Origin of the sequence: Parapusillimonas granuli (assembly GCF_013416525.1) — a bacterium.
Taxonomy (GTDB): domain Bacteria; phylum Pseudomonadota; class Gammaproteobacteria; order Burkholderiales; family Burkholderiaceae_B; genus Parapusillimonas; species Parapusillimonas granuli.
In genome coordinates this window covers 284,683-340,873 of sequence record NZ_JACCEM010000003.1, presented here as the reverse complement: position 1 = coordinate 340,873, position 56,191 = coordinate 284,683, and the positions used below count along the sequence as shown (strand labels likewise).

The following is a 56,191-nucleotide window of genomic DNA, read 5'->3' as shown; positions in this document are numbered from 1 at the left end:
ATCTGGTCGATCAGCGCGTCGAGGTCTGCGCGCCGATACCGCAGCACGTGCAGCACGGGGCCGAACACTTCGCGCTCCAGCTCTTCCAGGCTGTCGATGGCGATGAGGGCCGGCGTGACGAAGGTGCCGTGCGCCACGGCTTCGGGCTCGCTGCGCGCCAGCCGGTCGACGGAGTGCCCGCTCGCCTGCATGGCGGATATGTGCCGCTCGATGTTGGCCCGCGCCTCGGCGTCGATCACGGGCCCGATGTCCACGGCGATGTGGTCGGGATTGCCCATGCGGTATTCGGCCATGGCCCCCTTGATCATGGCGATGATGCGGTCGGCCACGTCTTCCTGCACGCACAGCACGCGCAGGGCCGAGCAGCGCTGGCCGGCGCTGTCGAATGCGGAGGTGACCACGTCCTGGACGACTTGCTCGGCCAGCGCCGACGAATCGACGATCATGGCGTTCTGGCCGCCCGTTTCCGCGATGAGCGGCACGGGCCTGCCTTGCGCGTCCAGCCGCCCGGCCAGGCTGCGCTGCAGGATGCCGGCGACTTCGGTCGACCCGGTGAACATGACGCCGCGGATCCGCTCGTCGCCGACGAGCGCGCCGCCTATGGCGCCGTCGCCCGGCACCAGCTGCACCACACTCTCCGGCACGCCGGCCTGCAGCAATATGCCGATGGACTGCGCGGCGATGAGCGGCGTCTGCTCGGCGGGCTTGGCGAGCACGGTATTGCCCGCCGCCAGTGCGGCCGCCACCTGGCCGGTGAAGATGGCCAGCGGAAAATTCCAGGGGCTGATGCAGACGATCGGCCCGAGGGGGCGATGGCTGTCATTGGAGAAGTCCTGGCGCGCCTGCGTCGCGTAGTACCGCAGGAAGTCCACCGCCTCGCGCACTTCGGCGATCGCGTTCGAGAACGTCTTGCCCGCTTCGCGGACGATCAGGCCGATCAGGGGCTGGATCTGCCCTTCCATCAGGTCGGCGGCGCGCTCGAGGATGGCCGCGCGCTCGGTGCTCGGGGTGGCCTGCCAGATCGGCGCGGCGGCCAGCGACGCGTCGACGATGCGGGGGATGTCGGCCGGCGCCGTGTTCATCACCCGCCCGACGACATCGCGGTGGTCCGCCGGGTTCAGAATGGGCGCGGGCTCGGTTTCCGTCGCCGCGCAGGCCAGCATGGGCCGCGCCGCCCAGTCCGCGTGGGCCGAGGCCAGCAAGGCGCTCGACAAAGAGCCCAGCCGGTGCTCGTTGGACAAATCGATGCCGCTGGAATTCAGCCGGCTTTCGCCATACAGGGCGCGCGGCAGCGGGATGCGCGGATGCGGCAGGCCGGCGGCGCCATCGTCCTGCGCCATTCTGGCGATCGACACCGCGGGGTCCTCGACCAGCGCCGCCAGGGGAATGCCGGGATCGGCGATGCGATTGACGAAAGACGTATTGGCGCCGTTTTCCAGCAGGCGGCGCACCAGATACGCCAGCAGCGTTTCATGCGTTCCCACCGGCGCGTAGATGCGGCAGGGGCGGTCCAGGCCGCCGTTCGCGCGCTTGCCGACCACCTGCTCGTACAGCGGTTCGCCCATTCCGTGCAGGCATTGGAACTCATACTGCCCGGGGTAGTAGTTCTGCCCCGCCAGGTAATACACCGCCGCCAGCGTGTGGGCGTTGTGGGTGGCGAACTGCGGGTAGACGGCGTCCGGGACGAGCAGCAGCTTGCGCGCGCAGGCCAGGTAGGAAAGGTCCGTATACACTTTGCGCGTATAGACCGGGTATCCCTCCAGGCCGTCGACCTGGGCCCGCTTGATCTCGCTGTCCCAGTACGCCCCTTTCACCAGCCGGATCATCAATCGATGATGGCTGCGGCGGGCCAGGTCCACCAGGTAGTCGATGACGTAGGGACAGCGCTTCTGATACGCCTGGATCACGAAGCCGATTCCGTTCCAGCCCTTCAGCGCGGGCTCGAAGCACAGGCGCTCGAGCAGGTCCAGCGAGATCTCCAGCCGGTCGGCTTCTTCGGCGTCGATGTTGATGCCGATGTCGTAGCCCCGCGCCAGCTGCGCCAGGCCCAGCAGGCGCGGATAAAGCTCGTCCATGACGCGTGCGTACTGGCTGCGGCCGTAGCGCGGATGCAAGGCCGAAAGCTTGATGGATATGCCGGGGCCTTCATAGATGCCGCGGCCGTTCGAGGCCTTGCCGATGGCATGGATGGCCTGCTCGTAGGCCGCCAGGTAGTTGCGGGCGTCGCCGTCGGTCATGGCCGCCTCGCCCAGCATGTCGTAGGAATAGCGGAACCCCCGGGCCTCGAATGCGCCGGCGTTGGCAAGCGCCTGCCCGATGGTTTCGCCGGTGACGAACTGTTCGCCCATCAGGCGCATGGCCATGTCGACGCCTTTGCGTATCAGGGGCTCGCCGCTCTTGCCGATGATGCGGTTCAGCGCGCTGGACAGGCCGGCTTCGTTGTGCGTGGACACCAGCTTGCCGGTGATCACCAGCCCCCAGGATGCCGCGTTGACGAACATGGACGGGCTCTGGCCGACGTGCTGCTGCCAGTTGCCATTGCTGATCTTGTCGCGGATGAGCGCGTCCCGCGTGCCTTTGTCGGGAATGCGCAAAAGGGCTTCGGCCAGGCACATGAGGGCCACGCCTTCCTGGGAGGACAGGGAAAATTCCTGCAGCAGGCCTTGCACCAGGCCGGCGCGCCCGCCCGCGTTCTTCTGGCCGCGCAGTTTTTCCGCCAGCCGATAGGCCAGCGCCCCCGCCGATTCCGCGACGTCGCCGGGCAGGCGCGCCTGGTCGAGCAGCATGGGCACGACCTCTTCTTCCGGCCGCCGGTAGGCGCCGGTGATGGCGGCGCGCAGGACCGACTGTGGCAGGATGCTTTCGGCGAATTCCAGGAAGGGCTGGTGGATGGCTTCAGGCAGGGATTCCACCGCTTCGACCTCGCCCCGGGCGACGCGCGCCGCGACGCTGTGGAGCTCCATCACCGAGACGCCGCTGTCCAGGGATTCGAGGTAGGAGAATATGGATTGCTTGATGACCCAATGGGGGCTGCGGTCGAGCTTGCGGGCCGCCTCTTTCAGGCGGTTGCGGGTGGCTTCATCGAGTTTGACGCCGAGGGTGGTGTTTGCCGAGGTCGTGGCCATGACGATAAAGTGCCGGTAGGGGTTGGGTTGCGGTTGCGTGGAGAGATTACACTACAGGTTGCACCTTGGGTACAACCTGGTGCAACCTGTTTCCGATAGGTGTTAACCCTTACACTGAACGGTTAACCCTCGCCCCGGCGCGCCGTCCGGCTAGTGCTGGCCCACCACAGCACGATGCTCATTGCCGCACCCCCCGCCATTCCCAATGCCAACAACAGCGCATCATGAAACAGCAGCGGCGCGATCGTGCCCGAGATCACCGCGAAAATCGTCATTTGCACAAAGCTCTGCAGCGAAGACGCCATGCCCCGCATGCTGGGGAAGGTGCCCAGCGTGACCACCGTCATGCCCGGCAGCGCCAGCGACAGGCCGAAGGAATAGACGAAAATCGGCAGCACCGCCCACGGCACCGAAGCCGTGAAAAAAGCGTTGTACACCACGTTGCCGAGCGCCCCCAGGGCGATGATGCCCTGCCCGCAATGGATCATCGTCGCGGGCGCCAGCTTCTCGGCGAACCGCGAATTGACCATGGAGCCCGACATCATCCCCAGGATGAAGGGGATGAACAGCCATCCAAACGCGGTTTCGGACAAGCCCAGGATCTTCATGATGAAGCTGGCGGCCGACGAAATATACAGAGCGAAGCCGGAAAACGCGAAGCCCACCGCGAGAATGGCCAGCACGAACGGCGGGTGGCGCAAGGCGTGCAGATAATTGGACACGATGACGCGCAGCCGAAAAGGCTGGCGCCGGTTCACCGGCAGGGTCTCGGGCAGCTTGCGCAGGCTCGCCGCGATCAGAAGAATGCTCAGCACCGCCAGCAGCCCGAAAACCGAGCGCCAGCCGCTGAGATTGGTCAGATACCCGCCCAGGACCGGCGCGATGGCGGGCGCCAGGCTGAACACCATCGTGATGTTGGCGAACAGCCGCTGCGCTTCCGCGCCCTGGTAGCGATCGCGGGCGATGGCCTGCCCCACGACGCGCCCCGCACCCGCCGAACAGCCCTGCAGTCCGCGGAAGAAAAGCAGCCAGCCGAAAGAAGGCGCCAGCATCGCGCCCACGGACCCGATGCCGAACAGCACCAGCGAGCCGATGATGACCGAACGCCGGCCGAAGCTGTCGGACAAGGTGCCGTAGAACAGGCTCATCACCGCAAAGCACGTCAAGTACAGGCTGAGCGTCTGCTGCACCATGGCCTGGCTCACTTCGAACTCGGCGCCTATGCTATGGAAGGCCGGCAGATAGGCATCGGTGGCGAATGGGCCCAGCATCGCCAGGCCGGCGAGCATGAAGGTCAGGGTTCGAAAACTCATGTGCTGCTCAAGGATCGTCGTCGGGCTCGGGCGCCGGAGGCGGTTCGAGAATGATTTCCACGCGCCGGTTGCTCGCCCGGCCCTGTTCCGTGTCGTTGTCGGCCAGCGGCCGGGTGTCGGCATAGCCGATGGCGCGCAGCCGCGCGCGCCCGACGCCGTTGGCGGCCAGGTAGCGGACCACTCTGCCGGCCCGGGCGCTCGAAAGCTCCCAGTTCGAAGGATACTGCCCGCCCCGTATGGGCAGGGCGTCCGTATGGCCTTCCACGGTGATGATGTAATCGCTGCCCCGGAGCACCGGCAGCAGCTTGCGCAGGACGGCCAGCCCTTCCAGGCTGAGATCGGCCTTGGCGGAGCTGTACAGGATCTCGCTGTTGATCCGGAAGCTGATGGATTCCCGCTTGCGGATGATTTCGATGTCGTCGCCGAGCTCCGGCAACGCCAGCATGCCCATGCCGCCGGGCGCGGGCCTGGGCGCGGCGGGTGCGGGTGCGGGCGCCGATGCCGGCGCGACCGGCCCGATCCCCATCACATGCCGCAGCACGGCGTCGGCGTCCGGCTCGGCCAGGAAATAAGAAGGCAGTTCGACGAACAGCGTCGATTCCGAGGGATCCGGATCGGACAGCCCCGGCGCATACGCCGGCGGGTCCCATTCCGTCTGTGCGACGATGGCCGGCCAGGCGCCGCCGCCCGCCGGCGCGATGGGCGCCGAGGGCTCGACGGGATCGGGCGAAGCGACGGGCGCGGCGGGCTCCGAAGGCGCGGCGGCCGGCGGCGCCATGGATTCCGCCGGCGCGGGAATCAGGACGGGAACGGCCGGCGCCGGCGCCTCGATCGGCGGAACGACCTGGATGGAAACGGGCGCCGACCCTCCGGGCAGCAAGCCGCTGCCGGCCGGCAGCAGGCCGGACCCCGTCGCGGGCCTGGTCGCCTGCCCCGACAGCGCCAGCATGACCACCAGCAACACGAGCAACAAGGTGATCAGATCCAGGTAGGTCAGCAGCCAGCCTTCGGTTTCCTCTTCGGGCACGGGCTCGACATACCACTTGTTCTGATGCACCACGCTCATGACGGCCTGGTCTGCGGCTTGGCCTTGGGTTTCAGCCTGAGCCGCAGGCGCGGCTTCTTGGCCGGTTCGGCCTGTTGCACCTGCGCGCGCCTGCCCTGATGGTCGTTGATTTCGTCTTCATGCTCTTCCATGAAGGAGTTCAGGGTTTCGCGCATCAGCGAAGGGCTGCGCTTCTGGCACATCATTGAAACGCCCTGCATGATCATGCTCATGACGATCACGCGCTGCTCGGTGCGCCGTTCCAGCTTGACCGCCACGGGCTTGAGCAGCAGATTGGCGAACAGGATGCCGTAGAAAGTGGTCATCAATGCCAGCGCCATCTGCTGGCCGATGGCGGCCATGTCGCCGTCGCCCAGCAGGAAGAGCAGGTTGACCAGCCCCACCAGCGTCCCCAGCATGCCGAACGCCGGCGCAAAGCCGGCCATGGTCCTGAAAAGCTGCGCTTCCGCGCGCTCCCGGGCGCGCAGCCGGGACACCCGCCATTGCATGAGGTCGACGATGTCCTGCTCGGGCGTGTGGTCGATGACCAGCTGGACGCCCGTCTTGAGGAAGGGATTGGAGACGTTCTCGAGGGCGGCCTCGACCTTGCGGATGTCGTCTTTCATCCACAGCCGCGAAATGGAGATGAGGTCGTCGATGTCCTGCTCGGTGTGCAGGCGCTCGTTGCGCAGCACGGTGCCGAGCAGGCGGAAGATGCGCAGCACTTCGCGCAAGGGGTAGCTGATGAAGGTTGCCGCCAGCGTGCCGACCACCACGATGCCCAGGCTGGGCACGTCGACGAACGCGGCGGCGTCTTCGGCGGAAAAGAACAGCACCGCGCCCAGCAGTGCCACGCTTGCGACGATACCGATGAGGGTGGAAGGATTCATGCGCCAGTATTATACGTGCGCCCGCGCGGGCGGGCGCGCCCTTTGGCCGGGTTTGCGTTACTCTGTGTGCTCATTTCTTTGAAGGAGTATTTCCATGACCCAAGCCTCAGCCCGCCACATCCTCGTCGACACCGAAGCCAAGTGCCGGGAACTCAAGGCCGAGATCGAGAACGGGGCCGATTTCGCGCAAGTGGCCAAAGAGAATTCCAGCTGCCCGTCCAGCCGCGACGGCGGCAACCTGGGTTCGTTCGGCCGCGGCCAGATGGTGAAGGAATTCGACGAGGTCGTGTTCAGCGCGCCGGTCGGCGTGGTACAGGGCCCGGTGAAGACCCAGTTCGGCTACCACCTGGTTGAAGTCACCAGCCGCGAAGACTGAAACCGCCCACGGGGCGGCTTGCAGGCGCGGGCCGCCGCGCCCCGGGATTCATTCCAGCGTGAATCCCACCTTGATGGAAACCTGCCAATGGGCGACCTTGCCGTCGACCACGCGCCCGCGCGTGTCGGTCACGGTGAACCACTGGATGTTGCGCACGGTTTCATGCGCCTTGGCGATGGCCGTGCTGACGGCGTCTTCGATGCTGTCGGGAGAAGAACCGGTCAGGTCCAGCTGCTTGTAGACATGATGACTCATGATGGGGGCTCCTGAGATTGGCGAAAGACTCGTCTCCATGTTAGAGGCTTTGCCCCGAAACCACAAACACGCGGCATGCGGCAATGCTAATATCCCCACTTCGCTTTTCCGCGCCGCCGCCCGCAAGAACCGACCATGTCCGCCTCCACCCCGTCCTACATGCGCACGCTCTATGCCGGCGCGTCCGTCGTGCTGCTCGTCATGGGCGTGCGCGCCACCTTCGGGCTGTTCATGCAGCCCATGGGCATGGAGCTGGGCTGGGGCCGCGACGTTTTCTCGATGGCCTTCGCCATCCAGAACTTGGTCTGGGGCGTGGGCTCCATTTTCATGGGCATACTGGCCGACCGCTACGGGGCCGGCCGCACGGTCGCGCTCGGCGCCCTGCTCTTCATGCTGGGCATGATCGGCATGCGGCTGTCCACCGACGAGCTCTCTTTGTATCTGACCGCCGGCGTGCTGGTGGGGCTGGGCCAGGCGGGCACCACGTTTCCCGTGATTCTGCCGGTGATTGCGCGGGCCGTTCCGCCGGCGTACCGCAGCACGGCCATGGGCATCGCCAGCGCGGGCGGATCCATGGGGCAATTCACCATCGTGCCCATCGGCCAGATCGCGATCTCCACCCTGGACTGGACCGGCGCCCTGTGGCTGCTGTCCCTGTTCGCGGCGGCGGGCATGCCTCTGGCCCTGCTGCTGCGCGGCAAGCCCGCCGCTGCGACCGGCCACCATCAATCCCTGGGCGCCGCGGTCCGGGAAGCGTTCCGGCATTCTTCATTCCATTTCCTGTTCTGGAGCTATTTCGTTTGCGGCTTCCATACCGCCTTCATCACCCTGCACCTGCCGGCCTACCTGGTGGACGGCGGCCTGACGGCGGGAGACGGCGCCATCTCCATCGCCCTGATCGGGCTGTTCAATGTGGCGGGGTCGTTCTACGCGGGCAAGCTGGGCGGGTGCTACAGCAAGAAGAACCTGCTGGCCGCGGTGTATTTCCTGCGGGCCTTCGGCATTCTCTTCCTGATCGCCATGCCCATGGCGCCGTGGGTGGCCTATGTCTTCGCGGCCTGGATGGGCCTGCTCTGGCTGGGCACCGTGCCGCTGACGCAAGGGCTGATCGGGCAGATCTACGGTTTCCGGTATGCGGCCACGCTGTCGGGCATCGCCTTCCTCGGCCACCAGATCGGCAGCTTCATCGGCGTCTGGCTGGGCGGCTATGCCTACGGCGCCACCGGCAGCTACGCCGCCGTGTGGTGGGCGGGGATCGTGCTGGCCGTCGTGGCGGCGGCCTTGTGCCTGCCGATCCGCGAGCAGCCGCTGGCGGCGAAGCCGGCCTGATCCGTGCGCGGGGGGCCGCCGGAACATCCCCGCCGGCGCCGACTCGGCCTATACTATCGGCAAAGGGGCTGTCGCCCCGATCAATGCATGATGGCCATGAATACCGATACGCACACCCATCGAACCCCGCCGCCCGACACCGCCCGCCACCGGCGCGTGGTGGGCGCGCTCGTGCTGGCGGTGGTGCTGGGCCTGTCTTTCCTGGGCTACCTGACGCCCAGCATGCGCATCCAGTGGGAAAACTTCATGTCGATGTGCGGCTTTTAGGCGGCCACACGGGCATGTCGGTGCAAACCGCCAGCACGCGCGCCGGCGCCTTGCTGGTCGACAAATACACGTGGCCGACCCCGCTGTCGAAGTAGGCGGCTTCGTTCCGCTTCAGGCTGATGGCGTCGCCCGTTTCGAAAACGATGCGGACCGCGCCCGACAGCACATAGGTGAACTCCTGGCCCGGGTGCTTGATGTACTCGGTGAATTCCTCGGTATCGCGGGAAAAGATGGTGGCGATGATGGGCGTCATGACCTTGCCCGCCGTCTCGCTGAACAGGAACTGGTGCCGGTAGGTGTCGGTAAAGTATTCGTCCTGTTCCAGGCTGTTGGCCTTCAGCACCCGCCCGTTCAGCCGGTTCGGCGCGCGGCCCGCGCCGGCCTGCAGCAACAGGGACATGTCCACGTCGAGCGCCAGCGAGATCGCCACGAATTTCTCGTAGCTCAGGGCGGTCTGCCCCAGCTCGGCCTTCGACAGCGTGGACAGGGCCACGCCCGAAGCCGCTGAAAGCTGCTTGAGCGTGAACCCCTTTTGCTTGCGCATGGCCCGAAGACGAGCGCCCATCGCCTCTTTCGAGACGATTTTCTGGTTCAGAGCGTCCGTGTCCGGCGCCATGATGCCCTCCCCCATCTATAACGGCGAGCGGCTGGCACCTACGCGATCAACGATAGCCCGATAGTGCTCGGGTCTTCTGTGCCGCTCGTAGTTGAAGATATTACCGCGATAGCCGTCCGCCAGGCTCATGTCGCATACATAGTTGATCACTTCGTCGTCTTCGGACAGCGCCTGGACGGCGATTTCCCCCGTGGGCGCCACGATGCACGATCCGCCTATCATGTGTATGCCCTCCTCCACGCCGGCCTTCGCCGCGGCGGCCACCCAGCAGGTATTCTGGTAGGCCGCCGCCTGCAGGGACAGGTGATTGTGCAGCAGCGGCAAGTGCCTGGGCTCCCCCAGCCGCCCGTATCCGGTCGGCGTGTTGTAGCCCACCATGACGAGGTCGACCGCCTGCAGGCTCATCACCCGGTAGGTCTCCGGCCAGCGCCTGTCGTTGCAGATGCACATGCCGATGCGGGTCTCGCCCGCGTCGAACACGGGAAAACCCAGGTCGCCCACCTGGAAGTATTTTTTTTCCAGGTGCTGTATGGGATAGCCGTCCTGGGATTGCGCATCCCCCGGGATATGGATCTTGCGGTATTTGCCGATGATGCTTCCGCCGCCGTCGACCAGGATGGACGTGTTGAACTGCCGTTCCCCGTCCAGTTCGGCATAGCCCAGGTAGAAGCCGACGCCCAGCTCGCGCGCCAGGTCGAACAGCGGCCGGGTTTCCTTGCCCGGCATTTCCGTCTCGAAGAAACTGCGCACTTCCCGGGGGTCTTCGATGCTCCAGCGCGGGAAGAAGGTGGTGAGCGTCAGCTCGGGAAAAGTCACCCACTTCGCGCCCCGGCTCGCGGCGTCCTTCAACAGTTCGCACAGGCGCGCGACCGTCCGGGCGCGTGTGTCGCTGCGCGCAATGGGGCCCACCTGGGCCACGGCGATATGCAATTTCAAATCATCCTCCTTGGGGTTCGATGTTCAGGATCGCTTCAGGACCGCTCCAGCACCCGACCCGCATACCGGCCGGTGAAATGCGCGTCGGCATCCCAGACCTTGGCGCCGTTCACGTACACGTGGTGGATGCCGCGCGAGCGCTCCATGGGCGTCTCGAAGGTGGCGGCGTCCGCCACCGTGGCCGGATCGAAGACCACCAGGTCCGCGAACGCGTTCGGCTGGATCACGCCCCGGTCCGCCAGGCCGAACCGGCCGGCGGTCAGGCCGGTCATCTTCCAGACCGCGGTCTCGATGGGGAACAGGCCCAGGTCCCGGCTGTAGTGGCCCAGCACGCGGGGAAAGGTGCCCCAAAGGCGGGGGTGGGGGTGGGTGTCGTGAGGCAGGCCGTCGGAACCGATCATGGTGTCCGGGAAGGCCATGATGCGCTGGACGTCGTCCTCGTCCATCATGAAATAGATGGCGCCGGCCGGCATGAGCTCGTCGACCACGTCCCACCTGTCCTTGCCCCGCTCCCGGGCGATGTCGTCCAGATCGCGCCCGGTGTATTCCGGATGCGGCTTGCACCAGGTGATGATGGTCTTGGCCGACAGCAGCGCGCGGTCCTTCTTGAGCATGGTGGATCCCGCCACGTAGGGATAGGCGTCCAGCGAGATCTCCTGCTTCTTCATGGCGTCGGCGATGATCGCCAGCGTCTCGCTCGACCGGCCGAAGTTCTGTTTGCCCATCAGCTTGTGGTGCGAGATGATCACCGGCACGCCGAGCTCCTTGCCGATGCGGAAGGTTTCGTTCAGGGCGGCGACGATCTCGTCGCCCTCGTCGCGCATGTGCGTGGCGTAGACGCCGTTGTGCTCGCTCAGCGGCCGGCAGACCTGGATGATCTCTTCGGTCGTGGCATGCGCGGCCGGCGGGTAGAAGGTGCCGGTGGAGATGCCGATGGCGCCGGCTTCCAGGCCTTCCTGCGCCAGTTCGCGCATGCGCTCGATCTCTTCCGGCGTCGCATTGCGCTCCAGGTCGGGCATGACGGCGGCCCGCAGCGTGGAATGCCCCAGCATGCAGGCGCAGTTGAGCGCGGGGGGCGACGCCCGCAGGGCGTTCAGGTAGTCGGCGAAGGTGGAGAAGGCGTAGCTGCCGCCGACGTCCAGCAGGTCGAGCGGGGGCGGGGGGCTTTCGTGCAGCAAGGGCGCCAGGCTGATGCCGCAATTCCCCGTGATGACCGTGGTCACCCCCTGGGATATCTTGGGCTCCATGTCGGGCTTGCGCAACAACAGGTTGTCGTCGTGCGTATGCGAATCGATGAAGCCGGGCGATACGGCCAGGCCGGATATGTCTTCGCGCTGCGCCGCGTGGGCGCGGGACAGGTCGCCGATGGCGGCGATGCGGTCGCCGCGCACGCCGACGTCGGCCACGTAAGGCGCCGTGTTGGTGCCGTCGATCACCAGACCGCCCGACAAAATGAAATCAAAGGATTCGACTTGCTCGCTGCTCATGCTGTTGCTCCTGGATGCTATGCAAAATGACACGCCACCACGTGGTCCGGACTGAAACGCCTGGCCTCGGGCCGGGACTCGGCGCACACCGCCTGCGCGTTCGGACAGCGGGTCCGGAAAGCGCAGCCGGAGGGCGGCGACAAGGGGCTTGGAATCTCGCCCGAAAGCCGCAGCGCCCTGGGCTGCGCGCGGCTTTCTTCCGAGAAGCGCGGCACCGCCGCCATGAGGGCTTTGGTGTAGGGATGGCGCGGCGTGTTGAAGATTTCGTCGCGCGTGCCCACTTCCACCATGCGGCCCAGGTACATCACCGCCACCTTGTGGCTCAGGTGGCGCACCACGCTCAAGTCATGGGAAATGAAAAGGTAAGTCAGCCGCAAGGTCTTCTGCAGGTCCACGAGCAGATTGATGACCTGCGCCTGCACCGAGACGTCCAGCGCCGAGACGGGCTCGTCGCACACGATGAAATCGGGCTCCAGGGCCAGGGCGCGCGCAATCACCAGCCGCTGCCGCTGTCCGCCCGAGAACTGGTGCGGGTATTTGTCCAGCGCATCGGGCTTCAGGCTGACGAGGCGCAGCAGCTCTTCCAGCCGCGCCGCGACCTGCGGCTCGGGCACCGAGAAATTGCGCAGCGGCTCGGCCAGGATGGAGCGCACGCGCATGCGGGGATTCATCGAGGAATAGGGATCCTGGAAAATGAACTGGATCTTTTTCCGCAGCTCGCGCAAGGCGCCGCTCTTGAGCCCGCCCACGTCCTCGCCCTCGAAGACCACCTGGCCCTCCGACGGCTCCAGCAGGCGCGCCAGGCAGCGCCCCAGCGTGGACTTGCCGCAGCCCGACTCGCCCACGATGCTGAAGGTCTCGCCTTTGCGCACGGTGAAAGAAACGTCGCTCACCGCGTTCAGCACCGCGCGCCTTCCCTGGCTCTTTATCGTGAAGCGCTTGCTGAGCCCGATGACTTCCATCTGGACTTCGCCGCCTTGCGCGGCCGGCGTGTTTTCCTGAGACATATCCATTACTCGCTATTTCTACAATCGGCCGCCATCACTCGGCCCGGCACCAATACCGGTGCGCATCGCCGGCCTGCAGCGCAATCGGGGCCGCCGATGCGCAGGCGGCGACGGCGCGCGAGCAGCGCGATTGGAAGGCGCAGCCGACCGCTTGCGGCGTGATCGTGGGTACGATGCCGGGCAGCTCGGCCAGCCGCTGCTGCTCCGCATCCCCTTCCACGAAGGCGGGAAGCGAACGGATGAGCGCCTGGGTATAAGGATGATGGGCGCGATACAGCACGTCGGCGACCCGGCCCTCCTCCACCTTGGATCCGGCGTACATCACCATGACGCGGTCGCAGGATTCGGCCACCACGCCCAGGTCGTGCGTGATCAGGACGATGGCCGTGCCCAGCTGCTGCTGGATGTCCTTCAGTATCTGCAGGATCTGGGCCTGTATCGTGACGTCCAGCGCCGTGGTGGGCTCGTCGGCGATCAGCAGCCGCGGCTTGCAGGCCAGCGCGATCGCGATCATGACCCGCTGGCGCATGCCTCCCGACAGCTCGTAGGGATAGTTCGCCAGCCTTTTCTGCGGATCCGACACCTGGACCAGCTCCAGCAGGCCCTGGGCGTCGACCAGCGCCTGCTTGTAGGTCTTGCCCTGATGCAGCACGATGGATTCGGCGATCTGCCGGCCAACGGTGAACACCGGGTTCAGCGAGGTCATGGGCTCCTGGAAGATCATCGACAGCTTGTTGCCGCGGATGCCGCGCATCTGCTTTTCGCTGAGGCTCAGCAGGTTCCTGCCTTCGAACTCGATGGTCCCGGAGACCACGCGCGCGGACTTGGCCAGCAGGCGCATGATGGCCAGCGAGGTCACGCTCTTCCCGCAGCCCGATTCCCCGACGATGCCCAGCGTCTCGCCGCTCCGCACGTGGAAGGAAAGGTCTTTCACCGCCACGACCGTGCGGTCGAAGCCCTCGAAATGCACGCTCAGGTTCTCGACGCTGAGTATGTTCTTGTCGTTCATGCCTGTCCGCCTAGATCTTCTTCGCCAGCTTGGGATCCAGCATGTCGCGCAGACCGTCTCCCAGCATGTTGACCGCCAGCACCGTCACGGCGAGGAAAAGCCCCGGAAACAGGATGATGTGGAAGGCGATGGAAAGGAAATTGCGGCCGTCCGCCATGATGTTCCCCCAGCTCGGCGTCTGGGGCGGAATGCCCACGCCCAGGAAGCTCAGCACCGCCTCGGTGATGATCGCCGACGCGGCGATGAAGGTGGCCTGCACCATCAGGGGCGCGAACAGATTGGGCAGGATGTGCATGGCCAGGATCTTGTGCGTGCGCGTGCCGACGGCCTTGGCGGCCTCGACGTAGGGCTGGTTGCGTATGGAGATCACGAGCGCGCGCACCAGGCGCACCACCCGGGGCACTTCCGGGATGATGATGGCGATGATGACCGTGACGAGGCCGCCCTTGAACACCGCCATGAGCGCGATCGCCAGCAGGATGTTGGGTATGGCCATCAGGCCGTCCATGACGCGCATGATGGCCATGTCGAGCTTGGAAAAATAGCCCGCCAGCATGCCGATCAGCACGCCCAGCGCCACGCTGACCAGGGCGACGGCGACGCCCACCACCAGCGAGACGCGCGCGCCCCAGACGACGCGCGCATAGACGTCGCGGCCCAGCGCGTCCGTGCCGAAAATGTGTTCGGCGGACGGCGGCTTCATGCGCGCCAGCGGATTGATGTCCAGCGGGTTGATGCTGGACAGCAGCGGCGCGAAAATCGCGACCACGGTCAGCAGCGCCAGCACCGCGATCCCGAAATACATGGTGGGCTGCATGCGGAACATCAGCCACAGTTTCTTTCTTGTGCTCATGGAGCCTATTGCTTGGGTTTGCATGGCGGTCAGCGGTCCATTCTGGGGTCGAACAGCCTGTAGCTCAGGTCGACGACGAGATTGATCAGCACATAGACCGCCGAGGCGATCAGCAGCACGCCCTGTATGACCGGATAATCGTGGCGCAGCACGGCGTCCACCGTCAGGCGCCCCAGGCCGGGAATCGCGAACACCGTTTCCGTGACGACCACGCCGCCGATCAGCATGGCGACGCCCACGCCCACCGTCGTCACGATGGGGTTGGCGGCGTTCTTGAGCGCATGCCAGATCACCAGGCGCGCGCCCAGGCCCTTGGCCTTGGCCGTGCGGATGTAGTCCTCGCCCAGGGCTTCCAGCATGGTGGCGCGCGTCATGCGCGTCAGCAGCGCCATGTAGACCAGGCCCAGGGAAAGGCAAGGCAGCAGCAGATGCCTGAAGTAGGCCGATGCGCCTTCCGACAGCGATTTATAGCCCTGCACCGGCAGCAGGCCCAGCTTGATCGACACGACGTAGACGAGCCCGTAGCCGATCAGGAAGACGGGGATGGAAAACGCCATGACCGACGCCAGCATGATCAGCCGGTCCGTCAGCGAGCCCGCCTTCCAGGCGGCCGCCACGCCCAGCGGCACGGCGAACAGCACCGCAAAAAGAATGGTGAACAGCGCGATGGAGATCGTCGGGCCCATGCGCTGGTGGATCAAGGTCGAGACCGGAACATTGGTCGAGGTCGAAATGCCCAGGTCGCCCGTCAGCACGTTGCCGCTCCAGCTGAGGAATTGCTCGATGAGCGGCTTGTCCAGGCCCATGGCGATGCGGATCTTCTCAACGTCCTCGACCGTGGCGTTGTCTCCGGCCAGCACGGCCGCCGGATCGCCCGGCGACAGGTGGGTCAGCAGGAAAACAAACACCGCAACGACAACCATTACCGGGATGGTCGCGATCAGTCTTCGCAATACATATAACAACTCAAGACTCCTTGTTCCGTTTTCCCGCCGGCCCGTGCCCGAAGGCCGGGCCTGCCGGCCTACTTCTTCTCGACGTTCCACATGACCGGGATGCCGGTCTTCATCAGGTCGACATTGCGCAGGCCGCGCGTGGCGATGACGGGCTTGAACTCGCCCCAGACCACGTAGGGAACGACCTCATAGGCGTGCTCCTGGATCTGGGCGGCGAGTTCCTTGCTCTTGGCCTCGTCGCCTTCGGCGATCCACTTGGCGCGCAGCTCGTCCAGCTCCTTGTCGCAAGGCCAGCCGGGCAGGCCGCCTCCGCAAGGCGCCGACAGCCAGGGATTGGTCACCGGGGTGCCGGCATCGAAGTAGCCGCCATGCGTCAGGAAGATGTTCCAGCCGCCTTCGGCGGGAGGATCCTTCTTCAGGCGGCGGGCGGCCACCGAGGCCCAGTCCATGGCCTGCAGGTCGACGTTGATGCCGGCTTTCTTGAGCGCCTGGGCCAGCACCAGGTTGGCCGGCGAGTTGACGTTGTCGGTCGGGTAGAGAATGACGACTTTCTCGCCCTTGTAGCCGGCTTCCTTGAACAGCTGCTTGGCCTTTTCCACGTCGGGCTTCTTGTAGCGGGCCGCGCCGCGGTCGGTGGCGTAGGGCGAGCTGCAGGTGTACAGGGACGGGCAGTATTCCGTGCGGTACTTGTCGCCGTAGCCCACCGCCGACACGAACTCGACCTGATTCACCAGGTGATAGAGCGCCTGCCGGGCCTTCGCGTTGTTGAACGGCGGGTACAGGTGGTTGGGCACGATCATGCCTTGCGAAGCCACGGAAGGCGTGAGGGTGACCTCGGGATTGCCTTCCAGCACCGGCAGGAAGTCCGGCGTCACGCTCTCGATCATGTCGACTTCGCCGTTCTGCAGCGCGGCGGCCGCGGTGTTGGCGTCGGGAATGTAGATCCATTCGACGCGGTCGATCTTGGCCACCTTGCCGCCGGCCAGGCCGTCGGCGGGCTCGGAGCGCGGCACGTAGTTGGGGTTCTTCACGTACACGACCTTGTTGCCGGGCACCCATTCTTCCTTCTTGAAGAGGAAGGGGCCGGAGCCGACCATTTCGGTCACGGGGACGCTGGGATCGGTGTCCGCCAGGCGCTTGGGCATGATGAACAGCGGCATGCCGGAGGGCTTGGACAGGGCCGCCAGGACCAGCCCGAAAGGCTGCTCCAGGGTGATCTCGAAGGTCTTGTCGTCGACGGCCTTGAGCGAGGCGCCGGCTTTCATCATCAGGCGTCCCAGGGTGTCCTTCTTGGCCCAGCGCTCGATCGACGCGACGCAGTCGGCCGCCGTCACGGGCGTGCCGTCATTGAACTGCAGTTTGTCGCGCAGGGTGAAGGACCACTTCATGCCGTCATCGGACTTCTTCCAGCTGTCCACCATCTGCGGGTGGATGTCGCCCTTGCTGTCTTGCGCGAACAGGGTGTCGAACACCATGTAGCCATGGTTGCGCGTGATGTAGGCGGTGTTGAAGAGCGGGTCCAGCGTCTTCAGGTCGGCGGTGGGCGCAAGGCGCAGCGTCGTCGCCAGGCTGGATCCGCCGGCCAGCAACAGGCCGCCGGCCAGCATGCCGGCGGCCAGCGCCTTCATGCCCGTGGTTGTGATTTTCATTCCTTGTTCTCCCAGTATGGATTTGGTTGGATGCAATGCGTCAAACGGCCGGCGTGGCCAGCGGCCATTTCGGATAAACCAGCTTCTTGTACGGAAGCGTCCTGATGTCCGACGTGACCGACCCCGGCGTGTTCAGGTAGATCACCTGGGCGGCCACTTTGGAAAAGTCGGCGTAGAAGTGCTGCGAGGACTTCACCACGATGAATTTCTGCTTGGACAGGTCTATGCCGAACTGCGTGAACAGGTCGCGGCCCACGGCCTGGTTGCGCACGCTGGTCAGCACCAGCGTGATGCCCTCGGTCTCGACCACCGCCACGTCGCCCAGCAGGGACGGCGTATTGGACAGGCCGGTCATGTAGGCGTCGCGGCGCAGCGCCTTGACGGTGCAGACCGCGTCCACGGGCTGGCCCGATGCCTCGGATACCTTGCCGCCGATGCGCAGCTTGAGCACCGCGTTTTCGCCGGCGTTCATGCACAGGCCCACCGCGCCCGGATCCCAGACGGGCCCGATGACGGCGTCGCGCACCTTGTGTTCGAGCAGGTCCGCGAAGACGAAAGTGGAATCGCTGCCCGCGCCCCCGCCCGCGTTGTCGGCCGAATCGGCCAGCACGGCGGGATAGCGCCGGTTCTCTTCGACGATCCGCAGCGCCTCGACCGTCGTCGGATTGGGCGTCTGCAAGGCGTCGCGAAACCCGATGATTTCCCGGCCCAGGCTTTCGGCCAGCCGGCCGGCGCGCTCGGCGTCGCCGTCGGTATAGACCAGCACCTTGCTGCCCATGCCCGGCACGTCTCCCCAGGGAAAGCCATGGGCGATCGAGATCGACAAAATGCCCGGTTCCCGTTCCATCTGCAGGAGCCGGTCGACGAAGCTGCGCATGGGCTCGCGGCTGGTGTGCATGATGGAAATCATCTCGCAGTCGTAGACGCCCAGCGCGGGTTTCGTCTTGCCCTGCCGCTTGGCCACGCAGAGGTCCACCAGGTCGTAGGCGCGCTCGAGGATGTCGGTGTGCGGATACTCCTTGTAGCACACCAGGAAGTCGGCGTTTTCATGCATCAGGGGCGTCATGTGGCAATGCGGGTCGAGCTCCGCGCCGACGACCACGCCGGGCCCGACGATCTCGCGCACGCGGGAGATCAGGTCGCCTTCGCAGTCGTCGTAGCCGTCGGCCACCATCGCGCCATGCAGGCCCAGCACCACGACGTCGACTTCCCCGGCATTCCGGAGGTCCTGCAGGATTTCATCGCGCAGCGTCTCGAAGGCGTAGCGGGTCGTCAGGCCCGCCGGCACGGCGCCGGCCACCGTGCCTTCGATCACTGTCCAGCCGTGGGCCTCGGCACGCCGGCGCGCCGCCCACAGCGGCCCCGAGAACTGCAGCATGGTGTCGGGGTGGGTGCCGGCCGGGTAGTAGCCGCGGGCCTTGAAGGAATCGATGCCCGTGGGAATCGGGGAAAACGTATTGGTTTCCGTGGACAGCGAAGCGGTGAAGATGCGCATGGTGAGTCGTCTCCTTGATGAATCAGCGATCCAGCGCCTGGATCTCGATTTCCAGGTCGACGCCCATGGCCAGCTTCGCCTCGACCGTCGAACGGGTGGGCAGGCCGGCGGTGAAGTGGCGGCGGTATTCTTCGTTGAAATCCGCGAACAGTGCGAGGTCCGACAGCCAGACGGTGGCTTTCACCACGTCCTCGAAGCCCAGGCCGGCTTCGGCCAGGCTGTCGCCCAGGCGTTCCATGACGGCCCGGGTCTGCGTCTTGATGTCGCCCTTGACCACCTGCCCGTCGCGATCCATGGGGATCTGCCCGGAAAAGAAGACGAAGCCGCCCGCGCGCACCATGCGCGAGAACGGGAGGCCCAAGGGGGATTCGTAGCGTTGAATTCTCATGATCGTGCCTTGTATGTTCGTGGTTCCGCCGCGCTCAGGCGGCAAAGCGTGCAGGTGAAACGAGGGAGGCGTCCAGCTTCTCGGCCTTCAGGCTGGGGTCGAGCTCCTGCCCGAGGACCAGGTTGGCGGCCAGCAGCGAGGCGCCCGGCGAGGTCTGGATGCCATAGCCCCCCTGCCCGACCAGCCAGAAGAAGCCGGCGGCCTTGCCGTCCCAGCCGATGACGAAATCGCCGTCGGGCACGAAGGAGCGCAAGCCGGCCCAGGTATGGCTGGGGCGCCGGATCTGCAAGGTGGTGGCCGCCGTGATGCGGTCGATGCCCACCGCGATGTCGAGTTCCTCGGCCACGACGTCATGCGGCTCGACCGGGTCGGCGTTCGCGGGGGACCCCAGCAGCTGGCCCGCGTCGGGCTTGAAGTAAAAGGATTCGTCTATGCCCACGACCGCCGGCCAGCGCTCGATGCCCTGCCAGGCCTGTGCGCCGTCGCTTCCGGCCTTGAAGGTGAAAGCGCTGCGGCGCTTGGGCTGCAAGCCGATGCGGGACGCCCCGAACAGATCGGCCACTTGCTGGCCCCAGGCGCCGGCGGCGTTGACGACGGCCCGCGCGGCGATCGTTTCCCCCGAGGCGAGCTCGACCTTCCAGCCGTCGCCGTCGCGCGCCGCGCCGCGGACGGCGGCGCCGTAGGAAAATTCCACGCCGGACTGCTTCGCCCCTTTCAGGAAGCCCTGGAGCAAGGCGTGCACGTCGACGTCCTTGGCGTCGACTTCCTCGATCGCGCCGATGAGGCCTTCGCCGCGCACGCAGGGTACCCGCGCGACGACTTCTTCCGCGCTCACGGTGCGCACTTCGGCCCCCGTGGCCCGCAGCTGGGCCAGTGTCTCGGCCAGCAGGGTTTCCTGGCCCACGCGCGCGATATAGAGGACGCCCCGGTCGGTCAGCAAGCCGTGGTCGCTGAACCCCTGGGGCGGCGATTCGAAGAAGGACCGGCTGGCCCGCGTCAGGGCGCGTATGGTGGCCGTGCCGTAGGTTTCCATGAACATCGCCGCGGAACGGCCGGAGGAGTGGTACCCGGCCTGGCTTTCCGCCTCGACCACCTTGATCGCGCCGCGGTCCTTCAGGCGGTAGGCCAGCGAGGCCCCCGCCATGCCCGCACCGATGATCAGATAGTCATACACCTTCGCGACTGCCATGAAACTCCGTCCTTTTTTCTGCGATTTGGATTATCAAATATGAGAATTCTCTAAAACGAGAATCTTCCTCGCAAGCAGGGTGACGGTCAAGCGGACTTCACTGGGGTTTACCCGTAGGCGTCTGTTTTTTTATGGGCGGGGATGCCCGGCCGGCGGAAGCTGCGGATCACGGCTGACGAACGGCAAGCCCCAAAACCGGCCCGAAGCCTTAAAGTAGCACCATGAGGCCGCCACCTCGCGCCGCCCACGCATCCCATCCAGGAGCCGACATGACCACAGACTCGCCAAGCCAGACCCTCCCCGACGACAGCCCTCTGGAAACCGTCATCGTCCCCCGCGGCCACGACCTCGGCGACAACTTCGAAGTGCGCCGCGCCCTGCCGTCAAGGCAGCGGCGCATGGTCGGCCCCTATGTATTCCTCGACCAGATGGGCCCCCACGTCTTCGCCCCCGGCCGCGGCCTCGACGTCCGCCCCCACCCCCACATCGGCCTCGCCACCATCACCTACCTGCTCCAAGGCGAGATCATCCATCGCGACAGCCTCGGCAGCGTCCAGGCCATCCAGCCCGGCGACGTCAACTGGATGACCGCCGGCAAGGGCATCGTCCACTCCGAACGAACCGGCGCCCAGGCGCGCGAACAGTCATCGCCCCTGTACGGCCTGCAATGCTGGGTGGCCCTGCCCAGAGCCCATGAAGAATGCGAACCCGGCTTTACCCACATCGGCAAGGCCGAGCTGCCCACCGAGACCGACACCGGCGTGTCGGCGCGCATCGTGGCCGGCCGCTATTTCGGCAAGCGCTCGGGCGCGCCCGCATTGTCGGAACTGTTCCAGGTCGACGTGCAGCTGCAGCCGGGCGCGCGCCTGTCGATACCGCCGGAGTATCCGGAACAAGCCCTGTACACCGTCCAGGGCACCCTGGACCTCGGGGCCGACGGCCAATACGGCCCGGGCCGGCTGCTGGTGCTCAAGCCCGGCAGGCAGGTCGTCGTCAAGTCGGCGGGGCCCGATGCGGCCCGCTTCGTCCTGCTGGGCGGCGAGCCCATGGACGAGCCCCGCTACCTGTCATGGAACTTCGTGTCGAGCTCGGCCGAGCGCATCGAGCAGGCCAAGGAAGACTGGCGCGCGCAGCGCTTTCCCGGCGTTCCCGGGGAAACCGAGTTCATTCCCATGCCCGACATCCCCGGCAAGCCGGTGCGCTATCCCTGAGGCCTCAGGCGATGCCCGCGTCGCGCATGCGCTGGTATTGCTCGGGGGTGATCCCGATCTCCCGCAGCACTTCGGCGGTGTGCCGGCCCAATTCCGGACCCAGCCAGCGCGTGCCGCCGGGCGTGGCGCTGAGCTTGGGGACGACGCCCGGCATGTCGACGGGCAGGCCGTCCGGTAGCGTGAACCGCTGGATCATTTCCCGGGCGCGATAGTGCTCGTCATTGACGATGTCCGCGGCCGTATAGATGCGGCCGCTGGGCACCGCGGCCCGTTCCAGCACCTGCAGGACCGTGTCCAGGTCGTGGCGCCCGGTCCATTCCAGGATGGCGCCGTCGATCAGGTCGACGTGGCGGACGCGCCCGTCGTTGTGGGCCAGCTCGGGGTCCCGCGCGAGGTCCTCGCGCCCGATCGCCGTCATCAGCCGCTTGAATATCCCGTCGCCGTTGCCGGCGATGGCGACGTACTGCCCATCGGCGCAGACATAGGTGTTGGAAGGCGCGATGCCCGGCAGGGACGAGCCGCTGCGCTCGCGCACATAGCCTTGCGCGGAGTATTCCGGTATCAGGCTTTCCATGACGGCGAAGACGGCTTCGTACAAGGCCACGTCTATGTACTGACCTTTGCCGCCGTTCGCCTTCAGGTGGTGCATGGCGATCAGGGCGCCGATGACGCCATACAGGGAAGCCAGGGTGTCGCCCAGGCTGACGCCGGTGCGCACCGGCGCGCGGTCCTGGTAGCCCGTCACGTAGCGCAGGCCGCCCATGCATTCCGCGATCGCCGCGAAGCCCGGACGCTGGCTGGCCGGCCCGGTCTGGCCGTAGCCCGAGATGCGGACCATGATGAGATCCGGGTTGACGGCGGACAGCTGTTCCCACCCCAGGCCCCATTTTTCCAGCGTGCCGGGGCGGAAGTTCTCGATGACGATGTCCGCGTCGGCCGCCAGCTTGCGCACGATTTCCTGGGCTTCCGGCGCCTTCAGGTCGAGCGTGACCGATTTCTTGTTGCGGCTTTGCGCATACCACCACAGCGAGGTGCCGTCGTGCAGCTTGCGCCATTTGCGCAGCGGGTCGCCCTCGCCGGGCGGCTCGATCTTGATCACGTCGGCGCCGAACTGCCCCAATATGGTGCTGGCGTAAGGCCCGGCGATCAGGGCGCCCAGTTCGATGACCTTGATGCCTTTCAGCGGCAGATCGCCCGCCCCTTCCTGTTGAGACATGAGAACCTCCTATAAGAATCAGCGCCGGCCGCGCCTCCGCAAACTATAGGCGAAGGCGCCGGCCAGCAGCCCCAGCCCCAGCGCGCACACGGCGAACACCCAGCGATAGCTGACGTGGTCGATGACCAGGCCGGACGAACCCACTCCGATCGAGATGCCCAGGAACAGGCAGCCCGCGAAAAGAGACATGGCCGTGCCCCTTGCGGCGGGCGCCATCTGCGTGGCCTGGGTCATCAAGGTGCTGTGCAGAGTGTAATAGCCTATGCCCGCCGCCACGGTCGCCGGCGGCACCCATTCCCAGCGGTCCAGCACGGCCACCATCAGCCACGACGCGGTCAGCAGCAAGCCGCCCAGTATCGCCATGCCCTCTTCGCTGAACCTGGACAGCAGCTTGCGGGCGCCGAACGAATACACCATGCCGCCCACGCCATAGAGCGCGACGATGCCGGAGGAAACGGATATGCCGAAGCCGTATTCATCGTGCATGAAGGTCGGCAGGAACGCCATGGCCGAAAAAGCGAACGCGCCTTCCAGGGTCACGGCCACGAGCAGCCAGACGGCCCAAGGCCTGGTCAGGACGTCGACCATGTCGTGGACGTAGCCGCCGCCCGAAGGCGGCCGGGCCGCTTCCCGGCGCACGGAGGCGTCCAGCGACAAGGCCAGGCCGACCGCCAGGAAGAAGACGAACAGCAGGGCGAAGATCCAGCGCCAGCCCCAGAGGTCGGTGATGACGCCGGCCACCCATTGGCCCGCGATCAGGCCCATCAGTATGGCCGTCAGGTAGCGGGCCAGGGCCGCCTGGCGTTGCGCATAGGGAACGGTGTCGCCGATCCATGCCAGGGAAAGCGGAATGATGCCGGCGGCCGCGACGCCCGCCAGCGCCCGGGCGACGATGAGCAGGTCCAGCGTGCCGGCGAACACGGCGAGCGCATTGCCGACGATGCACAGCAGGGCGGCGATGCCGACGACGCGGCGCTTGCCGTAGCGGTCGCCCAAGGGGCCGAATATCAGCTGCAGGATGCCGTAGGCGATGGCGTAAGCGGAAATCGTCTGCGACGCCTGGCCCGCCGTGACGTCGAAATCGCGGGCCAGCGCCGGGAGCATGGGATCGCAGACGCGCATCATGGCGCTGCTGCCGAACCCGGCGAAACCCAGGGCGAGCAGCGCCCGCCTTTCTTGCCGCTGCCCGGTGCCGGAGCCCGCTCCATAAGCCGGATCGATGTCGCTGTGTGCTTCCCGCGGTTGGTTCTGGCGCATGCCTTGGTCTCGGAGCTCTGTCTGTGGGGCCTTCAGGGACGACGACCTTACACCTTCTTGGCGGGCGTCGCAAGGGACGGCGGCCCGGAAATGCATGCTTCGGCGCCGCGCAGGATCAAGCGCGCCGCCGGACCAGGCTGGACGACGCTTCCAGGACCGCCGCCGTGAGCGTGTCCATGGTTTCGGAGTTGACCCGCCAATGCTGCCAATACAGAGGCACGTCTTCCCAGGCGCGGGCGCGCAGCGGCACCAGCGTCCCGCCGTCGAGCTCGCGCTGGATCAGGGGCAGCGGATTCATGGTCCACCCCAGGCCCGCCATGGTGGCCTGGACGAAGGCGCGCGAAGACGGCACCCACCACACCGGCGGCTGCCAGGGCGCGCCGCGCAGAACCCTGGCGGCGAAGCGCGCCTGCAGCGCGTCTTTGCGATTGAAGACCAGGACGGGCGCCGCCGCCAGGGTGCGCGCGTTGACGCCGGCGGAGAAGTGGCGCGCATGGAATTCCGGAGAGCAGCTGGCCACGTAGCGCATGCTGCCCAGCCCGTGGATGCGGCAGCCCTGGACGGGGTCGGACAGCGTGGTGACCGCCCCCAGGACGGCGCCGTTGCGCAGGAGCGCCGCCGTGTGGTCCTGGTCTTCGGATTGCAGATCCAGCGTGGCGCGCGAGCGGCCGGCGAAGATCCGCGCCGCCTGGATGAACCAGGTTTCCAGGCTGTCGTGATTGACCGCCACGGCGATGCTGGCGCTTTCGGCCTCGTCTTCCAGGCCCAGGCGGTTCAGCGCGTCGTGCTCGAGCATGGCGGTCTGCTCGGCCAGGTGCACCAGCACCTGCCCTTCGGGCGTGGCAACGGCGGGCGCGCCGCGCTGGACCAGCAGGCGGCCCATGCGTTCTTCCAGGGCCTTGACCCTTTGCGACACGGCGGAGGGCGTCACGTTGAGCACGGCCGCGGCGCGTTCGAAACTGCCTTCGCGCACCACCGCGGCCAGGGCCCTGAGGTTCCCGTGGTCTATTCTCATATTAAGAATATCTTAATCTGGTTAAATTAAATTAGCTTCATTTTACACCGCCGGTCATGGAGAATATCGTCACGCCGCGCTGTCCGCGCGCGCTTGCCGAACCCGCACTGGAAACAAGAAAATGCTGCCCATCACCATGCCACCCGCAATGTTCTCCGCCTGGGCCAGTGGCGCCGCCACCGGCCTGGGCCTGTTCGCCGTCGTGGGCGCGCAAAGCGCCTTCATCCTGCGCCAGGGCATCATGCGGTCCCATCTGGCGGCCATTCTGGCGGTGTGCGCGGCCATCGACGCGGTCTTCATCTTCGCCAGCGTGCTGGGCCTGCAGGCCATGACGGAATGGCTGCCCTGGCTGACCGGCGCGGTCCTGTGGTTCGGGGTGGCGTTTCTGCTCTGGTATGCCTGGCAGTCCGCGCGGCGCGCGCTGCGGCCGCAGGGCGGCCTTCACCTGGCCCGGCAAGCCGTGCCGTCCCGCCGGGCGGCGCTGCTGGCCGCCGTCGGCTTCAGCCTGCTCAATCCGCATTTCTGGCTGGACATGATGGTGGTGGGGTCCATCGCCCAGAACTTCCAGGAGGAAAAGCTGGGCTTCGCCGCCGGCACGCTGACGGCCAGCGTGCTCTGGCTCTTCGTCCTGGGCGTCGGATCGCGCCTGTTCGCGCCCCTGTTCACCGACGCCCGGGCCTGGCGCGTCCTGGACGGCCTGATCGCCGTCGTGATGGCGTTCCTGGCGCTGCGGCTTGCCGCGGCGAATTGACTTCGAGCGCGAGTGCCGCCGGCCATGCGGCGGCACGTCAGATGTGCAGCTTGCCAGGGTCCAGGATGTGCAATTGCTTGTTCTTGATGGTCAGCACGCGTTCCTCTTTCAGCCTGGCCAGCGTCCTGGTCACGGTGACGCGCGTCGCTCCCGTCATGGCGGCAATCTGCTCGTGCGTGAGCTTGATGCCGATCACGATCACGCCGTCCACTTCCGTTCCATAGAGCTCCGACAGCCGATTCAGCAGCTCGAATATGCGCTTCTCGGGCCTGGGCGAGGCGACGCACTGCAGCCGCCCGCCCAGAACGCGCTGCTTCATCGCGGAAATTCGCAGCAAGGCCACGGCCAGCTCTGAATTTTGCGCAAGCGCCGCCCCCATTTCATTGGCATCGAAGACGACGACTTCGGCGTCCTCGAGGGCGATTGCCGCCGAGAACCTGGGCAATTGGTCGAACGCCGCCGCTTCGCCGCACAGCGCCCAGCGGCCCATCACTTCCAGCACGAACTCCGAGCCGTCCTCTCGGAATATCGAAACCTGCACACGGCCCTTCAGGACGAAGAAAAACAAGGGGCTGACTTCGCCCTGGTGGTACAGGAATTCGCCTTTCTGGTATTTGCGCCGCAGCCCCATATGCGCCGACCGGATCCAGGGGCCGACGACGGCTTCGTCCAGATACCAAGTTTCCGTGTTCAGTGATTTGGCCTTGACCGTCATGGGAATGTCTTTTTCACCGTTGGCGTGCTGCCGCGACCGCCTTGATTTCCACCAACAAGGTGTTGCGCGCCAGGCTGGCGACGCCAAGAATGGTCCATGCCGGGAAATCCTTGGTGATGAACTCGTCCTTGATTTCCCTGAACGCGGTCAGCTGGTTGTCGATGTCCACATGATAAGACACTATTTCCACCAGATCCCCAAAGTCCAGGCCTTCGTGCTTCAGAATGGCGCCAAGGCGGTTGAACGCGACCCGGATCTGCTCCTCGGCGGTATCCGGGATGCTGCCGTCGGGCCGGATGCCGACCTGGCCGGCGATGAACACCAGCCCGTTGGCCCGCACCGCCGGCGCATACTTGAACAGATCGAACACCTTGTTGCCGCCAAAGGTGGGATCATCCTCGGGCAGGCGCAGACGCTGAATATCACTCATTTGATTTACTCCTAGGGTTATAAGGATTGGGATTGATGCTCATATTCGAGCGGTAGGGGGCAGTTCCAGGCCCAGCAGCGCCCTGCCGAAAAGCTCTGCCGCCGGATTCGTCTGCAGAAGAAAATGCGAAGCCATGCTGTGCAAGTCGCGAAAGCATCTTTCTATGGGTCCGTTCGGCAACAGGCTTCCGCCAATATTCCTGACCATGACGTTCACCGCCGCCATGGTCGCATCCGCGATCGTGGCGGCATTGGCCCGGTACTTCGCCCGATCCGCCGCCACGAAATCATGGCCGGCGGCGCCGCGGTCATACAGCTCATCGACATCGTGCATCAATTGATTGAACGCCATATCGAGCTGGCTGGCGGCCTTGCCGAGTTCCGCCAGGGAAAACCGGTCTTCCGTCTGCACCGTGTTGAGGCCCGCGGGCGTGCGGCGCCGGAGCGCCTCGCGATAAAGGTCCAGCATGCCGTAGGCGACGGCGCAGACCGCCGCCGCCACGGACATCGCGAACAGGCTGGTATGCGGGATGCGGTACATGGGATCTTTGTTGCGCTCCCGGCCCGGGTATTGGATGGTTTGCAAATCCTTCCAGCGCACGCTGCGATAAAGGGGCACTTTTTCGTTGTCCAGATAAACGTCCTTGCTGCCGGTGCCGCGCATTCCCATCACGTTCCAGCTGGAATCGTCGATCCGGAAGCTGGCCTTGGGCACGAGAAGCAGGCGCTGTTCGCGCGCGCCGTCCATTTCGAGCTCCACGAGCACGCACGCCCAGTCGGCCACATCGATGCCCGAAGCGTATGTCCATTTACCGGTAAGCGTGAAGTCCGCGCCATCGAACGAGGCATCGACACCCCGGCCGACATTGCCGGTCAGGGCGACCACGATCGCATCCCTGCCATTGGCGAACACGTCGTCCTGCGCACGTGGCGGAAACATGCCCGCCATCCAGGGATGCAAGCCCGCGAGGCTGAGAATCCAGGCCGTCGCGCTGTCGCCGCGCGCGATCTCGCGCGTCACGCGCCACAGCACCGAAGGGCGCAGGCCGTAGCCGCCGTTCTCGCGTGACTGGCATATCCGGAAAAACCCTTTGCCGCGGAGAAGTTCCGTGACTTCGTCGGACACCCGTTTGTCGGCATCGTGCTGCGGCCCCTTCTTTCTTAAAAAAGGAATCAATTCGTGAGCGGCCTGAATCAAGGACTCCGGCTCCGGCGCCGTCTTTGAGGTGAATGCGTTCATTTATTTCTCGCGTTGTTTGTTGAAACCGGCACGGGCATGCCCGGCAGCCCGCCGGCAATCCTGCATGGCATCCTGTTCAGGACGCGGCCAGGGGTATGTCCTGATAGCGTCCGGCCGCGTACACCAAGGCCTTCTCGGGCCGTTCGACCGCGGTCATCGCTTCCACCGCGCCGAAGATCACGGTGTGGTCGCCGGCGCGGTGCGAAGAATCCACACGGCATACGAACGATGCGTTCGCCCCTTGCAGCAAAGGCACGCCGTTTTCGTTCCGATTCCACACCGCGGGTGAAACCGCCATCCGCTTGCCGCCATAGTGGCTCGAAATGCAGTCCTGGCCGGCGCTGAGGATATTCACCGAGAAAACGCCGCGCGCCAGCAAACCGGGCAGCATCCCGCTTTCGTTCCTGATGCAGCACAGCAAAAGCAAAGGGTCGAGGCTGACCGCCGTTACCGCATTCGCGGTCATTGCCGAAATGTGCTCGTCGTCGGATTGCACGGCAATGACGGTAATTCCCGTGACGAAGCGTCCCATCAATTGCCGAAAGCGCTGTTGGGGAGAAGTCATGAATCACTCCTGAATCATTGGTGTTGGCGGAATTCTATGGCCGCTCCGCCGTGCCGGTCTGTATCGGGCTATACCGTCCGGGCATCAATTATTCGCAGCCCCTCCGCCCTCCTTCGGCACCAGGGCGCATATCCGTATTAACACTAGGCCCCGCGCGTGAAAACCGTATAGGCATATACAGACTTGCCTTTTCCCTACTCATATAGTGGAGACAAAACGCAACACACCTCTCACTACATGGTTCAAACAACTGGAGCTGATCAATGAAACCGCTTTCCAAATTACTGTCCGGCTGCGTGCTCGGCCTTGGCCTCATGGGCGCATCGATGGCCGCGGAGAACAAGGAGCCCATCAAGGTCGGCAGCATTCTTTCGGTGACGGGGGCGGCCGCTTACCTGGGCACGCCCGAGCTGAACACGCTGCAGATGTACGTCGACGATCTGAACAAGAGCGGAGGCGTCCTGGGTCGCCCGCTACAGCTGATCCACTACGACGACGCGAGCGACGCTTCCAAGGCCAACGGGTTTGCCAAGCGCTTGATCGAAGACGACAAGGTCGATTTCATCGTGGGCGGCACGACGACCGGCTCGACCATGTCCATGGTGCCGCTGGTGGAGAAAGCCGGTGTTCCATTCATGTCGCTGGCGGGCGCCGTGGTCGTCGTCGAGCCCGTCAAGAAGTGGGTGTTCAAGGCATCGACCACCGACCGGATCGCCGCGGAACGCGTCTTCATCGACATGCGCAAGCGCGGCATCAGCAAGATCGCCCTGCTCTCCGAGACCAGCGGCTTCGGCCAATCGGGGAAGAAGCAATCCGAGGAGGTCGCCGGCAAGTACGGCATCACATTCGTCATCAAGGAGACCTACGGCCCCAAAGACACCGACATGAGTCCCCAGCTGACCAAGATCAAGAACAACAAGGACGTGCAGGCCGTCTTCGTATTCGGCTTCGGCCAGGGCCCGGCCATCGTCACCAAGAACTGCCGCCAGCTGGGCCTGGACCTGCCTCTTTATCATGCCCATGGCATCGGTTCCGAAGAATTCATCAACCTGGCCGGGCCGGCGGCGGAGGGCGCCTACGCACTGGCGCCGGCATTGATGATCGGCGACACCCTGGCCGCCGACGATCCCCAGAAAGCGGTGGTGGCCGGCTATGCCAAGGCTTATCGGGAACGCTTCAAGGAAGACGTGTCCATGTTCGGCGGCCAAGCCTATGACAACTTCTTCATCGTCATCGAAGCCATCAAACGCGTCGGCGGCACCGACAAGGCCAAAGTCCGCGATGCGATCGAATCCACCAAGGGCTTCATCGGCACCGGCGGCGAGATCAACATGACGCCGGATGATCACATGGGCCTCTCCGTCGACTCGCTCCGCATGCTCGTGGTGAAGAATGGCAAATGGGTCGAGGCCAAATAGATGCTTGCAACATTCGTGCAATTCATTTTCTCGGGGCTGACCGTCGGCGCGATTTATGCGCTGGTCGCCCTGGGCTTCACGCTCATCTACAACGCCAGCGGCGTCATCAATTTCGCCCAGGGTGAATTCGTGATGCTGGGGGGGATGCTGGCCGTCTTTTTCACGCACGCCGGCCTCCCCATGCCGGCGGCGATTGCGCTGGCCATCGCCGTCCCGGCGGTGATAGGCGTGCTCGTGGAGAAGTTCACCATCGAACCGGTGAAAGGCGCGGAAACGATCACCCTGATCATCATCACCCTGGGCGTCTCTCTGGTCATAAGAGGCCTGGTGCAGGTCACGCTGGGCAAAGGCACGCATACCATTCCCGCCTTCTCGGGCGACGCCCCCATCATGGTGGCCGGCGCGGCCCTCACTCCTCAAAGCCTGTGGGTGCTGGGCGGCACCGCCATCGTGGTGCTCGTTCTCTGGTATTTCTTTGCGCGCACGCTGGCGGGCAAAGCCATGCTGGCGACCTCATACAACCGCATCGCCTCGCAGCTGGTGGGAATCAACACGAACTGGGTCTTGTTGATGAGCTTTGCGCTGGCGTCGGCCTTGGGGGCGCTGGGCGGCATTCTGGTCACGCCCATCACGCTCACCAGCTTCGACGTGGGCATCATGCTTGGCCTGAAGGGATTCGTCGCGGCGGTTCTGGGCGGCCTGGGCAGCGGCCCGGGCGCCGTGATCGGCGGGCTTCTGGTCGGGCTGATCGAATCCACCGCCGCGGGCTATCTGTCGTCAGCCTACAAGGACGCCATTCCGTTCGTCCTGATTCTTTTCATCCTATTTTTCATGCCCCGCGGCCTGCTGGGCAGCAAAGTCACCGACCGAGTCTAAACGTGAAAAACAGTTCCTACGCAGGCCTTCTGATCATCGCGGCCATACTGGCGCTGCTGCCCTTCGTGCTGCCCAACAGTTTCTATCTCGACCTGGCCATACGAATGGGCATCAACGCCATCATCGTCCTGGGCCTGAACCTGCTGATCGGCTTCGCCGGGCAGATCAGCCTCGGGCATGCGGGATTCGTGGGCCTGGGCGCGTTTGCGTCGGCGGTTCTCCCCCACCACTTCGGCTGGCCCACCTTCGGCGCGATGCTCGGCGGCGCGATGTTCACCGGCATTCTCGCGGCGCTGGTCGCGCGCCCCATATTCAAGCTGAAGGGCCACTATCTGGCCATGGCCACGCTGGGCCTTGGCATCATCGTCAACATCGTCTTGCGCAACGAATCGGAATACACCGGCGGTCCCGACGGCATGCCCGTGATGGCCCTCGACGTACTGGGCTTCGAGATAAGCGGCGATGACCAGTGGTATTGGGTCGTGGCCATACTGCTTTGCATCAGCATCTGGGCGTCCCTGAACCTCATCAACTCGCCCTTCGGGCGGGGGCTGCGCGCGCTGCACGGCTCTGAAGTGGCGGCCCGCGTCGCCGGCGTGAACGTCGAGCGCTACAAAATCGTCATTTTCGTGATGTCCGCCATGTTCGCCAGCGTAATGGGCAGCATCACCGCTCATCACGTCGGCTTCATCACGCCCAGCGTGGCGGACTTTCCCCATTCCATCGAACTGCTCACCATGGTGGTGGTCGGCGGCGTCGCATCCGTCTACGGCTCCGTCGTCGGCGCCGTATTGCTGACCGCGCTGCCCCAGGCGCTCGCCAATTTTGAAGGCTGGGAGATCGTCGCCTATGGCGTCATTCTGGTGACCTGCATGATATTCGTACCCAAGGGAGTCGTCCCCACCATGAACGCCAAGTTCAAGAAGGAGCACTGATGGCGTCTTTGCTCGAAGTATCCAACCTCTCGAAATCATTCGGCGGCGTGCATGCGGTGCAAAGCGTGGGATTCAAGGTGGACGCCGGCATCGTGTATTCCGTAATAGGGCCCAACGGCGCCGGCAAGACGACTCTTTTCAACCTCATCACAGGCGTCTACACACCCGACGCCGGGTCCATACGCCTGAACGGGGAGCCGATCGAGGGAAAGCCGCCCACCATGCTGGCGCGGCGCGGCGTCGCACGCACTTTCCAGAACCTGCAGGTCTGCATGAACATGTCGGCGCTGGAGAACGTCATGGTCGGGGCGCATTTGCACCTGGATCGCAATCCGCTGAAGGCCGCCTTGCGGTTCCCGTCGATCAGGCGGGGCGATCAATCGATCGCGGAACGCGCCGCGGAACTGATGGACTTCGTCGGCTTGGGCAAGTTCGTCAATGCGCACGCCGACAGCCTTTCCTACGGAATGCTGAAGCGGCTGGAGATCGCGCGGGCGCTCGCGCTCAAACCCAGGCTGATCTTCCTGGACGAGCCGGCGGCCGGCCTCAACCCAAAGGAAACCGAGGGCGTGGCGGAGCTGATCCGCGAGGTATCCAATTCCGGGGTTACCGTCGTCCTGGTGGAACACGACATGAAAATGGTGATGAAGCTTTCCGACCGGATCCTGGTGATGGATTACGGCAAAGCGCTCACCGAAGGCACCGCCGAAGAAGTCCGCAACAACCCCCAGGTGATCGCGGCATACCTTGGAGCTCAAGCATGACGGCATCCATTCACGCACCCGAAGCCTTGCTGCGCGTCCGGGACATGGTCAGCGCCTATGGGCGCATCAAGGCGCTGAAGGGAATCGCGCTGGAAATAAATCGAGGCGAGACGGTCGCCCTGATCGGCGCCAACGGCGCGGGCAAGACGACCTTCCTGCGCACGCTTTCGGGCGTGCAGCCCATGGCTGCCGGAACCGTCGCGTTTGACGGTGAAGACATCAGCCGCCTGCGCGCCGACCAGCGCGTCGCGCGGGGCATCTGCCAGTGTCCCGAGGGACGCATGGTGTTCGGTCCGCTGTCCATCGAGGACAACATACGCCTGGGGGCATATACGCGCAAAGACGCTGAAATCGGCGACGACATCGAGAAGGTCTATGCGATGTTCCCGATCCTCAAGCAGAAGCGGCATCTGCCCGCCGGCTCATTGTCCGGAGGACAGCAGCAGATGCTGGCGATGGGCAGGGCATTGATGGGGCGGCCCAAGCTGCTGTTGCTGGACGAGCCATCGATGGGCCTGGCGCCCTTGCTGGTCGAGGAAATTTTCAATGTCATACGGACGCTCAAGTCTCAAGGCATGACGATACTGCTGGTGGAGCAGAATGCCTTCGGCGCCTTGGGCGTCGCGGATCGCGCCTACGTACTGGAGACCGGCCATGTCACCCTGAGCGGAAGCGGCGCGGAACTGGCCGAAAACCCCGACGTCCGCGCCGCCTACCTCGGCATGTGAAAAATCACTCCGCCACGTAGCCCGACTCGCGGATGATGGGTCCCCAGGTGTCCAGGTCGTTCTTGACGATGTCGCCCAGGTCCTTGGGCGAGCCGGCATGCGGCGCGAATCCGATCGGCACGATGGCCTTGGCGATGTCCGGCATGGCCGACACTTTGTTGAAGGCCTGGTTCAAGCGCTCGATGACCGCGGGGTCGGTCCCCACGGGCGCGAAGACGCCCATCCAGCCCGACGCGTTCAGGTTTCCGTAGCCGAGCTCGACGAAGGTGGGGACGTCCTTCAGGATGTCGAGCCGCTGGGGGCCGGTCACGCCCAGGACCTTGACCTCGCCCTTGGCGACGTATTCCGTGATGGTGCCGATGGCGTCCACCGCGGCCGGCACGTGGCCGCCCAGCAGGTCGCTGAGCAAGGGCGCGCCGCCGCGATAAGGCACGGCCGTCATCTTCAGGCCGTTCTTCTTGGCGATGCTGTAGCCGATGAACTGGGGCGCGCTGCCCGGCGCGGGAATGCCGTACAGCCCATAGACCTCGGGCTGCCGCCGGACCAGGGCGATGTATTCGTCCAGCGACTTGGCCGGCGTGTTCTTGCCGACCGCCAGGATGTGCTCGAACTTGGCGATGGGCGCGACCGGCGCGAAGTCCTTGACCGGGTCGTAGGTCACGGTCTTCACGGTCAAGGGCAGGGTGGACAGCATGTGGTTGTTCGCCACCAGCAGGGTCGACCCGTCCTTGGGGCCGCGCACGAAACCCTGGGCCGCCACCTGGCCGCCCGCCCCGGCGCGGTTGTCCACCACCACGCCCACGCCCAGTTCGGCCCTGAGCTTGTCCGCGTAGACGCGCGCCACGGCGTCGGCCGTGCCGCCCGGCGGGTAGCCCACGACCAGCTTGATCGGGTCCGGCAGCGCCTGCGCCCCCGCGGCGCCCGGTCCCAGCGCCAATGCCAGGCCGGACAATGCCAGCCCCGCCAATGATCTCGAAAATTTGCTTGCCGGTTTCATGCTGAGTATCCCCTCTGGTTTATTGAAATCCGCTTTTCATCGATGCACTACAACTCGACGCAGACGCCCTGCCCGCTTTCATCGAAAAGCCGGCGCAGGGCCGCCGCCACGACCACGTCCTCGAGCGCCAGGCCCAGGGACTTGAACAAAGTGATCTCCGCCGCGTCCCGCCTGCCGGGCTCCGTTCCTTTCAGGACCGCGCCCAGTTCCGTCAAAGGCTTGCCGGCGTCGATCCGGCCGGCGCGCAGCGCGCCGAGATATTCGCCCGACTCGTTCCGCGTCGACTCCGCCCGGTCCACGAACAGACGGGCGTCGGCCATGGTGTCCGCATCGATCTCGCAATGGGACGGCGTGCTGGACCCCATGGCGACGATGTGCGTGCCCGCGCGTATCCACGAACGCTGCAATACCGGCGCGGCCGAGTTGGTGGCGGTCAGGACGAGGTCGGATTGCGCCACGGCGCTGCGCGCATCCGCGGCGGCGGCCAGCGCGAACGGGAATTCGGGCTGCATCCGCTCGATGAAGCGGCGGGCGCTGTCGGGATGCCGGCTCACGACGTGGACCGCCTCCAGCGGGCGCACGGCCGCCATGGCCCTGAGCTGCCATTCGGCCTGATGGCCGGCGCCGAACAAGGTCAGGACCCGGGCATCGGGCCGGGCCAGCAGGTCGGCCGCAAGGCCCGAGACGGCCGCCGTGCGCAGCGCCGTGACGCTGCTTGCATCGACGACGGCGAGCGTTTCGCCGGTCTCGCCGCTCATGAGCATCACGCAGCCCTGGTGCGGGTCCTTGCCCAGGGCCGGATTGCCCGGGAACAGCGTGCCGACCTTGACGCCGTACACCGGGGTGGGATAGATGCCGGGGTCGTCCACGCAAGCCGGCATCAGGCCAAGGTAGCCGGTGCTCAAGGGCGACTTGACGATGGTGCGCAAGGGCTGGTCGATCTTGCCGTCGGCCAGGGCCAGGAAGGCCCGCCGCATCAGCTGGATGCCGTCCCGCAGCGACAAGCCGCCGTACACCTGCTCGGCGGTCGCGGTATACACCTGCAGGCTCATCCGGCCACTCCGATCGCCGCGCCCAAATGCTTCATGTAGGTGGCCGGGTCCGTGTTCGTGCCGCAGAGCAGCACCCCCACCCTCTTGCCCGCCAGTTCCTGCCGCAAGGGATGCATCAACGCGGCCGTGGCCACCGCGCAAGCGGGCTCGACCGCCAGCTTGAGCTCGGAGAACAGCATCAGCATGCCTTGCCGGATCTGGTCCTCGGTCACGGTGGCCAGGCGATCTATGTTGTCGCGGCAGATCTGGTAGCTGTAGGCATCGGTGTGGGGCGCCATCAGGCTGTCGGCGATGCTGCTCATGGGGCCCATTTTCTGCGGCGCCCCGGCGGCAAAGCTGCGCGCCATGACGTTCGCCCCCTCGGGTTCTATGCCGTACACCCGGCACGCCGGGTTCCGCAGCTTGACCGCGGCCGACACGCCCGCCGCCAGGCCGCCTCCGCCGACGGGCAGAATGACGGCGTCCAGCTCGCCCGCCTGCCGCAGCCACTCGTATCCCAGCGTCGCGGTGCCCAGGACGGTGGGATAGGTGCTGAACGGATGGATGAAGCTCATTTTTTCGTTCTGCTCGATGCCGCGCACGATGTCGAACGCCTGCTGGCCGTCATCGGCGAAGATGATGTCCGCGCCGTACTGCCTGCACAGCGCGACCCGCGCCGGGCTGGCCGTCTTGATCATCACCGTCTTCGCCTTAACGCCCAGCCGGTGCGCCGCATAGGCGACCGCCACGGCGTGATTGCCGGCCGATACGCAGGTGACGCCCCGCGCCTTGGCCTCGTCGGACAGGCCGAGCAGGTTCGTGAATGCGCCGCGCGCCTTGAAGGTGCCGGATTGCTGGAGCAATTCGAACTTGAAGTTCGCCACCGTGCCGTCGGGCAGCGCCGGACCCGCATAGTCCATGACCGGGGTCTCCCTGACATAGTCGGCCAGGCGGGCGTGCGCCTGCGAAATGGTTTCCAAGGTGAATGGCTGTGCCTGCTCTGCGTTCATGGTGTGGCTCCTGCTGTGTGTCTGGAAAACGGACGGGGCGTCCCGCTCGTGGGGTCAGGCCCCATGCGGGACCTGGCTCCCTATCAAGGCGGCCAGGAATTTCTCGCACTGGGCGATCTGGTCCAGGGTCACGTATTCGTCCGGCCGGTGCGCCTGCTCGATGTTCCCCGGGCCGCATATGACGGCGGGCACGCCGGCCTTCTGGAACAGGCCGGCTTCGGTGCCGTATGCGACCTTGCGCACTTCATGATCGTTCGTCAAGGCCCGGACCAGCTGCGTGATCGCTTCCTGCTCGGCGGCGTCCAGCCCCGGCGACTTGGCCAGCTCCTCGATTTCCACCCGGCCCGAGGGATGCTCGTCTTTCATGCGCGGCAGGATGTCCCGGTCGATGTAGGCGCGGATCCGGCTCAGGATTTCCTCGGAAGAAGTATCGGGCAGGTTCCGGTATTCGAATTCGAACTCGCAAAGATCCGGAACGGTGTTCAGCGCAATGCCGCCCCGTATCATGCTGGCCTGCACGGTGGTGTAGGGAACGTCGAACGCCTCGTCGAAGGGGCCGTCGGCCTTGTGGCCGTCGGCGATGTCGCGGATCATGCAGATGATGCGCGCGGCATATTCAATGGCATTCAGGCCCCGGTTCGTCAGCGACGAGTGCGCCGCATGGCCGTGGACGCGGCAGCGATACGCATTGATCCCCTTGTGCGCCACGATGGTGCGCATGCTGGTCGGCTCGCCCACCACGCAGCCGGCGGGGTTCACGCCGCGCTTGACGAGATCCTCGATCATGCCCGGCGCGCCCACGCAGCCCACTTCCTCGTCGTAGGAATAAGCCAGGTGCACGGGCTGGGCGGGCCGCGCCTGGAGCATCATGGGGACCAGCTGCAAGGTGACGCCGATGAAGCCTTTCATGTCGCAGGCGCCGCGGCCATACAGGCGCCCGTCGCGTATCGATGCGGCAAAGGGGTCGGACGTCCATGCCTGGCCGTCCACGGGAACCACATCGGTGTGGCCGGACAGCACGATGCCGCCGGTCGTCCGCCCCGATGCGCTGGGCACGGTCGCAAACAGGTTGGCCTTCTTGCCCGAGCGGTCATGCGTCAGCACGCATTGCAGCCCCTGCCGTTCGAGATAGGACCGGATGAAATCGATGAGATCCAGATTGGAAAGCCGGCTGGTGGTGTCGAAAGAAATCAGCTTGCTGATCCAGTCCACGGCGCTATTGGGATAAGCCTGATCGGCGACGGACGCTTGCGGCATAATGGGCGACTCTGCAAAACTGTGAAGCCGTAACGATAGGCCAAAATTTTCCTATGTGAAAATAATTTAAATATATAAAAATAGAAACTAAATTACTTAATGTCATGAACAATGCGGCGGAAGAGCACCGCGGTCCCGGGCCGGCGCCCACACTGACCAAGGCGGAATTGGGGGAAAAAATCCGCGCGGCGCGGAAGGCCGGCGGCGTGACCCTGCTGCAGCTGGCGGAACGGTCCGGCGTTTCGCTGGCATCGCTTTCCAAGGCCGAAAGAGGGCTGATCGCCCTGAGCTACGAAAAATTCCTGGCCGTCAGCCAGGCGCTGGCGCTGGACCTGACGGATCTCTTCCACAAGCCCAGCGGCAAGGGCGTGCGGGAGCGCATGGTGGTCGACCGGGTGAACGAGGCCGTCATCTACAAGGCCGACCGCTATCTCTACGGCATGCTGGCAACGGAATGGCCGCAGAAGAAAATGACGCCCATGTACGGCAAGGTCGAGCCGGGCAAGCCCGTGAATACCGCGGACTTCAGCAGGCATGCGGGCGAGGAGTTCATCTTCGTGATCAGCGGCAGCCTGACGATGCAGTTCGAGAACGGCGAATCCCGCACCCTGCATGCGCACGACAGCATTTACTTCGACAGCGGCCTGGGCCACCACTATCTGTGCGCGTCGGCGGACGCGGTCGAGATCCTGGTGGTGTGCGTCAATGAATCGAACGAGCCCGGCACGGCGCTTGCTGAACCGCGCCCATGGACACCGTCGAACAAGTCGCCGAATTCATGAGGTCTCGCGGGCTGCTGCTGGTCACGGCGGAGTCGTGCACGGCGGGGCTGATCGCCGCCACCCTGGGCGACGTCCCCGGCGCCGGCAAGCTGCTGGACTGCGCCTTCGTGGCCTATTCGGTCGATGCCAAGCGGCGCAATCTGGGCGTGCGCGACAGCACCTTGCGGCAATACAACCTGACCAGCGAGGAAGTGGCGCGAGAAATGGCGCAAGGCGCCTTGCACGGCACCCGGGCCAACCTGGCCATATCGAACACCGGGGTGGTGGACGACACCGACAGCCGCATTCCCGCCGGAACGCAATGCTTCGCCTGGGTGTTCCGCAAGCCCGCCGCGAATGCGGAAAGCGTCGGCGGCGCGTTGGAGGTGTTTTCGGAAACGCGGGTATTCCAGGGAGACCGGACGGCCATACGCCAGGCCAGCGCCCATTACGCCCTGCTGAGGATTCCGTACTATCACGCGCGGCTATGAAGGCGCGTGGGCAGGGCGGCGGGCGTTCCGGCGCCGTTGGCCTGGCGGGGATGCGCCGCCGATTACGCCGCGGCGGCCGGCGCCCCGTTTGCCGGCGGCTGAACATGATATTTTAATTCAGCCACTGCGCGCACCCATGAAATCCCTAGTAAACCACTGCGACATTTGTTCATTTATATGTAAGGTTTGATTCCCGTCAAACATATTGCCAAATAACCATGTTGATATTAGGGTAATGCAATTACTCACAACATGGGGAAAATCATGTTCAAGCGCGTTACCCTAGCTCTCGGCTTAGCCATGGCATTCGGTGTCCAGGCCGCGGCCGCCTCCACGCCCTCTTCGGAACAGCTCCGCAAGACGGCGAGCAGCCTGTTCAAGCCTATTCCCGAGGCTCAGGTGGTCATCAAAGACAGAAATCTGTCCGTGGACCAGATCGAGCTGGGCAAGTGGCTGTTCTTCGAACCTCGCCTGTCCAAGAGCCACATCATCAGCTGCAACACCTGTCATAGCGTGGGCACCGGCGGCGCCGACAACATTCCGACGTCCATCGGCCACGGCTGGCAGGCGGGCCCCCGCAACTCGCCCACCGTGCTGAACGCGGTGTTCAACATCGCCCAGTTCTGGGACGGCCGCGCCGCCGACCTCAAGGAACAGGCCAAGGGCCCCGTGCAGGCCAGCGTGGAAATGAACGCCACGCCCAAGCACGTGGAAGAGACCCTGCGCAGCATTCCGGAATACGTCGAATTCTTCGCCAAGGCCTTCCCCGGCGAAAAGGACCCGGTCACCTTCGACAACATGGCCAAGGCCATCGAAGCGTTCGAGTCCACATTGGTCACGCCCAATTCGCGTTTCGACCAATGGCTGGCCGGCAAGGAAACCCTCAGCAACCATGAGCTGAACGGCTTGAATCTGTTCATCAACAAGGGCTGCGTGGCCTGCCACTCGGGCATCAACGTGGGCGGCCAGGGCTATTTCCCCTTCGGCGTGATCAAGCGGCCCGGCGCGGAAGTGCTGCCGGCGGGCGACAAGGGCCGCTTCGCCGTCACCAACACCGCCTCGGACGAGTACGTGTTCCGTGCCGGCCCGCTGCGCAACATTGCGCTGACGGCGCCCTACTTCCATAGCGGCGAAGTCTGGGACCTGGAACAGGCGGTGGCCATCATGGGCTCCAGCCAGCTTGGCCACGAGCTGAACACCGAGGAAGTCAAGGCCATCACCGCCTTCCTTCACACTTTGACCGGCGAGCAGCCCCGGGTCGAATACCCGATTCTGCCGCGCAGCACCCCTGCAACTCCTAGGCCGGCTCAGTAAGCGGCCAGTAGGGCCGGGCTTCGCAAGGCGCCCGGCCCGTTTTTTTACACTACCCCGCAGGCGCGGCCGGCAAGGCGCGCTTGTGCGCCGACTGGCGATACGTGCGCAGAATCACTTCGCAAGCCTCCTGCGCAATATCCTTGCCTTCCAGGAAATCGTCGATCTGCTCATAGCTCACGCCGAACGCGTCTTCGTCGGGCTTCAGCGGCACGAGCGATTCCAGGTCGGCCGTCGGCACTTTCATGACCAGCGCATCCGGCGCGCCCAGCGCCTTTGCCAGGCCCCGCACCCGCCGCTTGTTGAGCCCGGTCAGCGGCACGAGGTCGGCGGCGCCGTCCCCGAACTTGGTGAAAAAACCCATCAGGGCCTCGGCCGCGTGGTCGGTTCCCACCACCAGGCCGCCATAGGCGCCGGCGACGGCGTACTGGGCGATCATGCGCTCGCGCGCCTTGATGTTGCCCAGCTGGAAGTCCTGGTGCGAGGCGTCGCGGTAGGCGACCTGCCCGGCCATGACCGCCTGCAGCATGGCGTCGCTGGCCGGCTTGATGTCGACCGTCACGAGGCGATCCGGGCGGATGACTTCCAGCGACGCCTGCGCGTCGGGCTCGTCGCGCTGTACGCCATAAGGCAGGCGCATGGCGATGAAGCTCGCCTCGTGGCCGCGCCGGCGCGCCTGCTCGGCCGCGCGCTGCGCCAGGCAGCCGCCCACCAGCGAGTCTACCCCGCCGCTGATGCCCAGGACCAGGGCCCTCGCCCCGGCCTGGATCAGGTAGTCCGCCATGAACGACACGCGGCGTTCGATTTCCCGGCCGGCGTCGAAGCTCTCGGCTACGCAAAGATGCTTGATGATGTCGCGCTGGATTGCGCGTTGTTCGGCTGTCAGCACGATGATTCCTTCGTGATTGGGTGTCGTCTGCGCCGGCGGGACAAGCCGCGGCGCGCGAAGGATTATGATACGACAGACCGGCCGCCCGCTCCGCATCCCGGCCTTCACCGCAACAACCGGATACTTCCAGCCGCCCATGTCCTCCGCCTCCGTCGCCCTTGCCGCGACCCTGACCGTCCAAGCCCTGGTTGCCATGTGCCTGCTGACGCTGCCCGTCGTGGCCCCCACCGTGGCCGGGGCGCTGGGCGTGTCCGCCGCCTATGTCGGCATATACGTGGCGATCGCCTACGCCGGCGCCATGACGGCCAGCCTGCTCGCGGGGGCCGCGGTGCGGCGCTTCGGCGCCATCCGCGCCAGCCAGGCCGGGCTGGCGCTGTGCGCGGCGGGCGTGGCGCTGTGCGCGGTGGAATCGCTGCCGGCCGCCGGGCTCGGCGCCCTGCTCATCGGCCTGGGCTATGGGCCGATCACGCCGGCGAGCTCGCACCTGCTGGCGCGCACGACGCCCGCCCACCGCATGTCTTTCGTGTTCTCCGTCAAGCAGACCGGCGTGCCGCTGGGCGGCGCCATGGCGGGCGTCGTGGTGCCGGGCCTGGCCGACCTGACCGGCTGGCAATGGGCTTTCCTGGCCGTGGCGCTGGCGTCCGCGCTGTGCGCCCTGGCCATCCAGCCGCTGTGCGCAAGCCTGGATACCGACAGGGACCGGACGCAGCGCCTTTCCTTCGGCAACGGCCTGGCGGGCCCGCTGCGCCTGGTATTCAGCCGGCGCAGCCTGGCCGTGCTGGCGGCGGTGTCCTTCATGTTCTCGATCTCGCAGATGTCCCTGACCACTTATCTGGTCACCTACCTGCACGAAGACCTGGGCATGGGGCTGATCATCGCCGGGTTCACCCTTGCCGTCGCGCAGGCGGCGGGCGTCGGCGGCCGCCTGCTTTGGGGCTATTTGTCGGACCGCCTGCTGGGGCCCGTGCGCATGCTGGCGGTGCTGGCGCTGCTGATCGCGATCTGCGCCGCCGCCACGCCGTTCCTGGGCAAGGTGGACTCGCCGGCGCTGGTGATCGTGGTGCTGTCGCTGTTCGGCAGCAGCGCCGTCGGATGGAACGGGGTCTATCTTGCGGAAGTCGCGCGCCAGGCGCCGGCGGGGCAGGCCAGCGTCGCGACCGGCGGCGCGCTGGCCATGACCTTCCTGGGCGTCGTGGTCGGGCCGCCGCTCTTCGGCCTGATCGCCGAATCCATCGGCAGCTATGGCCTGGCCTACGCCACCCTGCTGGTTCCCGCCGGCATCTGCCTGTTCCTGTTGTGGTCCAACCGGCAGGCTTTTCGCTAGGGCCCGTCAAGGTTGAAAGGCAGGCGGCACCGGCCGGTCAGCGACTCCACAAGACGTAAAAGCCCTGCGTCAGGTATGCGGCGCCTATCACCAGCAGCAGACCCTGGGTCCAGCGGCGGAACTGATGGTCCGTCATCCGTTCGAGGACGAATTTGCTGAGGCTGGTGCCCAGCACGGCCATGGTGATCACCACGGCCAGCATCATGGCTTCCAGCGTGTCCCCGCCGCCGGCGGCGCGGCTGAAATACACCAGCTTGGCCATGTGCGACACCGTCTGGCAGGCGGCCTTGGTGGCCACGACGGCGCGCCTGTCCATATTGGTCCGGACGAAAAAAACGTCCAGCAAGGGGCCGGACACACCGGCGATGAACTGCAGGGCGGTGTTCAGCAGGCCGCAGACTTCGGCGCCGAAGCGCGAGGTCGCCTGGGGCACGTGGCGAGCCGGGATCAGCATGGCGATGAACGGCAGCGCGCCCAGGACGATCAATACCAGGGCGCGGTCGGGGACGAATCCCAGGAAAATGAACACGACCGAGGCCAGCGCCAGGCCCACGCAATAGCCGCGGAATATCCTGAAATCGATATGGCGGCGCCACAGGAACGCGCGCCATCCGTTGGAGGTCATCTGGGCGGTGCCGTGGACGATCATGGCGGCCGCCACCGGCAGGAACGCCACGAGCACCCCCATGAGCACCATGCCGCCCGCCATGCCGAAGACCCCCGACAGGAAGGAGGTGCCCAGCACCGACACGGCGATCAGAGACAGCAGCCCGAGCGGCATGGGTATCCTAGAAGCGGTCCAGCACCGCCCCGGTGCTTGCGGTGGATGCGTTGAAGGCGAACTTGGCCTGCACGCCGCGGGTGTAGCGCGGCGCCGGCGCCTTCCATTCCGCCCGCCTGGCGGCGAGCTCTTCGTCGGACACGTTCACCTGCAGCAGCAGCCGATGGGCGTCGATGGTGATGGAATCGCCTTCCTTGACCAGGGCGATGTTGCCGCCCACCGCCGCTTCGGGCGCCACATGCCCCACCACCATGCCCCAGGTCCCGCCGGAGAACCGGCCGTCGGTGATCAGGCCCACCGAATCGCCCAGGCCGGCGCCGATCAGCGCGCCGGTGGGCGCCAGCATTTCAGGCATGCCCGGCCCGCCCTTGGGCCCCAGGTAGCGCAGCACCATGACGTCCCCGGCCTCGATCCGGCCGTCGAGGATGGCTTTCAGCGCGGACTGCTCGTCGTCGAATACGCGCGCCGGGCCGGTGATGACGGGATTCTTCAAGCCCGTGATCTTGGCGACGGCGCCTTCCGGAGAAAGATTGCCTTTCAGGATGGCCAGATGCCCTTGCGGGTACAGCGCCTGGTCGGGCATGAAGATGACCTTCTGATCCTTGCTGGGCGTGTCGGGGACGCCGGCCAGGGTTTCGGCCACGGTCTTGCCGGTGATGGTGATGCAGTCGCCGTTGATGAGGCCGGCGTTGAGCAGGATCTTCATGACCTGCGGCACCCCGCCCGCCTTGTGGAAATCGACGGCGAGATAATGGCCGCTGGGCTTGAGGTCGCAGAGGACGGGCACGCGCTTGCGCACGCGCTCGAAGTCGTCGATGGTCCACTCCACCCCCGCGGCATGGGCGATGGCCAGTATGTGCAGCACCGCGTTGGTGGAACCGCCCGTCGCCATGATGACGCTGACCGCGTTCTCGATGGATGCGCGCGTGACGATGTCGCGCGGCTTGAGGTCGAGTTCGATGGCCTTGAGCAGCACGCGCGCGGACTCGGCGGCGGATTCCGTTTTCTCGTCGTGCACATTGGCCATGGTGGACGAATAAGGCAGGCTCATGCCCAGCGCCTCGAACGCGGAGCTCATGGTATTGGCCGTATACATGCCGCCACAGGAACCCGGCCCGGGAATCGCATGGAGCTCGATCTGCTTGAGCTCGTGGTCGCTCATCCGGCCGGCGGCGTTCTCGCCCACCGCCTCGAACACGCTGACGATGTTCAGATCCTTGCCGTTGAGCCGGCCCGGCAGGATGGTGCCTCCGTACACGTAGATGGAAGGCACGTTGGCGCGCAGCATGCCCATCATGCCGCCCGGCATGTTCTTGTCGCAGCCGCCGATGACGACGACGCCGTCCATCCATTGGCCCTGCACGCAGGTCTCGACGCAGTCGGCGATGACTTCCCGCGACACCAGCGAATACTTCATGCCTTCCGTGCCCATGGCCATGCCGTCCGAGATCGTCGGCGTCCCGAACACCTGGGCGTTTCCGCCCGACTCGGTGATGGCGGCCACCGCGGCGTCCGCCAGCTTCTGCAGCCCGCTGTTGCACGGCGTGATGGTGCTGTATCCGTTGGCCACGCCCACCATGGGCTTGGCGAAGTCTTCTTCCTTGTAGCCCAGCGCGTAATACATGGAGCGGTTGGGCGCACGGGCCGGCCCTTGCGTAATGTTGGCCGAGCGCAGCCGTCTTGACGTGGTCATCTTGCCTCCTTGGTTCGATATCGGCGCAGCACGCTTGGCGCCTCTCCCGGGAAAGCAGTTTAGCGCCTTTGGACGCCGCACGCGCGCCCCCCGCGAAAATGCGCTTCCGTGAAATTTCTTGATTTACATCATGGATCATCGGCTGCAATAATGGAATGATTCGCAATTGATAATCATTATCATTCAAAAACACTGGGCGATGACAGCCATGAAAAAAACGCTCGCCGCGGCTCTGTTCGCGGTATTCGCCTGCATGCTCGCCCCGGCGCACGCGGCGGCCAAGTATCAGAAAATCACCCTGGCCGGCCCCACGGCGCTGGTGACGTTTCCTTTGCTGCACATGGTCGAATCGGGCGCCCTGCGGGAATTCACCGATCGCCTCGAATTCCGGCTCTGGCAGAACCCGGACCAGTTGCGGGTTCTGCTCACCAAGAAGGAAATCGATTTCAGCGCCAGCCCCAGCAACCTGCCCGCCCTCATGGCCAATCGCGGCGACCCGGTCCGGCTGCTGAACATCTCGGTATGGGGCATTTTGTGGCTGGTCAGCCGCGACCCGGACGTCAAGCGCTTCCAGGACCTTGCCGGGCGGGAGCTGCTGGTTCCCTTCCAGCGCGACCTTCCTTCCGTGTTGCTCGACACCCTGCTGGGCCGGGACGAGTTTGCCGGCGATCGCGCCCCGCAGCTGCGGCGCACCCGCAGCGCCGAGGACGCCATTGCGCTGATGCTGACCGGGCAGGGAAAGAACGTGCTGCTGGTGGAGCCGACCGCTTCCCTGCTGATGTTCCGCAACCAGCAGCAGGGCGGCGAGCCGCTGTACCGCGTGGAAAGCCTGGAGGACACCTGGCGCGCGCACTTCCCCGGCCAGGCCGAACTGCCGCAAGCCGGCATCATGGCGAATTCCAATGTCGCGGGCGACATCGCCCTGAGCGAGGCGGTCGAGCGCGCCTATGCGCAATCCGCCGCCTGGTGCAAGCAGAACGCCCGCCCCTGCGCGGAGCTGGTCCAGCGCCACATACCGCACCTGCCCGTTCCCGCGGTCGAAAGCGCCATCCAGGCCACGCGGCTGGACAGCCGCCCGGCCCGCGACGTGCGCCCGCAGCTCGAAGCCCTGTACACCCTGCTGGCCAAGACCAATCCCCAGGCGGTGGGCGGCCGCCTGCCTGACGCGGGGTTCTACGGCCCATGAGCACGCCCATGCTGCGCGCGCCCCAGCGCACCTCGCGCGCCTGGTCCGCGGTGGGCGTGCTGATACTGCTGGCCGGCTGGCAGGCCGCCGCCATGCTGCTGGGCCCCTTGCTGATGGCCACGCCGCTGCAGGCGCTGCGCGCGCTCGGCGGCATGCTGGGCCGGGACGATTTCTGGTTCCACGCCGGGCAGTCGCTGGGACGCATCGCCATCGGCGTGGGCCTGGGCTGCAGCGTGGGCTTCATTCTGGGCGTGCTGGCCGGCCATTACGCCCGGCTGCGCGGCCTGCTGGAACCGCTGCGCTGGCTGCTCATGGCCATTCCGCCGGTGGTGGTCGTCGTGCTCGCCATGCTGTGGTTCGGCCTGGGCTCGCCCATGGTGATCTTCATCACCGTCCTGATGATGGCGCCGGGAATGTACGTCAACACCGTCAAAGGCATGCTGCTGGTGGACCGCCAGCTGATCGAGATGGCGCACGTCTACCGCTATGGGCCGTGGCTGAGGCTGCGGCACCTGTATCTGCCCGCCCTGGCGGCGCCGCTGACCGCCGCCTTGCTGATCGCCACGTGCGGCGGCGTCAGGCTGGTGGTCATGGCCGAAGTGCTGGGCGCCGAGAGCGGCGCCGGCTATGCGATCGCCAATGCGCGCAGCACGTTCGACAGCGGCGAGCTCTATGCCTGGGTCATCCTGACTCTGCTGCTGGTGGCCCTGCTGGAATTCATGCTGCTCCAGCCCATCCAACGCCGGCTCACCCAATGGCAAGAGCCCAGCACCAATTAGCGCGGAAAGGAGGTCGGCGATCATGCTCGAATTGCGACAGGTGTCCCTGAAATTCGGGAAGCGAAGCGTGCTGGACAACGTGGGCTTCAGGCTGCAGCCCGGCGAACGCGTGGGCGTGCTGGGCGCCAGCGGCGCGGGCAAGAGCTCGCTGCTCAAGATGGCGGCCGGCCTGCTGCCGGCGACCAGCGGCGCCGTGATCAACAGCTACCGCCACCCCTTGCTGGTTTTCCAGGAGCCCAGGCTGCTGCCCTGGCGGCGCGTCCGCGAGAACGTGGAGATCCCGCTGGTCGCGGCGGGCAGCCGGAAGGAACAGGCCCGCGCCAGGGCCGACCATTGGCTGGGGAAAGTGGGGCTGGACGGCTACCACCATGCCTGGCCCCGGGAGCTTTCGGGCGGCATGGCGCAGCGCGCGGCGCTTGCGCGCGCCTTCGCGCTGCAGCCCGACCTGTTGCTGCTGGACGAGCCCTTCAGCGCGCTGGACCCCGCCCTGCGCGCCGACCTCGGCGAACTGTGCACGCAATGCCTGCGCGACACCGGCGCCGCCATGCTGTGCATCAGCCACCACCCGCAGGAGCTGGTCAACATGGTGGACCGCTGCATCCTGATCTCGCACGGCAGGCTGATCCATTTCGACATCGACGGCTCGCAAGAGATGCGCGCTTCCGTCGCGCGCGATCTCCACGACATTTTACTCAACCAGGACAACGCATCCGAATGAACTACGCTCTGCTTCTCACCCTCCATCTCTTCGCGGCCCTGATTTTCATCGGCACGGTCTTCTTCGAAGTGCTGATCCTGGAGAACGTGCGCAAGCACGTGCCCCGCGACGTCATGAGAACCATGGAAATCGCCATCGGCACCCGCGCGCGCGGGCTCATGCCCTGGGTGCTGCTGGTGCTGTACAGCGCCGGAATCGGCATGGCCTGGGAGCACCGCGCCGTGCTGGCGCACCCCTTCGAAAGCAGCATGGGCCTGATGCTGACGATAAAGATCGTGCTGGCGCTGAGCGTGCTGGGGCACTTCTTCACCGCCATGACGCTGCGCAAGAAGGGCAAGCTGCATTCCGTGCATTTCCAGCGCATCCACCTGAGCGTCTTCTGTCATATGGTCGGCATCGTGCTGCTGGCCAAAGCCATGTTCTACCTGCACTGGTAACAAAAATTTCCATACCCTCGATGAGAAACCGAAAAATGCCCACTAAGCCCGCTTTCCAACGCATCGCCCTGGCCGTCGCGCTGGGCGCCGTCTGGCTGCCGCTCGCCCAGGCCCAAGAAGTCTCCACCCTGGCGCCCGTGCGCGTCATCGGCGAGGGCGGCGCCACGCCGCTGCAACCCAACGCGCGCACCGAAGCCGCCAAGCTGCAGCGCGTGCCGGGCGGAACGAATCTCGTCGAGCCCCAGAAAGAGCCGCGGCTGGCCACCCTGCGCGACGCGCTGGACTACCAGCCCGGCATCGTGGTGCAGGAATTCTTCGGCGGCATCGACCAGCCCCGCCTGAACATCCGCGGCTCGGGCATCCAGAGCAATCCGGTGAATCGCGGCGTGCTGCTGATGCAGGACGGCCTGCCCCTGAACGAAGCGGACGGCTCTTTCGTCATCGGCTTCCTGGAACCGCGCAACAGCCGGCTGATCAGCATCCGGCGCGGCGCCAACGCGCTGTCGCCCGGGGCCACCACCCTGGGCGGTGAAATGGACCTGCAATCGCTGACCGGCACCCAGGGCGACGGCATCAGCGTGGACGGCGGCAGCTTCGGCCGCCTGGGCCTGTACGCGGCCAAAGGCTTCGAAAGCGACCGGCTGGACGGCCGCCTGAGCGTCAGCCACGACAAAAGCGACGGCTACCGGCACCATTCCAGTTCGGAGCGCAGCAGCGTGCAGGGCAATTTCGGCGTGCGCGGCGAACGCTTCGAGAATCGGACCTATTTTTCGTACACGGACCTGGAATTCGACATCCCCAACGTGATCCCGCGCAGCCGCATGGAAAGCGACCCGCGCAGCGTCATGGGCGACTACCCCAACGACCCGGTCAACGTGTACAAGCGCGACCCGAACCGCAAGTCGCGCCAGGTCCGGCTTGCCAACCGAAGCTATTGGGGCGGCGAGGACCTGAACCAGACTTTCGGGGTGTACTGGCAGAATATAGACGACACCTTCACCAGCCCCGAAGTCTCCTACCCGACCACCGGCCACACGTACGGCGCGCAATGGCAGCTGGCGGGCAAGCTGAGCTCGCTGGACTACCGCGTGGCGCTGGACTGGGCCCGCAGCAACATGGACCGCGAGCTCCATGCCGTGAGCCCCGAGGGCGGCCGCCTGCGCGAGCTGGCCGACTATGACCTCCAGGCGGAAAACCGCAGCGCCGTGCTGGGCCTGCAATGGCACCTGACCGACCGGCTGAGCCTCGTCGGCGACCTGAAATACACCCAGGCCATACGCGACGCGCGCAACCGCAACAACGGCATCTCGCTGAACCAGGACTGGTCCTACACCAGCCCCAAGGTCGGCGTGCTCTGGAAGCCCAGCGATGCCTTGCGGCTGTTCGCCAACGTGAGCCGCAGCAACGAGGCTCCCACCTACTGGGAGATCATCTCGGCCTCGACCCCCGCCGCGCCGCAACGGCTGGACCTGCAGCGCGCCACGACCTTTGAGATCGGCGGCGACGGCGCGCTGGGCAGCGGCGAGTATGCCGCCAACTGGTCGTTGACGCTGTATCGCAGCAACGTGCGCGATGAGCTGATGCACGTGAGCAATGCCAACGGGACGTCGGCCGGCACGTACAACTATCGCGGCCGCACGCGGCATCAGGGCATAGAAGCGGGCCTGAGGGGGACGTTGCCGGGCTTCGGCGCGGGGGCGTTCGACTACCGGGTGGCCTATACCTATAGCGATTTCCGTTTCCGGGGCGGCGAGTTCGATGGCAATCACATCGCCGGCGTGCCCAAGCACCTGATCAGCGCGGAGGTCCTGTACCGGGTGGGCGGCTGGCGCGCGGGGCCGAACCTGCGCTGGATTCCGTCTTCGACGCCGACGAACCACGCCAATGTCAGCGGCACGGATCAGGACTCTTATGCCTTGCTGGGGTTCCGGGTGGTCTACCAGCATGACAAGCACTGGAGCGCTTATCTTGCGGCCGACAACATCACCGACAAGACTTATGCCAGCAGCTACGTCATTCGCGACCGGGCGACGGACGCGATGCCTACTTATTTGACGGGGAACGGGCGTAGTTTCAGCGCGGGGTTGAGCTACAAGTTCTGACGGGAGCGGCGGGACCCACTAGAATAGTCCCACTACCCACCAGACCGGGAGACCCCCATGACCACCCGTAATCCAGCCGTTCTGATAACCGGTGCCAGCCGCGGCATCGGCGCGGCCACCGCCCTGGCGGCCGCGCGCGAAGGATTCGACGTTGCGGTGAATTACGTCAGCAACGAAGCGGCGGCCCTGCAAGTGGCCGAGGCGGTCAGGCGGCGCGGCCGGCGGGCCATTGCGGTGCAAGGCGACGTCGGCCGCCCCGAAGACATACAGCGCATGTTCGTCCTCGCCGAAGAATCGCTGGGCCCGCTCACCGCGCTGGTCAACAACACCGGCATCACCGGCCCCATCGGCCCGTTTTCCGACACCACCGACGAGACCATCGAAAACGTCTTCAGGGTGAACGTGTTCGGCGCCATGCAATGCACGCGAGCGGCGCTGCAGTCGTTCTCCCGCAACGGCGTCAAAGGCGTCATCGTCAATGTGTCGTCCGTCGCGGCGCGCACCGGCAGCCCCGGCGAATACGTCCATTATGCGGCCAGCAAAGCCGCGCTGGAAACCTTCACCCTGGGCATCGCCCGGGAAGTCGCCGCAAGCGGCGTGCGCATCTGCGCGGTGGCGCCCGGCTCCACGCTGACCGAAATCCATGCCACGGCCGGCGAACCCGAACGGCCCGCGCGCATCGCGCCCAAGATACCCATGGGCAGGCTGGCGAACCCGGAGGAAATCGCCGAAACCATCGTGTGGCTGCTCTCGCCCGCCGCGTCCTACATGACGGGAACCGTCGTGCAGTGCACCGGCGGCCTGTAGCGGCCGCCGCGCCGGCTGCGCCAAACCCCTTCCTAGCGGGCCTTCAGTTGCGAGACATCGCGCACGGCGCCGCGATCGGCCGAGGTGGCCAGCGCGGCATAGGCCTGCAGCGCCTGCGACACCACGCGCTCGCGGGCGACGGGCTGCCAGGCCCGGGCGCCGCGGGCTTCCATTTCGGCGCGCCGGCGGGCGAGCTCGTCGTCGCCGACGGCGAGGTGGATGGTCCGGCTGGGGATGTCGATTTCTATGGTGTCGCCGTCGTTGACCAGCCCGATGTTGCCGCCTTCCGCCGCTTCCGGCGAGGCGTGGCCGATGACCAGGCCCGATGATCCGCCGGAGAACCGGCCGTCGGTCAGCAGGGCCGAGCACTTGCCCAGGCCCTTGGACTTCAGGTAGGAGGTCGGGTAGAGCATTTCCTGCATGCCCGGGCCGCCCTTCGGGCCTTCATAGCGGATGACGACCACATCGCCTTCCTTGACCTGGTCGCCCAATATGCCGTCGACGGCGTCTTCCTGGCTTTCATAGACGCGCGCCACGCCGGTGAACTTCAGTATGCTTTCATCCACGCCGGCGGTCTTGACGATGCAGCCCTTGGGCGCCAGGTTGCCGTACAGGACGGCCAGGCCGCCGTCTTGCGAATATGCATGTTCGCGCGCACGGATGCAGCCGTTTTCGCGGTCCAGGTCCAGTTCACGGTAATGGCGATTCTGGCTGAACGCCACCTGCGTGCGCACGCCGCCGGGCGCCGCCTTGTAGAATTCCTGCACCTCGGCCGTGGCCGCGCCGCCGTTGACGTCCCAGTCGGCGATGGCCTGGCGCAGAGTGCCGCTGCGTATATTGCCGACGTCCAGATTGAGCAGCCCCGCGCGCCCGAGTTCGCCCAGAATGCCCATGATGCCGCCTGCGCGGTGGACATCTTCGATGTGGTACTTATTGGTGGCGGGCGCGACCTTGCACAGGCAGGGCACGCGCCGCGAAATGCGGTCGATGTCCGACATCGTGAAGTCCACGCCCGCTTCCTGGGCGGCGGCCAGAAGGTGCAGCACCGTATTGGTGGACCCGCCCATGGAGACGTCCAGCGCCATGGCGTTCTCGAAGGCCTGGATGGTGGCGATGTTGCGCGGCAGCACCGATGCGTCGTCCTGCTCGTAATAGCGCTTGCACAGGTCCACGACCAGCCTGCCGGCCTCTTCGAACAAGGCCTTGCGCCGCGCGTGGGTGGCCAGCACCGTGCCGTTGCCGGGCAGGGCCAGGCCCAGGGCTTCGGTCAGGCAGTTCATGGAATTGGCGGTGAACATGCCCGAACAGGAACCGCAGGTGGGGCAGGCGTTGCGCTCGGCCTCGGCCGCTTCGGCGTCCGACACGTTGGGGTCGGCCGCCTTGATCATGGCGTCGATCAAGTCCAGCTTCATGAGGAGATTGTCGGTGCCTGGCTCGTAGACCTTGCCGGCTTCCATGGGGCCGCCCGACACGAACACCACGGGGATGTTCAGCCGCATGGCGGCCATCAGCATTCCCGGCGTGATCTTGTCGCAGTTCGAGATGCACACCATGGCGTCCGCGCAATGGGCGTTGACCATGTATTCGACGGAGTCGGCGATGAGTTCACGCGACGGCAGGGAATACAGCATGCCGCCATGGCCCATGGCGATGCCGTCGTCCACCGCGATGGTGTTGAATTCCTTGGCCACGCCGCCCGCCTTCTCGATCTGGCGCGCGACCAGCTGCCCCAGGTCCTTCAGGTGCACGTGCCCGGGCACGAATTGCGTGAAGGAGTTCACGACCGCGATGATGGGCTTCTCGAAGTCGCCGTCCTGCATGCCGGTGGCGCGCCAGAGGGCGCGAGCGCCGGCCATGTTGCGGCCATGGGTGGAAGTGCGTGAACGATATTGCGGCATCTCAATCTCTGGAATAATAGACGGTAAAAAGCACTAATCATAATCCATCGTATTGCATGGTTCCGGCAAAAACCCTAACCCCAGGAGACATCGTGATCCCAGCCGCAGCGCCCCGCCAAGAACCCGCCCACCTCAGGGCCGATATCCGCAAGCTCGGCAAGACACTGGGAGACGTCATCAGGGAATGCGAAGGCAAGGCCATCTACGATGTGATCGAAAAACTGCGCCGGGCGGCCGTGAAATTCCGCCGCGAAGGCGACCCGGCCGCAAGCCGCATACTGGAACGCCAGATCGGCCGGCTGGCCGACGACCCCGCCACGCTGGTCGCGCGCGCGTTCAGCTATTTCCTGCATTTGTCCAACATCGCCGAAGACCGCGACCAGAACCGCAGGCAGCGGCAGCACATGCTGGGCGCCGGCGCCCCCATGCGCGGCAGCCTGCAGCATGCGCTCGGCCTCCTGAAGGAACAGGGCGTCCATGGCGGCAAGGTGCTCCGCTACCTGGAAGCGGCCAGCATCGTGCCCGTGCTGACCGCCCATCCCACCGAGGTCCAGCGCAAAAGCACCCTGGACCTGCACCGCGAGATCGCCCGCCAGCTGTCCCAGACGGACGCGGCGCTGACGCCCGCCGAACAGGACACGCTGCAGCTGACGCTGGCCGGCCTGGTCGCCACGATGTGGCAGACTCGCATGCTGCGCCTCAGCAAGCTCACCGTGCTCGACGAAATCGACAACGCGCTCAGCTACTACGACAGCACCTTCCTGAAGGCCATTCCGCGGCTGTACCAGGAGCTTTCAGGGCTGCTGCAGCCGCCCGCCCGCCAGCCTTTCCGCCTCCGCACGCGGCCGCTGCCCCCCTTCCTGCGCATGGGCAGCTGGATAGGCGGCGACCGCGACGGCAATCCCAACGTCGACGCCGCCACGCTCGAACAGGCCTTGCTGCGCCAGTCCACCCACGTGATGCGGCACTATCTGCATGAAATCAAGGCGCTGGGAACCGAGATATCCATTTCCGCCCACCTGGGGTCGGCCAGCCCCGAGCTCCTGGCGCTGTCCGCCGCCAGCCAGGACAAATCCCCCCACCGGCTCGACGAGCCCTACCGGCGCGCCTTCATACACCTGTATGCGCGCATCGCCGCCACCGGCCTGGCGCTCACCGGCCGCCGGCTGGCGCTGCGCCCCACTTACGACGCGCCCCCGTACGACACCGCCCAGGCATTCCAGCACGACCTCCAGGTCGTCGCCGACTCGCTGGACCAGCACCACGGCAACCTGATCGCGCGGCTGCGGCTGTCGGGCCTGCTGCAGGCGGTCAGCATTTTCGGCTTCCATCTGGCCACGGTCGACTTGCGGCAAAGCTCTGACGTGCACGAACGCGTCCTGGCCGAGCTCTTCAAGGCGGCGAACGTGGAATTCAAAGGACGGCCGGTGGACTACGCCGCGCTGTCCGAAGAAGACCGCGTCGAACTGCTGCGGCTGGAACTGCGCCAGGTGCGCCCCCTGGTTTCGCCGTGGATCGACTACTCGGACGAAACACAGAAGGAATTGGCCATTCTGCGCATGGCGGCGCAATGCCGGCGCCGCTACGGCGACGACGCCGTCAAGCAGACCATCGTTTCGCACACCGAGACCCTCAGCGACCTGCTGGAAGTCCTCGTGCTTCAACAAGAGACCGGCCTCATTGCGCCCGCCGACGGGCGCCCCGCCCCCGATGCGCGCGACGGGCTGATGGTCGTTCCCTTGTTCGAGACCATCCCCGACCTGATGCGCGGGCCTGACATCATGGCCGCCTGGTTCGACCTGCCCGAAGTCGCCGCGCGGGTGCGCCGCAACCAAGAAGGCATGCAGGAAGTGATGCTGGGCTATTCCGACAGCAACAAGGACGGCGGCTACCTGACCTCCAACTGGGCGCTGTATTGCGCCGAGCGCGAACTGGTGCGCGTGTTCCAGAAGCGCAAGCTGCGCCTGCGCCTCTTTCACGGGCGCGGCGGGTCGGTGGCGCGCGGGGGCGGTTCCAGCTTCGACGCCATCCTCGCCCAGCCGCCCGGCACGGTCAACGGCCAGATACGCCTGACGGAACAAGGGGAAGTCATACAAGGCAAGTACAAGGACGCCGAGGTCGGGCGCTGGCACCTGGAAAACTTCGTGGCCGCCACCCTGGAAGCCAGCCTGTGTCCGCAATCCGCCACGCCGCGCACCGAAGACGACAACATGGCGCGCTTCGGCGCGGCGCTGGACACCATGTCGGGCCTGGCGCGGCAAGCCTATCGCGACCTGGTCTATGAAACACCCGGTTTCAACGATTACTTCTTCGCGTCCACGCCCATACTCGAAATCGCGGGGCTGAACATCGGCTCCCGTCCCGCGTCGCGCAAGTCCACCCAGCGCATCGAAGACCTGCGCGCCATTCCCTGGGGGTTTTCCTGGGCGCAGTGCCGGCTGATGATCACCGGCTGGTACGGCGTGGGCACCGCCTTGCGCGCTTACATAGAGGAAGGCGGCGCGGGCGCCCCGCCCACGGCCAAGGGGCGGCTCAAGCTGCTGCGGGAAATGGCGGAAACCTGGCCGTTCTTCCGCACCCTGCTGTCCAATATGGAGCAGGTCCTGGCCAAGACGGATCTTCAGATCGGAAAGCGCTATGCCGGCCTGGTGCCGGACGCCGCCCTGCGCAAGGCGATCTTCCAGCGCATCGCGGCGGAATACGAATTGACGGTCGAGATGTTCAGGCAGGTCAGCGGCCACGAACTGCTGGCCCATGATCCGCAGCTGGCCGCCGCGCTGACCGAGCGCTTCGCCTACATCGACCCGCTCAATCACCTGCAGGTGGAATTGCTGAAGCGCCAGCGCGCCAAATCGTCACGCGGCGGCAACCACGAGGAAAGCCCCACTCAGCGCGCCATTCACATGACCATCAACGGCATCGCGGCGGGGCTCCGGAACTCGGGTTGAAACTAGCGCTAAGACACCGATTCCACTTTGCAGTCGCGCGCCACCACGCTGCCCACGTTCGACGCCTGCGCCGCGCCGGGCTGGGCCGATTCGCGCGTCAGCATCAGGCCCTTGGCGTCCTCGACGTCGTCTTCGGCGAACTTGTCGGTCGTCCAGGTGTAGCCGCCCCCGCGGAAAGTGTTGCCCACCATGTCCGCATTGCTTGCGGTGGCGCGGTTCAGCTCGATCACCTGGTTCATGTAGACGACCCGGGCGGCCAGCGCCTGTTCGCCTTGGAAAGTATATTGGGCGCTCAGGGGAACGGAATCGGGCCCGCAAGCATACTCGACGGTCTTCTGGGACAGCTGCCGAGCGTCTTTGGTGGACGAACACGCGGCCAGGCCGGCGCACAATGCGATACCCGCCGCTACGGTCAGTTTACGGTTCATGAAAAATCCTTCAAAGTTCCAGACATCGCTGCCTGCTC

General features: G+C 65.7%; 53 protein-coding genes (1 of these 53 cut by a window edge). 21 read left to right on the top strand and 32 right to left on the bottom strand.

Annotation, left to right across the window (positions count from 1 at the left end):
- The 4 genes from putA to H0A72_RS06840 all read right to left on the bottom strand — a co-directional run.
- Positions 1-3,125, bottom strand: partial view of a trifunctional transcriptional regulator/proline dehydrogenase/L-glutamate gamma-semialdehyde dehydrogenase gene (gene putA, locus H0A72_RS06860; protein WP_180154321.1) — the 5' portion only. 859 nt of this gene lie to the left of the window's left edge; only the first 3,125 of its 3,984 coding nucleotides appear in the window; its start codon is at positions 3,123-3,125; the stop codon falls past the left edge of the window.
- A gap of 122 nt (positions 3,126-3,247) precedes the next feature.
- Positions 3,248-4,438, bottom strand: a complete 1,191-nt coding sequence (locus tag H0A72_RS06855) for a multidrug effflux MFS transporter (RefSeq protein WP_180154320.1) — start codon at positions 4,436-4,438, stop codon at positions 3,248-3,250.
- Positions 4,439-4,445: 7 nt separating this feature from the next.
- Positions 4,446-5,504 carry an OmpA family protein gene (locus tag H0A72_RS22095; protein WP_246436860.1) on the bottom strand — a complete coding sequence of 353 codons (1,059 nt, stop codon included), beginning with the start codon at positions 5,502-5,504 and terminating at the stop codon, positions 4,446-4,448.
- Positions 5,501-6,373, bottom strand: coding sequence for a motility protein A (locus H0A72_RS06840; RefSeq protein WP_180154319.1), 873 nt, complete (start codon positions 6,371-6,373; stop codon positions 5,501-5,503). The genes H0A72_RS22095 and H0A72_RS06840 overlap by 4 nt, the downstream gene beginning before the upstream one ends.
- Before the next feature lie 94 nt (positions 6,374-6,467).
- Between H0A72_RS06840 and H0A72_RS06835 the strand changes: the two genes are divergently transcribed.
- A complete protein-coding gene (locus H0A72_RS06835; RefSeq protein ID WP_180154318.1) occupies positions 6,468-6,749 on the top strand; it encodes a peptidylprolyl isomerase in 282 nt (93 codons plus the stop codon).
- Positions 6,750-6,797: 48 nt separating this feature from the next.
- Here the strand turns inward: H0A72_RS06835 and H0A72_RS06830 are convergent, their stop codons facing one another.
- The gene (locus H0A72_RS06830; RefSeq protein WP_180154317.1) at positions 6,798-7,004 is read right to left on the bottom strand and encodes a dodecin; all 207 of its coding nucleotides are present in this window, start codon (positions 7,002-7,004) and stop codon (positions 6,798-6,800) included.
- 135 nt (positions 7,005-7,139) lie between these two features.
- On the opposite strand from H0A72_RS06830, the gene H0A72_RS06825 reads away from it, so the two are divergent.
- The gene (locus H0A72_RS06825) at positions 7,140-8,333 is read left to right on the top strand and encodes an MFS transporter (RefSeq protein ID WP_180154316.1); all 1,194 of its coding nucleotides are present in this window, start codon (positions 7,140-7,142) and stop codon (positions 8,331-8,333) included.
- Between the two features lie 96 nt (positions 8,334-8,429).
- Positions 8,430-8,600: a hypothetical protein gene (locus H0A72_RS06820; protein ID WP_180154315.1), complete on the top strand. Its 171-nt coding sequence runs from the start codon at positions 8,430-8,432 to the stop codon at positions 8,598-8,600.
- On the opposite strand, the gene H0A72_RS06815 is transcribed toward H0A72_RS06820, so the two are convergent.
- Genes H0A72_RS06815 through H0A72_RS06765 form a run of 11 tightly spaced genes read right to left on the bottom strand, consistent with a single transcriptional unit; the run spans position 8,578 to position 20,185 of the window.
- Positions 8,578-9,216: a helix-turn-helix domain-containing protein gene (locus H0A72_RS06815; protein WP_246436861.1), complete on the bottom strand. Its 639-nt coding sequence runs from the start codon at positions 9,214-9,216 to the stop codon at positions 8,578-8,580. The genes H0A72_RS06820 and H0A72_RS06815 overlap by 23 nt on opposite strands.
- A 15-nt stretch (positions 9,217-9,231) precedes the next feature.
- A complete protein-coding gene (locus H0A72_RS06810) occupies positions 9,232-10,152 on the bottom strand; it encodes an N-carbamoyl-D-amino-acid hydrolase (RefSeq protein ID WP_246436862.1) in 921 nt (306 codons plus the stop codon).
- Between the two features lie 35 nt (positions 10,153-10,187).
- Positions 10,188-11,639 (bottom strand): N-acyl-D-amino-acid deacylase family protein, encoded by a 1,452-nt coding sequence (locus H0A72_RS06805; protein ID WP_180154314.1) that lies wholly within the window; start codon positions 11,637-11,639, stop codon positions 10,188-10,190.
- 17 nt (positions 11,640-11,656) lie between these two features.
- Entirely contained in the window at positions 11,657-12,646 is a 990-nt protein-coding gene (locus H0A72_RS06800) for an ABC transporter ATP-binding protein (protein ID WP_180154313.1), read from the bottom strand.
- A 34-nt stretch (positions 12,647-12,680) separates the two neighbouring features.
- On the bottom strand, positions 12,681-13,655 hold the full coding sequence (locus H0A72_RS06795) for an ABC transporter ATP-binding protein (protein ID WP_180154312.1): 975 nt from the start codon (positions 13,653-13,655) through the stop codon (positions 12,681-12,683).
- A 10-nt stretch (positions 13,656-13,665) separates the two neighbouring features.
- Positions 13,666-14,508, bottom strand: a complete 843-nt coding sequence (locus tag H0A72_RS06790) for an ABC transporter permease (protein WP_425502483.1) — start codon at positions 14,506-14,508, stop codon at positions 13,666-13,668.
- Between the two features lie 29 nt (positions 14,509-14,537).
- Positions 14,538-15,473, bottom strand: a complete 936-nt coding sequence (locus H0A72_RS06785; protein WP_180154310.1) for an ABC transporter permease — start codon at positions 15,471-15,473, stop codon at positions 14,538-14,540.
- A 59-nt stretch (positions 15,474-15,532) separates the two neighbouring features.
- Positions 15,533-17,113, bottom strand: a complete 1,581-nt coding sequence (locus H0A72_RS06780; protein ID WP_180154309.1) for an ABC transporter substrate-binding protein — start codon at positions 17,111-17,113, stop codon at positions 15,533-15,535.
- Between the two features lie 40 nt (positions 17,114-17,153).
- Positions 17,154-18,608: a M81 family metallopeptidase gene (locus H0A72_RS06775; RefSeq protein WP_180154308.1), complete on the bottom strand. Its 1,455-nt coding sequence runs from the start codon at positions 18,606-18,608 to the stop codon at positions 17,154-17,156.
- A 22-nt stretch (positions 18,609-18,630) separates the two neighbouring features.
- Complete coding sequence (locus H0A72_RS06770) at positions 18,631-18,996, bottom strand: RidA family protein (protein WP_180154307.1); 366 nt, start codon at positions 18,994-18,996, stop codon at positions 18,631-18,633.
- Positions 18,997-19,030: 34 nt separating this feature from the next.
- On the bottom strand, positions 19,031-20,185 hold the full coding sequence (locus H0A72_RS06765) for an NAD(P)/FAD-dependent oxidoreductase (RefSeq protein ID WP_180154306.1): 1,155 nt from the start codon (positions 20,183-20,185) through the stop codon (positions 19,031-19,033).
- Positions 20,186-20,454: 269 nt separating this feature from the next.
- Between H0A72_RS06765 and H0A72_RS06760 the strand changes: the two genes are divergently transcribed.
- Positions 20,455-21,396, top strand: a complete 942-nt coding sequence (locus H0A72_RS06760; RefSeq protein WP_180154305.1) for a pirin family protein — start codon at positions 20,455-20,457, stop codon at positions 21,394-21,396.
- A 4-nt stretch (positions 21,397-21,400) separates the two neighbouring features.
- Here the strand turns inward: H0A72_RS06760 and H0A72_RS06755 are convergent, their stop codons facing one another.
- The 3 genes from H0A72_RS06755 to H0A72_RS06745 all read right to left on the bottom strand — a co-directional run bounded on the left by H0A72_RS06755 (position 21,401) and on the right by H0A72_RS06745 (position 24,884).
- On the bottom strand, positions 21,401-22,612 hold the full coding sequence (locus H0A72_RS06755; RefSeq protein ID WP_180154304.1) for a CaiB/BaiF CoA transferase family protein: 1,212 nt from the start codon (positions 22,610-22,612) through the stop codon (positions 21,401-21,403).
- A gap of 18 nt (positions 22,613-22,630) precedes the next feature.
- Positions 22,631-23,869, bottom strand: a complete 1,239-nt coding sequence (locus H0A72_RS06750; RefSeq protein WP_180154303.1) for an MFS transporter — start codon at positions 23,867-23,869, stop codon at positions 22,631-22,633.
- Between the two features lie 115 nt (positions 23,870-23,984).
- Positions 23,985-24,884, bottom strand: coding sequence for a LysR family transcriptional regulator ArgP (locus H0A72_RS06745; protein WP_180154302.1), 900 nt, complete (start codon positions 24,882-24,884; stop codon positions 23,985-23,987).
- 121 nt (positions 24,885-25,005) lie between these two features.
- On the opposite strand from H0A72_RS06745, the gene H0A72_RS06740 reads away from it, so the two are divergent.
- Complete coding sequence (locus tag H0A72_RS06740; RefSeq protein ID WP_180154301.1) at positions 25,006-25,635, top strand: LysE/ArgO family amino acid transporter; 630 nt, start codon at positions 25,006-25,008, stop codon at positions 25,633-25,635.
- A 37-nt stretch (positions 25,636-25,672) separates the two neighbouring features.
- Here H0A72_RS06740 and H0A72_RS06735 read toward each other — a convergent pair whose 3' ends face one another.
- The 4 genes from H0A72_RS06735 to H0A72_RS06720 all read right to left on the bottom strand — a co-directional run bounded on the left by H0A72_RS06735 (position 25,673) and on the right by H0A72_RS06720 (position 28,584).
- Entirely contained in the window at positions 25,673-26,350 is a 678-nt protein-coding gene (locus tag H0A72_RS06735; RefSeq protein ID WP_180154300.1) for a Crp/Fnr family transcriptional regulator, read from the bottom strand.
- A gap of 13 nt (positions 26,351-26,363) precedes the next feature.
- The gene (locus tag H0A72_RS06730) at positions 26,364-26,780 is read right to left on the bottom strand and encodes a RidA family protein (protein ID WP_180154299.1); all 417 of its coding nucleotides are present in this window, start codon (positions 26,778-26,780) and stop codon (positions 26,364-26,366) included.
- Positions 26,781-26,819: 39 nt separating this feature from the next.
- Positions 26,820-28,019, bottom strand: a complete 1,200-nt coding sequence (locus H0A72_RS06725) for an acyl-CoA dehydrogenase family protein (RefSeq protein WP_180154298.1) — start codon at positions 28,017-28,019, stop codon at positions 26,820-26,822.
- 76 nt (positions 28,020-28,095) lie between these two features.
- Entirely contained in the window at positions 28,096-28,584 is a 489-nt protein-coding gene (locus tag H0A72_RS06720; RefSeq protein WP_180154297.1) for a flavin reductase family protein, read from the bottom strand.
- Positions 28,585-28,847: 263 nt separating this feature from the next.
- On the opposite strand from H0A72_RS06720, the gene H0A72_RS06715 reads away from it, so the two are divergent.
- Genes H0A72_RS06715 through H0A72_RS06695 form a run of 5 tightly spaced genes read left to right on the top strand, consistent with a single transcriptional unit; the run spans position 28,848 to position 33,305 of the window.
- Positions 28,848-30,002: an ABC transporter substrate-binding protein gene (locus tag H0A72_RS06715; RefSeq protein ID WP_180154296.1), complete on the top strand. Its 1,155-nt coding sequence runs from the start codon at positions 28,848-28,850 to the stop codon at positions 30,000-30,002.
- On the top strand, positions 30,003-30,878 hold the full coding sequence (locus H0A72_RS06710; RefSeq protein WP_180154295.1) for a branched-chain amino acid ABC transporter permease: 876 nt from the start codon (positions 30,003-30,005) through the stop codon (positions 30,876-30,878).
- A 2-nt stretch (positions 30,879-30,880) separates the two neighbouring features.
- The gene (locus H0A72_RS06705) at positions 30,881-31,813 is read left to right on the top strand and encodes an ABC transporter permease subunit (protein WP_180154294.1); all 933 of its coding nucleotides are present in this window, start codon (positions 30,881-30,883) and stop codon (positions 31,811-31,813) included.
- Complete coding sequence (locus tag H0A72_RS06700; RefSeq protein ID WP_180154293.1) at positions 31,813-32,577, top strand: ABC transporter ATP-binding protein; 765 nt, start codon at positions 31,813-31,815, stop codon at positions 32,575-32,577. Before H0A72_RS06705 ends, H0A72_RS06700 begins: the two co-directional genes overlap by 1 nt.
- A gap of 26 nt (positions 32,578-32,603) precedes the next feature.
- The gene (locus H0A72_RS06695; RefSeq protein ID WP_218953222.1) at positions 32,604-33,305 is read left to right on the top strand and encodes an ABC transporter ATP-binding protein; all 702 of its coding nucleotides are present in this window, start codon (positions 32,604-32,606) and stop codon (positions 33,303-33,305) included.
- A gap of 4 nt (positions 33,306-33,309) precedes the next feature.
- Here H0A72_RS06695 and H0A72_RS06690 read toward each other — a convergent pair whose 3' ends face one another.
- The 4 genes from H0A72_RS06690 to argE are packed head-to-tail and all read right to left on the bottom strand — an operon-like array spanning position 33,310 to position 37,600.
- Positions 33,310-34,302 carry a tripartite tricarboxylate transporter substrate-binding protein gene (locus tag H0A72_RS06690; RefSeq protein ID WP_180154291.1) on the bottom strand — a complete coding sequence of 331 codons (993 nt, stop codon included), beginning with the start codon at positions 34,300-34,302 and terminating at the stop codon, positions 33,310-33,312.
- A gap of 47 nt (positions 34,303-34,349) precedes the next feature.
- On the bottom strand, positions 34,350-35,354 hold the full coding sequence (locus tag H0A72_RS06685) for an ornithine cyclodeaminase family protein (protein WP_180154290.1): 1,005 nt from the start codon (positions 35,352-35,354) through the stop codon (positions 34,350-34,352).
- Complete coding sequence (locus tag H0A72_RS06680) at positions 35,351-36,343, bottom strand: threonine/serine dehydratase family protein (protein ID WP_180154289.1); 993 nt, start codon at positions 36,341-36,343, stop codon at positions 35,351-35,353. The genes H0A72_RS06685 and H0A72_RS06680 overlap by 4 nt, the downstream gene beginning before the upstream one ends.
- Before the next feature lie 54 nt (positions 36,344-36,397).
- Positions 36,398-37,600 carry an acetylornithine deacetylase gene (gene argE, locus H0A72_RS06675; RefSeq protein WP_180154288.1) on the bottom strand — a complete coding sequence of 401 codons (1,203 nt, stop codon included), beginning with the start codon at positions 37,598-37,600 and terminating at the stop codon, positions 36,398-36,400.
- A gap of 104 nt (positions 37,601-37,704) precedes the next feature.
- Between argE and H0A72_RS06670 the strand changes: the two genes are divergently transcribed.
- The 3 genes from H0A72_RS06670 (at position 37,705) to H0A72_RS06660 (ending at position 40,166) form a co-directional block, all read left to right on the top strand.
- Positions 37,705-38,382 carry a helix-turn-helix domain-containing protein gene (locus H0A72_RS06670; protein ID WP_246436863.1) on the top strand — a complete coding sequence of 226 codons (678 nt, stop codon included), beginning with the start codon at positions 37,705-37,707 and terminating at the stop codon, positions 38,380-38,382.
- Complete coding sequence (locus H0A72_RS06665; protein ID WP_180154287.1) at positions 38,349-38,852, top strand: CinA family protein; 504 nt, start codon at positions 38,349-38,351, stop codon at positions 38,850-38,852. The genes H0A72_RS06670 and H0A72_RS06665 overlap by 34 nt, the downstream gene beginning before the upstream one ends.
- 300 nt (positions 38,853-39,152) lie before the next feature.
- Positions 39,153-40,166, top strand: a complete 1,014-nt coding sequence (locus H0A72_RS06660; protein ID WP_180154286.1) for a cytochrome-c peroxidase — start codon at positions 39,153-39,155, stop codon at positions 40,164-40,166.
- Positions 40,167-40,215: 49 nt separating this feature from the next.
- Here the strand turns inward: H0A72_RS06660 and nadE are convergent, their stop codons facing one another.
- Positions 40,216-41,049, bottom strand: a complete 834-nt coding sequence (gene nadE, locus H0A72_RS06655) for an ammonia-dependent NAD(+) synthetase (RefSeq protein ID WP_246436881.1) — start codon at positions 41,047-41,049, stop codon at positions 40,216-40,218.
- A 139-nt stretch (positions 41,050-41,188) separates the two neighbouring features.
- Between nadE and H0A72_RS06650 the strand changes: the two genes are divergently transcribed.
- The gene (locus H0A72_RS06650) at positions 41,189-42,376 is read left to right on the top strand and encodes an MFS transporter (protein WP_180154285.1); all 1,188 of its coding nucleotides are present in this window, start codon (positions 41,189-41,191) and stop codon (positions 42,374-42,376) included.
- A gap of 37 nt (positions 42,377-42,413) precedes the next feature.
- On the opposite strand, the gene H0A72_RS06645 is transcribed toward H0A72_RS06650, so the two are convergent.
- Both H0A72_RS06645 and ilvD (H0A72_RS06640) read right to left on the bottom strand, forming a co-directional pair.
- Positions 42,414-43,157, bottom strand: a complete 744-nt coding sequence (locus tag H0A72_RS06645) for a sulfite exporter TauE/SafE family protein (RefSeq protein ID WP_180154284.1) — start codon at positions 43,155-43,157, stop codon at positions 42,414-42,416.
- 7 nt (positions 43,158-43,164) lie between these two features.
- The gene (gene ilvD, locus H0A72_RS06640) at positions 43,165-44,850 is read right to left on the bottom strand and encodes a dihydroxy-acid dehydratase (RefSeq protein ID WP_180154283.1); all 1,686 of its coding nucleotides are present in this window, start codon (positions 44,848-44,850) and stop codon (positions 43,165-43,167) included.
- Positions 44,851-45,058: 208 nt separating this feature from the next.
- Here ilvD (H0A72_RS06640) and H0A72_RS06635 point away from each other — a divergent pair, with 208 nt between their 5' ends.
- Genes H0A72_RS06635 through H0A72_RS06610 form a run of 6 tightly spaced genes read left to right on the top strand, consistent with a single transcriptional unit; the run spans position 45,059 to position 50,879 of the window.
- Entirely contained in the window at positions 45,059-46,036 is a 978-nt protein-coding gene (locus H0A72_RS06635) for a substrate-binding domain-containing protein (protein WP_246436864.1), read from the top strand.
- Positions 46,033-46,815, top strand: coding sequence for an ABC transporter permease (locus tag H0A72_RS06630; protein WP_180154282.1), 783 nt, complete (start codon positions 46,033-46,035; stop codon positions 46,813-46,815). Before H0A72_RS06635 ends, H0A72_RS06630 begins: the two co-directional genes overlap by 4 nt.
- Before the next feature lie 22 nt (positions 46,816-46,837).
- The gene (locus H0A72_RS06625; protein WP_180154281.1) at positions 46,838-47,533 is read left to right on the top strand and encodes an ABC transporter ATP-binding protein; all 696 of its coding nucleotides are present in this window, start codon (positions 46,838-46,840) and stop codon (positions 47,531-47,533) included.
- Positions 47,530-47,970: a CopD family copper resistance protein gene (locus H0A72_RS06620; protein WP_180154280.1), complete on the top strand. Its 441-nt coding sequence runs from the start codon at positions 47,530-47,532 to the stop codon at positions 47,968-47,970. The genes H0A72_RS06625 and H0A72_RS06620 overlap by 4 nt, the downstream gene beginning before the upstream one ends.
- A 35-nt stretch (positions 47,971-48,005) precedes the next feature.
- Entirely contained in the window at positions 48,006-50,072 is a 2,067-nt protein-coding gene (locus tag H0A72_RS06615; protein WP_218953202.1) for a TonB-dependent receptor family protein, read from the top strand.
- 57 nt (positions 50,073-50,129) lie between these two features.
- On the top strand, positions 50,130-50,879 hold the full coding sequence (locus H0A72_RS06610; protein ID WP_180154278.1) for an SDR family oxidoreductase: 750 nt from the start codon (positions 50,130-50,132) through the stop codon (positions 50,877-50,879).
- 32 nt (positions 50,880-50,911) lie between these two features.
- Here the strand turns inward: H0A72_RS06610 and ilvD (H0A72_RS06605) are convergent, their stop codons facing one another.
- Complete coding sequence (gene ilvD / locus H0A72_RS06605) at positions 50,912-52,777, bottom strand: dihydroxy-acid dehydratase (RefSeq protein WP_180154277.1); 1,866 nt, start codon at positions 52,775-52,777, stop codon at positions 50,912-50,914.
- A gap of 95 nt (positions 52,778-52,872) precedes the next feature.
- Between ilvD (H0A72_RS06605) and ppc the strand changes: the two genes are divergently transcribed.
- Positions 52,873-55,725: a phosphoenolpyruvate carboxylase gene (gene ppc / locus H0A72_RS06600; RefSeq protein WP_343060152.1), complete on the top strand. Its 2,853-nt coding sequence runs from the start codon at positions 52,873-52,875 to the stop codon at positions 55,723-55,725.
- Between the two features lie 8 nt (positions 55,726-55,733).
- Here ppc and H0A72_RS06595 read toward each other — a convergent pair whose 3' ends face one another.
- The gene (locus H0A72_RS06595; protein ID WP_180154275.1) at positions 55,734-56,153 is read right to left on the bottom strand and encodes a hypothetical protein; all 420 of its coding nucleotides are present in this window, start codon (positions 56,151-56,153) and stop codon (positions 55,734-55,736) included.
- Between the last annotated feature and the right edge of the window lie 38 nt (positions 56,154-56,191).

Excerpts from the sequence above, each read along its gene's own strand:
- H0A72_RS06855 (WP_180154320.1), bottom strand. The coding sequence starts at position 4,438 with ATGAGTTTTCGAACCCTGACCTTCATGCTCGCCGGCCTGGCGATGCTG.
- H0A72_RS22095 (WP_246436860.1), bottom strand. The coding sequence starts at position 5,504 with ATGAGCGTGGTGCATCAGAACAAGTGGTATGTCGAGCCCGTGCCCGAA.
- H0A72_RS06840 (WP_180154319.1), bottom strand. The coding sequence starts at position 6,373 with ATGAATCCTTCCACCCTCATCGGTATCGTCGCAAGCGTGGCACTGCTG.
- H0A72_RS06835 (WP_180154318.1), top strand. The coding sequence starts at position 6,468 with ATGACCCAAGCCTCAGCCCGCCACATCCTCGTCGACACCGAAGCCAAG.
- H0A72_RS06830 (WP_180154317.1), bottom strand. The coding sequence starts at position 7,004 with ATGAGTCATCATGTCTACAAGCAGCTGGACCTGACCGGTTCTTCTCCC.
- H0A72_RS06825 (WP_180154316.1), top strand. The coding sequence starts at position 7,140 with ATGTCCGCCTCCACCCCGTCCTACATGCGCACGCTCTATGCCGGCGCG.
- H0A72_RS06820 (WP_180154315.1), top strand. The coding sequence starts at position 8,430 with ATGAATACCGATACGCACACCCATCGAACCCCGCCGCCCGACACCGCC.
- H0A72_RS06815 (WP_246436861.1), bottom strand. The coding sequence starts at position 9,216 with ATGGCGCCGGACACGGACGCTCTGAACCAGAAAATCGTCTCGAAAGAG.
- H0A72_RS06805 (WP_180154314.1), bottom strand. The coding sequence starts at position 11,639 with ATGAGCAGCGAGCAAGTCGAATCCTTTGATTTCATTTTGTCGGGCGGT.
- H0A72_RS06800 (WP_180154313.1), bottom strand. The coding sequence starts at position 12,646 with ATGTCTCAGGAAAACACGCCGGCCGCGCAAGGCGGCGAAGTCCAGATG.
- H0A72_RS06795 (WP_180154312.1), bottom strand. The coding sequence starts at position 13,655 with ATGAACGACAAGAACATACTCAGCGTCGAGAACCTGAGCGTGCATTTC.
- H0A72_RS06790 (WP_425502483.1), bottom strand. The coding sequence starts at position 14,508 with ATGAGCACAAGAAAGAAACTGTGGCTGATGTTCCGCATGCAGCCCACC.
- H0A72_RS06780 (WP_180154309.1), bottom strand. The coding sequence starts at position 17,113 with ATGAAAATCACAACCACGGGCATGAAGGCGCTGGCCGCCGGCATGCTG.
- H0A72_RS06775 (WP_180154308.1), bottom strand. The coding sequence starts at position 18,608 with ATGCGCATCTTCACCGCTTCGCTGTCCACGGAAACCAATACGTTTTCC.
- H0A72_RS06770 (WP_180154307.1), bottom strand. The coding sequence starts at position 18,996 with ATGAGAATTCAACGCTACGAATCCCCCTTGGGCCTCCCGTTCTCGCGC.
- H0A72_RS06765 (WP_180154306.1), bottom strand. The coding sequence starts at position 20,185 with ATGGCAGTCGCGAAGGTGTATGACTATCTGATCATCGGTGCGGGCATG.
- H0A72_RS06760 (WP_180154305.1), top strand. The coding sequence starts at position 20,455 with ATGACCACAGACTCGCCAAGCCAGACCCTCCCCGACGACAGCCCTCTG.
- H0A72_RS06755 (WP_180154304.1), bottom strand. The coding sequence starts at position 22,612 with ATGTCTCAACAGGAAGGGGCGGGCGATCTGCCGCTGAAAGGCATCAAG.
- H0A72_RS06750 (WP_180154303.1), bottom strand. The coding sequence starts at position 23,869 with ATGCGCCAGAACCAACCGCGGGAAGCACACAGCGACATCGATCCGGCT.
- H0A72_RS06745 (WP_180154302.1), bottom strand. The coding sequence starts at position 24,884 with ATGAGAATAGACCACGGGAACCTCAGGGCCCTGGCCGCGGTGGTGCGC.
- H0A72_RS06740 (WP_180154301.1), top strand. The coding sequence starts at position 25,006 with ATGCTGCCCATCACCATGCCACCCGCAATGTTCTCCGCCTGGGCCAGT.
- H0A72_RS06735 (WP_180154300.1), bottom strand. The coding sequence starts at position 26,350 with ATGACGGTCAAGGCCAAATCACTGAACACGGAAACTTGGTATCTGGAC.
- H0A72_RS06730 (WP_180154299.1), bottom strand. The coding sequence starts at position 26,780 with ATGAGTGATATTCAGCGTCTGCGCCTGCCCGAGGATGATCCCACCTTT.
- H0A72_RS06725 (WP_180154298.1), bottom strand. The coding sequence starts at position 28,019 with ATGAACGCATTCACCTCAAAGACGGCGCCGGAGCCGGAGTCCTTGATT.
- H0A72_RS06720 (WP_180154297.1), bottom strand. The coding sequence starts at position 28,584 with ATGACTTCTCCCCAACAGCGCTTTCGGCAATTGATGGGACGCTTCGTC.
- H0A72_RS06715 (WP_180154296.1), top strand. The coding sequence starts at position 28,848 with ATGAAACCGCTTTCCAAATTACTGTCCGGCTGCGTGCTCGGCCTTGGC.
- H0A72_RS06710 (WP_180154295.1), top strand. The coding sequence starts at position 30,003 with ATGCTTGCAACATTCGTGCAATTCATTTTCTCGGGGCTGACCGTCGGC.
- H0A72_RS06700 (WP_180154293.1), top strand. The coding sequence starts at position 31,813 with ATGGCGTCTTTGCTCGAAGTATCCAACCTCTCGAAATCATTCGGCGGC.
- H0A72_RS06690 (WP_180154291.1), bottom strand. The coding sequence starts at position 34,302 with ATGAAACCGGCAAGCAAATTTTCGAGATCATTGGCGGGGCTGGCATTG.
- H0A72_RS06685 (WP_180154290.1), bottom strand. The coding sequence starts at position 35,354 with ATGAGCCTGCAGGTGTATACCGCGACCGCCGAGCAGGTGTACGGCGGC.
- H0A72_RS06680 (WP_180154289.1), bottom strand. The coding sequence starts at position 36,343 with ATGAACGCAGAGCAGGCACAGCCATTCACCTTGGAAACCATTTCGCAG.
- argE (WP_180154288.1), bottom strand. The coding sequence starts at position 37,600 with ATGCCGCAAGCGTCCGTCGCCGATCAGGCTTATCCCAATAGCGCCGTG.
- H0A72_RS06670 (WP_246436863.1), top strand. The coding sequence starts at position 37,705 with ATGAACAATGCGGCGGAAGAGCACCGCGGTCCCGGGCCGGCGCCCACA.
- H0A72_RS06665 (WP_180154287.1), top strand. The coding sequence starts at position 38,349 with ATGGACACCGTCGAACAAGTCGCCGAATTCATGAGGTCTCGCGGGCTG.
- H0A72_RS06660 (WP_180154286.1), top strand. The coding sequence starts at position 39,153 with ATGGCATTCGGTGTCCAGGCCGCGGCCGCCTCCACGCCCTCTTCGGAA.
- H0A72_RS06650 (WP_180154285.1), top strand. The coding sequence starts at position 41,189 with ATGTCCTCCGCCTCCGTCGCCCTTGCCGCGACCCTGACCGTCCAAGCC.
- H0A72_RS06645 (WP_180154284.1), bottom strand. The coding sequence starts at position 43,157 with ATGCCGCTCGGGCTGCTGTCTCTGATCGCCGTGTCGGTGCTGGGCACC.
- ilvD (WP_180154283.1), bottom strand. The coding sequence starts at position 44,850 with ATGACCACGTCAAGACGGCTGCGCTCGGCCAACATTACGCAAGGGCCG.
- H0A72_RS06635 (WP_246436864.1), top strand. The coding sequence starts at position 45,059 with ATGAAAAAAACGCTCGCCGCGGCTCTGTTCGCGGTATTCGCCTGCATG.
- H0A72_RS06630 (WP_180154282.1), top strand. The coding sequence starts at position 46,033 with ATGAGCACGCCCATGCTGCGCGCGCCCCAGCGCACCTCGCGCGCCTGG.
- H0A72_RS06625 (WP_180154281.1), top strand. The coding sequence starts at position 46,838 with ATGCTCGAATTGCGACAGGTGTCCCTGAAATTCGGGAAGCGAAGCGTG.
- H0A72_RS06620 (WP_180154280.1), top strand. The coding sequence starts at position 47,530 with ATGAACTACGCTCTGCTTCTCACCCTCCATCTCTTCGCGGCCCTGATT.
- H0A72_RS06615 (WP_218953202.1), top strand. The coding sequence starts at position 48,006 with ATGCCCACTAAGCCCGCTTTCCAACGCATCGCCCTGGCCGTCGCGCTG.
- H0A72_RS06610 (WP_180154278.1), top strand. The coding sequence starts at position 50,130 with ATGACCACCCGTAATCCAGCCGTTCTGATAACCGGTGCCAGCCGCGGC.
- ilvD (WP_180154277.1), bottom strand. The coding sequence starts at position 52,777 with ATGCCGCAATATCGTTCACGCACTTCCACCCATGGCCGCAACATGGCC.
- H0A72_RS06595 (WP_180154275.1), bottom strand. The coding sequence starts at position 56,153 with ATGAACCGTAAACTGACCGTAGCGGCGGGTATCGCATTGTGCGCCGGC.